Source organism: Rhodanobacter sp. FW101-FHT13A11, from assembly GCF_058790335.1.
In genome coordinates, this window is the sequence record NZ_JBYTCN010000016.1 from 1 (window position 1) to 56,272 (window position 56,272).

Sequence of the window (56,272 nt, forward strand, 5' to 3'; positions counted from 1 at the left end):
GTGCGCGACGGCTCTTCGTTACGTGATGGAGAGCCGTCGCGCACAGGGTGCGCTCCTACACGTCGGGACTCAATGCCGGAAGTGGCGCATCCCGGTGAACACCATCGCCATGTCGTGCTCGTCGGCGGCGGCGATCACCTCGGCGTCGCGCATCGAGCCGCCAGGCTGGATCACCGCGCTGATGCCCGCGGCGGCGGCGGCGTCGATGCCGTCGCGGAACGGGAAGAACGCATCGCTTGCCATCACCGAGCCGCGCACCTCGAGTTTCTCGTCGGCCGCCTTGATGCCGGCGATCTTCGCGCTGTAGACGCGGCTCATCTGGCCGGCGCCGATGCCGATGGTCTGGCGGTCGCGGGCGTAGACGATGGCGTTGGACTTGACGAACTTGGCTACCTTCCAGGCGAAGATCAGGTCGTGGATCTGCGCCTCGGTGGGCGCGCGGCGGGTGACCACCTTGAGGTCGGCGGCCGTGATCATGCCGGTGTCGGCGCTCTGGATCAGCAGGCCGGAACCGACGCGCTTGGAACTGTTGCCGGGGTGGGCGCCGAGCAGGTTGCCGTCGGCCGGCAGCGGGATCGCCAGCACGCGCACGTTGCCCTTCTTCGCGAACGCCTTCAGTGCGTCGTCCGCGTAGCCCGGCGCCAGCACCACCTCGACGAACTGGCGCTCGACGATGGCGCGCGCGGTGGCGCCGTCGACCTCGCGGTTGAACGCGATGATGCCGCCGAACGCCGAGGTGGGGTCGGTCTGGAAGGCGAGGTCATACGCCTTGCCGATGCCGTCCAGGCTCACTGCCACGCCGCAGGGGTTGGCGTGCTTGACGATCACGCAGGCCGGCTTCTTGAAGCTGCGCACGCACTCCCACGCCGCGTCGGCGTCGGCGATGTTGTTGAACGACAGTTCCTTGCCCTGCAGCTGGCGGAAGGTGGCCAGCGTGCCCGGCGCCGGATACAGGTCGCGGTAGAACGCCGCCTGCTGGTGCGGGTTCTCGCCGTAGCGCAGGTCCATCAGTTTCACGAAGCGGCCGTTGATCTGGCCGGGGAAGGCGGCATGGCCGGCGATCGCGTCCTGCGTGTCGTTGAGTTCCAGCCCGGACAGGTAGTCGCTGATGGCGCCGTCGTAGCTGGACACGTTGTTGAACGCGGCGACCGCGAGCTTGAAGCGCGTCGCACGGCCGAGGCCGCCGTGCTGCTCGATCTCGGCCAGGGCATCGGTGTATTGCTCCGGCGAAGTCAGCACGCCCACGTCGTTCCAGTTCTTCGCCGCCGAACGCAGCATCGCCGGGCCGCCGATGTCGATGTTCTCGATCGCTTGGCTTAGCGTGCAGCCGGGTTTCGCCACGGTGGCTTCGAACGGGTACAGGTTCAGCACCAGCAGGTCGATCGGCGCGATGCCCAGCTCGGCCATCACCTGGTCGTCGGTGCCGCGGCGGCCGAGCAGGCCGCCGTGCACCTTCGGATGCAGCGTCTTCACGCGGCCGTCCATGATCTCGGGGAAGCCGGTGAGGCCGCTGACCTCGGTGACCGCGATGCCGGCCTCGCGCAGCGCCTTCGCGCTGCCGCCGGTGGAGAGCAGCTCGATGCCTTTCGCGGCGAGGCGCCGGCCCAGATCGATCAGGCCGGTCTTGTCGGAGACACTGAGCAGGGCGCGACGGACCGGGACGAGCTGGGGGGCGGACATGGGCGGGGTTCCTTGGCGGGAAAGCCGCTCATTATAGCCACCCCGTGCAGGGGCGGCCGGGTCGAGGGATTACAGCAGGCCGTGCGCGGCCAGCTTCTTGCGCAGGGTGGCGCGGTTGATGCCCAGCGCCGTGGCGGCGCGGCTCTGGTTGCCGTCGTGGAAGGCCAGCACCTCGCGCAGCAGCGGCAGTTCGACCTCGCGCAGGACCAGCGCGTGCAGGCCCTCGGCGCATTCGGTGTCGCCGATGTCGGCGAGGTAGCGGCGTACCGTGCGGGTGACGCATTCGCCCAATGCGCTCTGGCCCTGCGAGCTGACGCCTGGCGAACCTGCGTTCTGCGACGAGGTCTGTTTTGCGGCCTCGACAGCAGGCAGTCTTACGGCATTCACGGACATCTTCCCTCACGTGCGAGGCGGCGGCTGCATGGGCCGCTGCGTTATGGTCATGGCTGTCGCGGCAGATCGCGGGGCGTGTCGGGTACCGGCTTGGCGATCTGCGCAGAGGGTCGAGTCTACCCGCGCGTGCCGATAATTTTAAGTGCTATTCGAAACCGAGTTCGAACCCCACCGCCTTGTCGCCGGGGTCCTCCACTTCCAGCAGCAGCACTGCGCTGGCGCCCGGCGCCAGGCCGCGCTGCAGGGTCGCCTCGTCGTCGAGGTACTCGTGCGGCTGCAGCCGGCGCATCGCGATGCGCTGGCCCTGCGCGTCGGACAGGGTGATCGTCAGCACCGGATACGGCTGGGTGAACGCGGCGTCGTTGCGCACGCTGGCGCTGATCATCAGCGCGCCGGCAACGCTGGGGTGGGCCTGCACGTTGCTGGCCAGCAGGCGCAGCTGCGGCGGCGCGGCGACCAGCGGCAGGCGGCAGCCGAGCAGGGCGCAGCTGCCGCGCAACCAGTTGCCGGTGAGCGGGTTGCGGATCAGCTCGCCGCGCTTGGCCCAGGCCAGCTGGGCGCCGAGCAGCAGCGCCAGCATCAGGCATGCCAGCACCCACGGCCAGCGCCGTTCGGCGGACGCCGCCCCGTGCCGCCGCCGCTCGCGCCGGCCCGGGTGCCCGGACTGGCGGGCCTGCGGTTCGCGCGCAAAGCGGGGGGCGAACACCAACTGCGAAAAATCCTCGATCGCCGCCGCGCCCGCCGCTACCGCATTGTCGCCAGCCACCACCACCACGGGCGGCTCCGAGCGTGGCCGGTAGACCACCAGGTCGAGGCACGGCGGCTCGAACGCGGACTCGTTGACCGGCAACTCGACGAACGGCTCCGGCGGCAACTGCCCGGTCAGCGTGGCGAGGCTGTCGAAGCTGGCGTGGCAGTGTCCGCACACGGCGTGGCCGTGCGCCTTCGCGAGTGTCTGCGCATCCAGCGAAAACACGGACAGGCATTCGGGACATTGGGTGTACATGCGAGCCGCTTCGATCAAACCGCGGCAAGCTTAGCAGGGAGCCGCCGGCAGCCGTTGCCCACTCAGCGGCGGCGGCCGCTGATGCGCACCCAGTCCTCGCGGGTATCCACGCGCAGTTCGTCGAACCATTCGGCATAGCGCTGCAGCAGCTCGTCCTGCTGGCCGGCGAGGATGCCGGAGATCGCGAACGGCGCGCCGGGCTTTGCCGCCGCGGCGAAGGTGGGCGCCAGTTCGCCGAGCGGTCCGGCGAGGATGTTGGCGATGAATACGTCAGTGGCCTCCGCCTCGACGTCCTCCGGGAGAAACAGCGCGAGCCGGTCGGCCACGCCGTTGCGTTCGGCGTTGTCGCGCGAGGCGGTGAGCGCCTGCGGATCGTTGTCGACGCCGACCGCGCCGGCCGCGCCGAGCTTCAGCGCGGCGATCGCCAGGATGCCGGAACCGCAGCCGTAGTCGGTAACCGTCTTGCCGGCGAGGTCGAGGCCGTCCAGCCATTCCAGGCACAACGCGGTGGTGGGATGGGTGCCGCTGCCGAAGGCGAGGCCGGGATCGAGGCGCACCACGACGAGATCGTCATCGACGGGCGGCTCGATGTTCCACGGGTAGATCCACAGCCGCCGGCCGAACGGCATCGGCTTGAACTGGTCCATCCATGCGCGCTCCCACTCCTGGTCGGCGACCTCGGCGAAGGCGAGCTGGTCGGGTTCCAGCCATGGCAGCAGTTCGCCCAGCGCGGCGGCGAGGCCGCGCCGGTCGGCGTCTTCGTGGAACAGCGCGTTGAGGGTGATCGTGGGCCACAGTGGCAGCTCGCCCACGCCCGGCTCGAAGATCGCCTGCTCGTCCGGCGTCTCCGCGTCGGCGTCCCGCAGCGTGATCGACAGTGCGCCGAGGTCGTCCAGCGCTTCCTCCGCGCGGGGCTGCTGCTCGATGCGGACGACCAGGGAGAGTTCGAGGAAAGGCATGGACGTATTCGATGGCGGTAGGAGCGCACCCTGTGCGCGAATGCTCTTGGCTCGTGTCGACATCAGAGCATTCGCGCACAGGGTGCGCTCCTGCAGGTGGTCAGGTGCCGGCGGCGGCTTTCTCTTTCTGCTCGGCCATCCGCTTCTCGAGGTAGTGGATGTTCTGGCCGCCGTGCTGGAAACCGGCGTCGGCCATGATCCGCTGCTGCAGCGGGATATTGCACTTGACGCCCTCGATCACCGTCTCGGCCAGCGCCAGGCGCATGCGCGCGATCGCGGTCTCGCGGTCGGGGCCGTACACGATCAGCTTGCCGATCATCGAGTCGTAGTTCGGCGGGATGCGGTAGCCGTCGTACAGGTGGGTGTCCACGCGCACGCCGGGGCCGCCGGGCGCCTCGAAGCGCTTCACCGTGCCGGGGCTGGGCATGAACGTGTCCGGGTCCTCGGCGTTGATGCGGCACTCGATCGCATGGCCGTGGATCACCACGTCTTCCTGCCGGATCGTGAGCTTCTCGCCACCGGCGATCAGCAACTGCTCGCGCACCAGGTCGATGCCGGTGATCCACTCGGTCACCGGGTGCTCGACCTGGATGCGGGTGTTCATCTCGATGAAGTAGAAGCGGCCGTTCTCGTACAGGAACTCGAACGTGCCGGCGCCGCGGTAGCCGATGCGCAGGCAGGCATCGACGCAGACCTTGCCGATCGCCGCGCGCTGCTCGGGCGTGATGCCCGGCGCCGGCGCCTCCTCCACCACCTTCTGGTGGCGGCGCTGCATCGAGCAGTCGCGCTCGCCCAGGTGGATCGCGTTGCCCTGGCCGTCGGCGAGCACCTGGACCTCCACGTGACGCGGGTTCTCCAGGAACTTCTCCATGTAGACCTGATCGTTGCCGAAGGCCGCCTTGGCTTCCTGCTTGGTCATGGTGATGGCGTTGCCCAGGTGCGCCTCGGTGCGCACCACGCGCATGCCGCGGCCGCCGCCGCCGCCGGCGGCCTTGATGATCACCGGGTAACCGATCTCGCGGGCGATCTTGATGTTGGTGTCCACGTCCTCGCCGAGCGGGCCGCCGGAGCCGGGCACGCACGGCACGCCGGCCGCCTTCATCGCGCGGATCGCCTCGACCTTGTCGCCCATCAGGCGGATCACCTCGGCGGTCGGCCCGATGAAGACGAAGCCGGACTGCTCCACCTGCTCGGCAAAGTCGGCGCGCTCGGACAGGAAGCCGTAGCCGGGGTGGATCGCCTGGGCGTCGGTGATCTCCGCCGCCGCGATGATCCGCGGGATGTTGAGGTAGCTGTCGACCGACGGCCCGGGACCGATGCAGATCGACTCGTCGGCGAGGCCGACATGCTTCAGGTTGCGGTCCACGGTGGAGTGCACCGCCACGGTCTTGATGCCCAGACTGTGGCAGGCGCGCAACACGCGCAGCGCGATTTCGCCGCGGTTGGCGATGACGACCTTCTCGAGCATCCGGGCGGCCTCAGGCAATCACGAACATGGGTTCGTCGAATTCCACCGGCTGGCCGTTCTCGACCAGGATCGCCTGCACGGTGCCGGCCACGTCGGCCTCGATCTGGTTGAACATCTTCATCGCCTCGATGATGCCCAGCGTCTCGCCGGCCTTGACCTGCTGGCCGACCTTGACGAAGGCCGGCGTGCCCGGGCTGGCCGAGGCGTAGAAGGTGCCGACCATCGGCGCCTTCACCACGTGGCCGGCGGGCAGCGCGTTCGCGGCCGGAGCCTCGGCGGCCGCCGCTGCCGAGGTCGCGGCGGCCGGGGCGGGCGCGGCGGCCACCATCACCGGCGCGGCGGCCGGCGCGGCAGCCGGGGCGGGCGCAGCGTTCTTCGGCACGCGCGACAGGCGGACGACCTCCTCGCCCTCCTTGATTTCCAGCTCGGCGAGGTTGGATTCCTCGAGCAGGTCGATCAGTTTCTTTATTTTGCGCAAATCCATCGGATCAGCCTTTGGTCAGTCATGCCGCCCGGGGCGGCTGGATGGTGGATGAGGGGCGCGCGGACGGCGCCGGTCAATTCGCGGCGGACGTCTGCAGGCGCTGCAGCGCCGCGTCCAGCGCCAGCCGGTAGCTGTCGGCGCCGAAACCGCAGATCACGCCGAGCGCGAGGTCGGACAGGTACGAGTGGTGGCGGAACGGTTCGCGGGCGAACACGTTCGACAAGTGCACCTCGATGAACGGGATCGCCACCGCGGCGAACGCGTCGCGCAGGGCGATGCTGGTATGGGTGAGTGCGCCGGCGTTGCACAGGATCATCGCGGTGCGGTCGTCGCGGCCCTGGTGGATGCGGCCGATCAGCTCGTGCTCGGCGTTCGACTGGAACCAGACCAGCTCGTGCCCGGCCGCATGCGCGCGCTCGGCCAGCCGCTGGTTGATGTCAGCCAGCGTGTCATGGCCGTAGACTTGCGGCTCGCGTACGCCCAGCAGATTGAGATTGGGTCCGTGCAGGACCAGGATTTTCGCCACGAAACCGTCCAGCCAGCATCGGAAACCGGCGCAGTGTGCGCGTAGTCCGGGATATTGTCCAGTTCGCTGCAGATCGACGATGTTTGACGGAGAAGTCCCGGGTTTCCGTGCGTAGGCGTATGTCAGTGCCGATCTTTCGCCGGTGCCAGCCACTGTGCCAGCTGCGTGGCGGATAGCGGGCCCGCTTGTGTAGCCAACAGGCGCCCATCGGCGTCGATCAGCACGCTATAGGGGAGGACCTGGCGCGTATTGCCCAGCAGCAGCGAGGTACTCGGTGGACCCATCCGGCCGATCAAGATCGGGTAATTCACCGGATGTGCGGCCAAAAACGCCCGGATGCGAGCAGGCTCGTCCATCGCAATTCCGACCACGATCGGCGCTTTTTCGCCGAACTTGGCCTGTGCCTCGGCCAGCGCCGGCATCTCCCGCAGGCACGGCGCGCACCAGCTGGCCCAGAAGTTCAGCAGCACGCGACGCCCGCGGTAGCTGTCCAGCCGGTGCGATGCGCCGTCAAGGTCGGGCAGGCTGAGCGGCGGCAGCGGCTGGCCGAGCAGCGTCGGCGGCGCGTCGGCGGTGGACGCCGGCGGCCGGCTGCGGTGCTGCGCGTAGCCGCCCAGCGCGGCGGCCAGCACCGCCAGGCCGAGGATCAGCCAGTTGCCGCGGCTGAGCATCAGCGTGCGGCTTCCGTCAGCGCCTGTTCGACCAGCGCGGCAGTCAGCACGGTGGACAGCTTCCGGCCCGGGCCGCCGTGCTTCGGGAACACCACGTACAGCGGCACGCCCGGCGAGTGGTAGGCCTGCAGGAACTCACTGATGGTCGGGTTGACGTCGGTCCAGTCGCCCTTCATGTAGACCGCGCCGGTGCGCTGCAGCAGGTCGCGGAAGGCCTGCGTGCCCAGCACGGCGTGTTCGTTCGCCTTGCAGGTGACGCACCAGTCGGCGGTCATGTCGACGAACACCGGCGTGCCGGCCGCGCGCAGCTCGGCGAGTTTCTGCGGGCTGTAGGCGACCACGCCTTCCTCGGCCACGGCCGTGTTCGACGGTGGCGGCACGTGAGCGAGCAGGTACATCGGCACCAGGGTGGCGAGCGCCAGCACCGCCACCATCAACTTGCTGGGCGCCCCGCGCGAGCGGCTGCGCTCGAACCACCACAGCGTCATCGCCAGCAGCACCATCGCCACCAGCACCAGGCCGACCGCGTCGGCGCCGCGCTGGTTCGCCAGCACCCACACCAGCCAGGCGGCGGTGAGGTACATTGGGAAGGCCAGCACCTGCTTCAGCGTTTCCATCCAGCGGCCGGGCTTCGGCAGCAGGCGCGCCAGCGCGGGCACGAAGCCGACCGCCAGGAACGGCAGCGCCAGCCCGACGCCCAGCATCAGGAACACCAGCAGCGCGGACAGCATCGGTGCGGCGAACGCATACGCCAGTGCGCCACCCATGAACGGCGCGGTGCACGGGCTGGCCACCACCACCGCCAGCACGCCGGTGAAGAAGTCGCCGGCCGGGCCGGAGCGCGCGGCGAGGCCGGCGCCGGTATTGCCCAGCGACGCGCCGAACTGCACCACGCCGGACATCGACAGGCCCACCGCCAGCATCACGCAGGCCAGCGCGCCGACCAGCAGCGGCTGCTGCAGCTGCGAGCCCCAGCCGAGCGCGTGGCCGGCCGCGCGCAGCGCGAGGATGCCCAGCCCCAGCGCGGCAAAGCTGCACAGCACGCCGGCGGTGTAGAACAGCGCGTGGCGGCGGGCGGTGGCGCGGTTCTCGCCGCTTTCCAGCACGCTGACCGCCTTGATCGACAGCACCGGCAGCACGCATGGCATCAGGTTCAGCACCAGGCCGCCGCCCAGCGCCAGCAGCAGCGCGGCGACCAGGCTGACCTGCAGCGGACCGCCGGCAAGATCGGCGGGCGGCATTTCCGGTGCCACGGCACCGGATGCCACGGCGCCGCTGCCGAGGTCGATGTCCACCGCGCGGGTCATCAGCGGATAACACAGGCCGCCGTCCTGGCAGCCCTGGAAACTCGCCTGCAGCGCGAGCTGCCTGCGGCCGGCCAGGTCGCCTTCCACCGTCACCGGCAGCTCGACCTGGTCGAAATACACGGTGACCTCGCCGTAGTGTTCGTCGCGGTGCGCGGTGCCGGCCGGCCATGCGGGCTTCAGCGTGAGGCCGGCGGCGTCGCCGAGCTTCAGCGTGGTCTGGTTGCGGTACAGGTAGTAGCCCTTCGGCATCGTCCAGCGCAGCAGCAACTGCTGCGGACCCTGCGCCAGCGCCTCGAAGCGGAACGCCTGCTCGGCCGGCAGCGGTGCGCCGGCCGCCGCCGTGCCCGTGCGGCTGCCGAGCTGGCTCAGCGCCGCGCCCAGGGCGTTGCCCGTCGCCGGGGTTGCCGCGACGCCGGCGCTGGCCGGCAGCGGCAGGTCCAGCTTCTCGGTATGCGGCGGGTAGCAGATCTTCGGATCGACCTCGTGGCAGCCCTGGTACTGCACGCTCAGTTGCAGCCGCGTGGTCCCGGCGGCGACGCTGTACGGGATGCTGGCGTCGACGCCGTGGTGGTAGGTCTCCACGTCGCCGAGGTATTCGTCGTGGTGCTTCTCGCCGTCGGGCAGCTGCGCCTCGCCCAGGGTGACGCCGTCGCCGCCCTTGAACTTCATGCGGCCGCGGTAGAGGTAGTAGTCCGGCGCGATGGTCCAGTGCAGCTTCAGCATGCCGGGCGTGGCGGTGTCGGCGCTCAGCTTGTACGCCTCGGTCACCGGCAGCAGGTTGTCCGTGTCCTGCGCCGGCGCGGGCGCGGCGCACAGCAGGCCGAGCAGCAGGAAGGCCAGTGCGGGCAGGCGGGCGGCCAGACGGCCGGTGATCAGACGCATCGCGATTCCAGAGGCGCAGCAGCGAGAAGGCCATTATGGACCATGCCGGCCGCGCCTCCGCTCGTTGCGGCCTTATGTCTTCTCGGCGGCCAGTGCCGGCGCCGTACGGCGCGTGCGCACCAGCCCGGTGGTGAGTGCCGTGCCCAGCAGGATCACCGCGCAGCCGCCGAGCATGCGGGCGCTCACCGGCTCGTGGAGCAGCAGGGCGCCCCACAGCACGCCGAACGCCGGGATCAGGTAGGGGATCACCATGATCCGCGTTGCGCCGACCCGCGCCAGCACCCAGAAGAACAGCACATAGGCCAGCGCGGTGCACAGCACGGCCAGCCCCGCGGCCGCCAGCCACGCCTGCAGCGGCGGCGTCCGCGCCGGCCACGCCAGCAGCGTCGTCGGCAGCAGCAGGAGCGCGGCGACCATGTGGCTGCCGACCGTCACCACCAGCGGCGTCACGCCGGCCAGGCGCAGGTGGGTGTAGTGCACCGCGTAGCCGTACAGCACGGTGGCGGCGACGCAGGCGAGCAGCGCCATGCCCGCACCCGGCCCCAGCGCGAGGCTGCCCTCGGCCAGCCAGACCACGCCGGCGAAGCCGATCGCCAGTCCGGCACCGCGCCAGGCGTCCAGTCGCTGGCCCAGCCAGAGCCAGCCGATCAGCGCGGCGAACATCGGCGTCATGCCGTCGATGATCGAGGCCAGCCCCGCCGGCAGGCTGCGCGTGGCGAAGGTGAACAGCACGAACGGCAGCGCCGAGTTGGTCAGTCCGACCACGGCGATGGGTTTCCAGTGCGCGCGCCATTCGGCGAGCCGCGCGCGCGAGGCCAGCAGCGGCAGGAAGCACAACGCCGCGCCGATCGCGCGCAAGCCGGCCAGCGGCAGGGCACCGAAGGCGCCGGCGCCCATCCGCATGAACAGGAACGAGCCGCCCCACAGGGCGCCCAGCGACAGCAGCACGGCATGGTCGATCTTCTTCATCTCGGGGGAGCGGCAGGGGCGGGGATGTCCAGTGTGCCCAAGTGCCACTGCCAAGGGCTGTCAGCAGTCTTGCGGCGCCTCGCCGGTCGCGACGCGCACCCAGTCCAGGTAGGCCGCGTGGCCGCGCTCCACCGGCACCGCGACCAGCTCGGGCAGCGCGTAGGGGTGCAGTTCCAGCAGGCGCGCCTTCAGCGCGTCGAAGCGCGTGGCGGTGGTCTTGATCAACAGCAGGTCCTCGCCCTCGGTGGTCACGCGGCCCTGCCACCGGTAGGTCGAGGCGACCCCGGGCAGGCGATTCACGCAGGCGGCCAGCCGTTCGTCCACCAGTGCCCCGGCGATCATCTGCGCGCTGGCCGCGTCGGGGCAGGCGCAATAGCAGAGCAGGACGGTGGCGGGCGCGATGGGCGAGGTCATCGGCCAAGCCTACCCCGGCCGCGGGTCGATTTCGCCGGCGACTCTTGAAAGTCGCGCCCGTTCGCCCAATTAGCTTGCTCATCCCGGGGCACACAGTTCTTGCAGCGGCGTCGCAGACCCGTAGAATTGGCACTCATTCACCATGAGTGCTAACAAGATCGCCGGCCCGGGTCTTGAAAGCCTTGCCCATCAACAACCTAGTCAGCTGGAGTCATCCATGAGCACACTGCGTCCGTTGCACGACCGCGTCATCGTCAAGCGCCTCGAAGAGGAGCGCGTCTCCGCCGGCGGCATCGTCATCCCCGACAGCGCCACCGAGAAGCCGACCCGCGGCAAGGTCGTCGCCGCCGGCACCGGCCTGATCCTGAGCGACGGCAAGGTGCGCCCGATGTCGCTGAAGGCCGGCGACGTGGTGCTGTTCGGCAAGTACGCCGGCCAGGAAATCAAGATCGACGGCGAAGAGCTGGTCTTCCTGAAGGAAGACGACGTCGTGGCGGTGATCGAGGGCTGATCGGCTGCTGATTGGCTGAGCGCGAAAAAGCGCGCACACCAGTCGCCTTCGGCTCCTTCCTGCACCACTTTCGCAAGATTGCCCGTACCTATTTCAAATTTTTCAAGGAAAAATTTATGGCCGCTAAAGAAGTCCGTTTCGGCGAAGACGCCCGCGCACGCATCCTCAAGGGCGTGAACACGCTCGCCAATGCCGTCAAGGTCACCCTCGGCCCGAAGGGCCGCAACGTCGTGCTCCAGAAGAGCTTCGGCGCCCCCACGATCACCAAGGACGGCGTATCCGTGGCGAAGGAGATCGAGCTGGCCGACCCCTACGAGAACATGGGCGCGCAGATCGTCAAGGAAGCCGCTTCCAAGACCTCCGACAACGCCGGTGACGGCACCACCACCGCCACCGTGCTGGCGCAGGCGTTCATCCGCGAGGGCCTCAAGGCCGTCGCCGCGGGCATCAACCCGATGGACCTGAAGCGCGGCATCGACAAGGCCGTGGTCGCCGCCGTCGGCGAGCTGAAGAACCTCAGCAAGCCCACCGCCGACGACAAGGCGATCGCCCAGGTCGGCACCATCTCCGCCAACTCCGACGTCGCCATCGGCGACATCATCGCCACCGCGATGAAGAAGGTCGGCAAGGAAGGCGTGATCACCGTCGAGGAAGGCTCGGGCCTGGACAACGAGCTGGACGTGGTCGAGGGCATGCAGTTCGACCGCGGCTACCTGTCGCCGTACTTCATCAACAACCAGCAGAGCCAGCAGGTCGAGCTGGACGACCCGTACATCCTGATCCACGACAAGAAGGTTTCCAACGTGCGCGAGCTGCTGCCCGTGCTGGAAGCCGTGGCCAAGGCGGGCAAGCCGCTGCTGATCGTCGCCGAGGAAGTCGAGGGCGAGGCGCTGGCCACGCTGGTGGTCAACACCATCCGCGGCATCGTCAAGGTCGCCGCCGTGAAGGCCCCGGGCTTCGGCGACCGCCGCAAGGCGATCCTCGAGGACATCGCGATCCTCACCAACGGCCAGGTCGTGTCCGAGGAAGTCGGCCTGTCGCTGGAGAAGACCACCATCGCCGATCTGGGCCGCGCCAAGCGCGTGGTGATCACCAAGGAAAACACCACCATCATCGACGGCGCCGGCGACGCGGAGAAGATCCAGTCGCGCATCAAGCAGGTCAAGGCGCAGATCGAGGAGACCTCCTCCGACTACGACCGCGAGAAGCTGCAGGAGCGCGTGGCCAAGCTGGCCGGCGGCGTGGCCGTGATCAAGGTCGGCGCGGCGACGGAAGTCGAGATGAAGGAAAAGAAGGCCCGCGTCGAAGACGCCCTGCACGCCACCCGTGCGGCGGTCGAGGAAGGCGTGGTACCGGGCGGCGGCGTGGCGCTGATCCGCGCGCTGAAGGCGGTCGAGAACCTCAAGGGCGACAACGAGGACCAGAACCTCGGCATCGCGATCACCCGCCGCGCGCTGGAAGCGCCGCTGCGCGAGATCGTGTTCAACGCCGGCGCCGAGCCGTCCGTCATCGTCAACCAGGTGAAGGAAGGCAAGGGCAACTTCGGCTACAACGCCGCCACCGGCGAGTTCGGCGACATGGTCGCGATGGGCATCCTGGACCCGACCAAGGTCACCCGTTCGGCGCTGCAGTACGCCGCGTCGGTCGCCGGCCTGGCGATCACCACCGAAGCGATGGTGGCCGAGCTGCCGAAGAAGGACGAAGGCCACAGCCACGGCGGCGGCATGGGCGGCGGCATGGGCGGTATGGGCGGCATGGATTTCTAAGCCAGCGTCTACACTACGACCAAAGAAAACCCCGCCTCGGCGGGGTTTTCTTTTTTGCCCTGCCGACCCGGGCGGCATGCCGGGCCGGTGGTGGGGCGGGCTCAGTGCCCGTGGGCGTTGGCGTTCGCATTCCCGCTGGCATTGCCGCTGGCACCGGCGTTGCCGCTGGCGTTGAGGCCCTTCACCGCATCGCCGACCGAGCCGGCGGCACGGTCGGTGGACTGGATCGCCGAGTGGGCGGCGTCGCGCACGTCGCCGCCCACGCCCCGGCCCATATCGCCTGCCTTGCCGGCGGTGGTGGCGGTATCGATCCCTTCGCCGGCATCGACATTGGCGTTGGCGCTGGCGTGCGAGTCGCCGGCACCCGCCTCGATCGCGCCGTTGGCATTCGCGTTGGCGTTCGTGTCGGTGTTGTCATTGGCGGTCGACGCGGTCTTGTCGGCGACCTTGTGGGCCTTGTGCTTCACGTGGGAACCGGCGCGGTGCAGGGTCTGCTCGGTCTGGGCGGTGGTCTGGCCGGCCGCGTGCATGGCGTCCGGTATGGCCGCGCCCGCGTGGACGCCGGCGCCGACCTGGGCGGCGCCGCCCAGGTTGGCCTGGGCGAAGGCGGAGGCGGTGAGAACGCTGGCGCCGAGGACGAGGGCGGAAAGCATGGTCTTGCGCATGGGGGTGACCTCCAGTGGGGGGATGCCGCGAGGCGAGGCGTGCCACGCCTGCTGCGGACGTCACCAACCTAGGTGCTGCTCCCGGACTCCCGTCTGAACGGCCGCCGCGGCCTTCAGTCGGCGGACAGCTCGCTGAACGGCGGCCGAGAGCCGTGTCCACCCGCCGCATCGAGCAGCATCACGCCTGCGGGCAACGGAGCTGCCGGTTCACCGCGGTGGGCGACGCTGGCCGGAGATGGTTCGGGTGGTTGCGGCAGCAGGTGGTCCAGCTTGCCGCGCATGCGCAACTGGCCGATGCTGGCCATCGCCTGGTCGAGCCGGTGCTGGTCGTTGCCTTCGGGCAGCGGCGGGGCACCGGGAGCCTCGGTGAGCGCGGCCAGTTGGGGACCGACCAGTTCGGTCAGCGCGAAATAGGCATCGTCGTGGATGCCGATGTGCGCCAGCAGCTTGCCGGGCAGCAGCCATGAGGCGGTTTCCACCTGCGCGGGCTGGCCCGGCTGCTTCGGGTCGACCAGCAGCCACACGCCGGCCTGGCTCAGCATGTCGCCGCCGTCGACGAAGCCGGTGGTGTGGTAGCTGTTGCTGAGCGCGGGCAGGTGGTCGCCGTAGAACAGCACCACGCTGGGCCGCCGGCGCTGGGCCAGCAGCTTCACCAGCCGGCCAAGTTCGGCGTCGGCGTGCTTCAGGTGATAGAGATAGGTTTGCAGTTCCCGCTTGTCGCGGCCTTCGATGCCCTCCGGCACCGGGATCGCGTCGCGTTCGGCGACGTGGGCAGGCTCGACGTCGTACGGGCCGTGCGCCTCGATGCTGATGGCGAAGATGAACTGCGGCGGGCCGTCGTCCTTCAGCTGCGTCATGATCTCGTCGGTCATCGCACTGTCGGCCATGTACTTGCCGTCGTCGGGCGCGTCGTGCGGGAACGACGACTGCGACACGAAGCGGTCGAAGCCGATCGCCTTGAACGCGGCGGTGCGGTTCCAGAACGCCGGGTCGTTGCCGTGCAGCGCCAGCGTCGAGTAGCCATGGCGGCTGAGCGTGCGCACCAGCCCCGGCAGCGGCTTGCGGCCCATCTGCAGGTAGGGGAACTGCAGGTTGTCGAAATAGCGCAGCGACAGCCCGGTGAGCACCTCGAACTCGGTGCGGATGGTGCCGCCGCCGAAGGTGGGCACGTGCAGCATGCCGCTGGTGCCGCCGGCGGCGAGCCGGCGCAGGTTCGACGTGAGGTCGCTGTGCTCGTAGCCGCGCATGATGGCGGGGTCGAAGAACGATTCGCTCTGCACCACCACGATGTCGGGCAGTTCGCCGCCCGCTGCCGGCGCCCGCATGGACTGCAGCAGGGCCGGCGTGGACTGTTCGATCAGTTGCGTGGCCGCGGTGCGGTCCGGCTTGCGCTCGCCCTTGTTGTATTCCAGGTGGAACAGCATCAGCGAGCTGACCAGGCCGGAATGGGTGGCGGTGGAAATCGCCGACCACGGTTCCAGCCACAGCGTATTCGCGTTGTAAACCCGGCTCCACACCGGCCGTCCGGCCAGCATGCTGGCCAGCGCCAGCGCCAGCATGCCGCCGCCGAGCAGGCGCAGGCCGCGCGTGCGCCGCGGGAACAGGGGCGGCTCCAGCCGCCATGCCGCGACGATCAGCGCCACCGCGGCGAGTGCGCCGAGATAGGGCCACGGGCCGTGCGGCAGGTAGCCGGACAGGATGTGCAGGCCGCCCTTGCGCAACTGGCCGACGATGCGGAAATCGTCCGGCAGCAGCGGCGTGCCGAGATTCGCTTTCTTCAGCACATTGGCCGCGTACAGCAGCCCCTGCAGCAGGAACGCCAGGGCGAACGACAGCACCGCGCGTCGGCTGATCGCCAGCAGCACCAAGGCCAGCAGCAGGCCCGGCCAGGCATTGGCCAGGGGATAGCGGGCCTGGTCGAACATGCGCGGCGGACTCACCCCGATGCCGCCGTCCAGCAGGCCGGTCAGCAGCACGAAGGCCAGCGCCAGCAACAGCAGCAGCACGACGCGCGGAATGGCGGCGCGCCAGCGTGCAGGCTGGTTGGCGGGGGTCAGGGGCATGGCAGTCCTGCGCTTGCTGTCATGTTGCGGACACTCGAATGTAATCTGGAACAGATGAACCGCGGATGGGCGGGAAAACCCGGGGCCGGCGCAGGTTGATCCAACGCTCCAGCGCGGCATTGGTGCACTGGCCCGCGGGGCGGCGCCGGTTGCCGCACTGCGGCACAATGTGCGGATGGCCATCCCTGAGTCCCCCGCGCTGCGCGCGCTGATCGACGACCGCTACGCCGACCTGGCCGCCCATTGCCGCGCCGCCGGCGTGCCGCTGCACGACGACGCCGGGGTGGCCGAGCGGATCCGCCGCACCCTGATGGCCAGCGACTTCGCCTTCGACGTGTGGTGCCGCCAGCCGCAGCTGCTGGCGCCGGCCGGGCTGGAACGGCTGCGCTCGGGCAGCGACGCCGGCGCGCGCATCGACGCGCTGAAGCTGCCCGACGACGAGGCCGCCTGCATGGCGGCGTTGCGCCGCTTCCGCCATGCCGAGGCGCTGCGGCTGGTGTTCCGCGACGTCAACGGGCTGGACGAGCTGCCGGAGACCCTGTCCGCCACCAGCGTGCTGTACGAGGCCTTGCTGGAGGCCGCGCTGGGCTGGTCCGAGCGCGCGCTGGCGGCGCGCTACGGCCACGCGCACGGCCCCGACGGCGCGCTGCAGCGGCTGCTGGTGCTCGGCTTCGGCAAGCTCGGCGGGGCCGAGCTGAACTTCTCCTCCGACATCGACCTGGTGTTGGCCTACCCGCACGGCGGGCAGACCGACGGCGCGCGCCCGCTCGACCACAGCGAGTATTTCGTGCGGCTGGGCCGCCAGCTGGTGCGCCTGCTCAACGAGACCACGGTGGACGGCATCTGCGCCCGCGTCGACCTGCGCCTGCGCCCGTTCGGCAACGCCGGGCGGCTGGCGCTGTCGTTCGCGGCGATGGAGCAGTACTACCAGAGCGAGGGCCGCGACTGGGAGCGCTACGCCTGGATCAAGGCGCGCCCGGTGGCCGGCGACCGCGCCGCCGGCAAGCAGCTGCAGGAACTGCTGCGGCCGTTCGTCTACCGCAAATACCTCGACTACACCGCGTTCGCCGGGCTGCGCGAGATGAAGGCGCTGATCGATGCGGAAGTGGCGCGCAAGGACCTCGCCGACAACCTCAAGCTCGGCCCCGGCGGCATCCGCGAGATCGAGTTCATCGTGCAACTGACCCAGCTGATCCGCGGCGGCCGCGAGCCGTCGCTGCGCGTGCGCGGCCTGCTGCCGGCGCTCACCGCGTGCGAGGCGCGCGGGCACATCGGCGCGGCACGGGCGAAGGCGCTGCGCGAGGCCTACGTGCTGCTGCGCCGGGTCGAGAACCGCGTGCAGATGCTGCGCGATGCCCAGGCCCACGACATCCCCGCCGACGCGCTGAGCCGTGAGCGTATCGCGCGCGGCCTCGACTATCCCGACTGGGACAGTCTGCACGCGGCGCTGGCGGCCCGGCGTGCGGTGGTCGGCGAGGAGTTCGCCGCGGTGCTGATGCCGCAGGGCGGCCGTGCCGCCCGCGTGCCGGCCGCCGACAAGCTGCTGTGGCAGCATGCCTGCGACGAATCGCTGGATGCCGCCATGCTGGAGGCCTCCGGTTTCGCGCCCGGCGCCGAGCTGGCGGACGCCTTGCTGAAATTGCCGCAGGCCGCGGCGGTGCGCGCGATGTCGGCGCGCTCGCGCGAGCGGCTCGACCATCTGATGCCGCAGCTGTTCGACGCCGCCCGCGCCACCGTGGCGCCGGTGGCCAGCCTGCTGCGATTGTGCCGGCTGATGCAGGCGGTGGCGCGGCGCTCGTCCTATCTCGCCCTGTTGGAAGAACAGCCGGCGGCGCGGCGGCGGCTGGTGCGGTTGTTCGCCGACAGCGCGTTCCTGGCCGAGCGCGTGATCGCGCAGCCGCTGCTGCTGGACGACGTGCTCGACCCGCGCATCGACCAATTGCCGCTCAAGCGCGCCGACATCACCGCCGAGATCGCCCGCGTGCTGGGCACGCTGGAGGAACGCGAAGCCGAGGCGGAGCTCGAGCGGATCAACGAGTTCAAGGCCTCCACCGCGTTCCGCCTCGGCCTGGCGTTCAACGACGGCCGCGCCGACGCGGTAGCCACCGCGCGCCGGCTGGCGGCGCTGGCCGAGTCGGTGGTCGGTGCGGTGCTGGCGCTGGCCGAGCGCGAGCTGGTCGCCCAGCACGGCCGCCTGCCGGGAACCGGCATGCAGCCGGGCTCCGGATTTTCCGTGCTGGGCTACGGCAGCCTCGGCGGCGAGGAGCTCGGTTTCGCCTCGGACCTCGACCTCGTGTTTGTCTACGACGGCCGGCGCGCGCAGGCCCTGAGCGACGGCGCAAGGCCGATCGAGGGTTCGCGCTGGTACCAGCGGCTGGCCCAGCGGGTGATGAACTGGCTTACCGTGCTGACCCGCGGCGGGCGCCTGTACGAAGTCGACACGCGCCTGCGCCCGGACGGCTCCAAGGGCCTGCTGGTCGGCAGCCTGGACGCCTTCGTGGCCTACCAGCAGAGCCGCGCGTGGACGTGGGAACACCAGGCGCTGCTGCGCGCGCGGCCGGTGGCCGGCGACGCGGCGCTCAACGCCGAGCTGGCGGGAGTGCGCCGCGCGATCCTGATGGTGCCGCGCGAGCGCGCCACGGTGCTGGCCGAGGTCGGCAGCATGCGGGCGCGCTGGCGCGCCGAGCGCGACCGCTCCGACCAGCGCCGGTTCGACCTGAAGCAGGGCCACGGCGGCCTGCTCGACATCGAGTTCGCGCTGCAGGGGCTGGTGCTGGCGCACGCGGCCGGGCAGCCGGCCCTGCTTGGCGTCACCGCGAATGCCGGGCTGATCGAGGCGTGCCGCGTCGCCGGCCTGCTCGACGGCAACCAGGCGGCGATCCTCGCCGTGGCCCATGCCGACCTGCTGCAACGCGCGCTGGCCTGCACGCTCGACCTGCGCCCGCGCATCGCACCGCGCGACGCGCAACTGGAGCAGCTGTGCGCCAGCGTGCGCGAGGTCACCGCCGCGCTCGGTTTCGCCTTCGACGGACCCGACAACCTGCCGTAGCTCCGCGGGCTCGAACATGGCCCGGCGGCCGGGCTTGTCGGGCACCTTGCCGACAGGGCAAGATCGGGCCAGCAGAGCGGGCGTCATCGAGGGAGTGTCGACGCCGCTGCAGGGGGATCATGGCAAGGGTGTCGTACACCATCCTGTTCACGGCAGCGATCTGCATATTCGGTATGCGGGCGGCCCTGGGCATGGATCCGCAGGTTCCGTTCCATGCCTTTGTGCTTGACCACTGGGGCGTCGAGCAGGGTTTGCCGCAGATCACCGTGCTGGACATCACGGAGGACCGCGCGGGCTTCCTGTGGGTCAACACGCAGGCCGCGGTGGCGCGTTTCGACGGCACGCGTTTCGTCACCTTCGACCGTACCAGTGCCGGCGTCGACACCAGCATGCTGGCGGCGGCATGGGCCGATCCGCAGGGGCAGGTCTGGTTCGGCGGGGCGCATGGGCTGCTGCGCGAACGCGATGGCCACTTCGTCGCGCTGGGCGGCGATGCGGTCAATGCGATCATCGATGCGGGCGACGGCACCCCGCTGCTGGCCACCGCGAAGGGCCTGGCGCGCGTGCGCAACGACCGGATCGAGGCGGTGCCCGGCTACAGCGGCGCCGTGTTCAGCGTGTTGCGTGACGGCAGCACCTTGTGGATCGGCGGCCTCGGGCGCGTGTGCCGGCTTGATCCCACGACCGGCCCGCCCGCCGCGGCCTGCGTGGAGCAGGCTGCGGGCTCCCAGCGCGTGGCGATCAGCCGCATGGCGGGTACGCGCGGGAGCCTGTGGCTGGGCACCCGCCTGGGCCTGATGCGGCTGGACGGCGATCGCATCGTTCCGTCCGGGTTGGACGCGGGGCTCGATGCCACCGAGATCGAGAGCCTGCTGATCGACCGCGGCGGCACGCTGTGGATCGGCACCGTGCCGGCACTGTACCGGCGCCTGCCGAGCGGCAGCCTGGAGCAGGTCGGCGACGGCGATCTCGTTCGCCATCCATGGGTGCGTGCGCTGTACGAGGATCACGCCGGCAACCTGTGGCTGGGCACCCACATCGAAGGCCTGTACCGGGTGTGGAACGGCTGGACGCGCCGCGTGTCGGGCCGCGACGGGGTGGACGACACGCTGGTCTGGAGCATCGTACGTGCGCCGCAGGGCGGCATCGTGCTCGGCACCAATTCCGGCGTGCAGGTCTTCGACGGCAAGCGCGTGCATCCGCTGATCCCGGGCAGCGCCCTGCCGAATCCGTCGGCGTACGAGTTGTTCCACGATCATCGGGGCCGGCTGTGGGTCGGTACCCGCGCGGGCATCGCGGTGTTCGAGCATGGCCGCAAGGTCACTCCGCCGGCACTGGCGGCGCTGGACAATTTGCGGATCGACGATATCCGCGAAGTCGCCGACGACGACTTCTGGATCGGCACCTCCGAAGGCCTGTACCGCTGGCGCCAGGGCGGCCTCGTGCGCGCCGATCCGGGTGCGTCGTCGGCCGCGGCGATCATCCGCTCGATCCTGCCGCTGGCGCCCGATCATCTGTATCTCGGCACCGAGGACGGCGTGCGCGAGTGGCATGGCGGCAAGCTGGCGGAACCGGCCTGGGCCCGGCCGCTGCGCGGCCATTTCGTCACCCGTCTGGCCATGCTCGGGCCCGGCCTGCTCGGCGTCGCGACCAGCGATGCCGGCGTCGGAGCGATGGTCGACGGGCAACTGCGCATGACCAGCCAGAAGGACGGCCTGCCCAGCGACAATGCCTGGACCCTGGACGTGATCGGCAGCGATCTCTACGTCGGCTCGATTGCCGGCGCCTGGCGGCTGCCGCTGGCGCAGCTGCCCCGGCCCGGTTCGCCGGCACGCCGGGTCGCGCCGCAGCGGATCGCCGGGGAAGAGCGCAGCAGCCGCGTGAACAGCGGGCGTTGCTGCAATGGTGGCGCCGGCGCGCGCAGCCTGATCGACGGCGACATCATCTGGTACAGCACCACCGATGGCGCGCTCGGTGTGGACACGCGCGCGCTGGGCACGCCGCCGAAGCCGCCGCCGGCGATGATCGAATCGGTCGAGCGTGCCGGCCGGCAGTTCCTGGGCGACGCTTTCGAACTGCACGAGGGCGCACGCGACCTGGCCATCCACTACACCGCGCCCTACCTGCGTCCGGGGGCGTTGCGTTTCCGCTATCGGCTGGAAGGCTACGACGCCACCTGGCAGGATGCCGGCGAACGGCGCATCGCGTTCTACACGCACCTGCCGCCGGGCAGCTACCGTTTCCGCGTCGCCGCCACGGTATCTGGCGCACCCGGCTACGGTGACGAGGCGAACCTGCCGGTCAGGGTCACGCCGTTCTGGTATGAACGCACTTGGGTACGTTTGGCGGCGGCCCTGCTGCTGTGTCTCGTCGTGGCCCTGCTGCTCCGTTGGAGCATGCGTTCGCAACGCCGCCGCAACGCGTGGCTGGAGGCACAGGTCGCGCAGCGCACCGAACAGCTGACGCGCGCCGTCGAACGCCTGCGCGTGACCAACCTGGCGCTGGCCGAGGAAAGCCATACCGACGCGCTGACCTCGCTGCACAATCGCCGCTACCTGCTGAAGCGCCTGCCCGGCGTGCTTGATGGCGACGCCTGCATTGGAGTGCTGCAGATCGACATCGATTATTTCAAGGAGGTCAACGACCGCTACGGCCATGCGGTCGGCGATGCGGTCCTGCGCGAACTGGGCCGCATGCTGACCGCGGCGCGGCGCGACAGCGACATCACCGTGCGCTGGGGCGGCGAGGAGTTCCTGCTGCTGCTGGCGGACGTCGATGCCGCCGGTGCGCTGGGCATTGCCGAACGCCTGCGCCGGGAGATCACCGCGCAGGAATTCCCCGATGGCCGCGGCGGCAGCCTCCGGTTGACCTGCTCGATCGGCTTCAGCATGCACCCGCTGGCCGCACATGCCGACGCCCGCACGTTCGAGGCTGCACTCGAACTGGCCGACCTTGCGCTGTACCGCGCCAAGCAGGACGGCCGCAACGTCAGTGTCGGCCTGGTCGCCAGCGCACCGCTGCCGGCGGACGTCCTGTGTACTCCGTTCGGGCCGCAACTCGACACGCTGCTCGTCTCGGGCTGCCTGCGTTGGGTGCGCGAGATGTCATGAATCGTGCGGACGGGCGAGGATGCGCTCGCGCAAGGTCGCCGCGATCGCCGCGGTCTCGCGCAACGGCGCGGCAGGCGCCATGCCGGCGTCGGCATCCATGTCGTGCAGCAGGCCGGCCGTGCGCAGGGCCCGATGGAAGCGTTCGAGCCTGGCCGGGAGCGGCCTGGTGACGAGGGTCGACACCGGGCAGCCGACCGCGCAGGCTTCCGAGAGCATGTTCACCGAATCGGGCGTGACCACCAGCCGGTCGGCCCAGCCGAGTACGCCGGGGTAGGGGTTGCGGCCGTCGTCGGGGCCGGCCCAGACCAGGCCGGGGACGTCGCGCAGGGCGGCGCGGAAAACGTCCACCAGCGCTAGCGGGGTGCGGCGCGAACCCAGCACCAGCAGGCTGCCGCCTTCCCGGCGTCGGCGTTCGAGCAGGCGGGCGGCCAGCCGCCGCGCGTAGTCCGCGTCCAGCGCGATGCCCCGCCGCGGGCCACCGAGCAGCACGCCCACGCGCGGCTGCGGCAGCTCGGCGAAACTGGGGCAGGCTTCGCGGCCGTCGGCCAGCCACGCGTCGTCCACCGTGTTCAGCGAACCGAGCGGGCGCAGTACGTTGGGGCCGTCGAGCTGGTCGTGCCGGGGCGCGATCACGGTGTCCCAGTGCGCGGGGTCGAGGCGCGGGTTCAGGATCTGCACGGTGTAGCAGTGGCCGTCCGAGAGCCGGCGCAGCAGGCGGGTGAACAGGGCGGCGGCGCGGCCGCAGCCGATCGCCACGGTCGGCCACGGCGGCGCGAACAGGCGGCGCTGGCGCGCGGGCAGGGCGAGCCGGCCGCCCAGCGTCAGCCGCGGCGCCAGCCACGACCACGGCGCGCGCGGCTGCAGCACCAGGTGGCGTAGCGGCAACTGCAGCTGTTCGGCCAGCGCCAGCGCCTGGCGCTGGTTGCCGGCGGCGCTGTCGGTGATCACCCAGCATTCGCCGTGCAGCCTCGACATGGGCATCGCGTCACTGTTTCCCAAATGAGCACTCTATGTTCTGTTGGCGGCTGGACCGTTCGTTGGCTACCACTTATACACTGGCAGAACGGCGTCATCGCAGACGCGCCTTTCCACAGAGGATACCGATGAGCGAGTTGCTTTCCGAGGCCGGTCTGGACCAGTTGTTCCGCAGCGCCCGCACGTTCAACGCGTGGCTGCCGAAAGAGGTGAGCGACGAGCAGCTGCACCAGCTCTATGACCTGGCCAAGTTCGGCCCGACCAGCGCGAACTCCTCGCCGATGCGGGTGGTGTTCGTGAAGTCGCAGGCGGCGAAGGCGAAGCTGGAGCCGTTCCTGTCCGAGGGCAACCGCGCCAAGACCATGGAGGCGCCGGTGACCGCGATCGTCGCCACCGACCACGCGTTCTACGAGCAGTTGCCGAGGCTGTTCCCGCATGCCGACGCGAAGAGCTGGTTCGTCGGCAACCAGCCGCTGATCGATACCACCGCGTTCCGCAACGCCACCCTGCAGGGTGCCTACCTGCTGCTGGCGGCGCGCGCGGTCGGGCTGGACTGCGGCCCGATGTCCGGCTTCGACAACGCCGGCGTGGATGCGGCGTTCTTCGCCGGCACCGCGGTCAGGTCGAACTTCCTGATCAGCATCGGCTACGGCGACGCCAGCCGCAACCTGTTCCCGCGCAGCCCCCGCCTCGCGTTCGGCGAAGCCTGCACGATCGCCTGAAGTCCACATCCCGTCCCCACTTTTCCCCTATTTTCCAAGGAGCCTTTTCATGCGTGCATTGAAGTATCTCGCTCTCGCCGGCCTGCTCGGCGCCGCCGTATCGGCCCAGGCCGCCCCGGTCACCTACAAGCTCGACCCGGGCCACACGATGGTGCTGTTCAGCTGGAACCATTTCGGCTATTCCAACCCCACCGCCAATTTCGGCCTGGGCGAAGGCACCCTGGTGTTCGACGAGCAGCATCCGGCCAAGTCCAGCGTGGAAGTGACCCTGCCGCTGGCCGATCTCGACACCCACGTGCCGGCGCTGGACGAGCACTTGAAGAAGCCGGATTTCCTCGATGCCGGCCAGTATCCGGTGGTGACCTTCAAGAGCACCGAGGTGCAGCCGCTGGGCGGCGACAAGTTCAAGGTCACCGGCAACCTCACCGTGCACGGCGTGACCCGGCCGGTGGTGTTGGACGCGACGCTGAACAAGGTCGGTCCGCATCCGATGACCAAGGCGCCGTCGATCGGTTTCGATGCCACCGCCAGCATCAAGCGCTCGGATTTCGGCGTCGGCGCCTATGTGCCGAACGTCAGCGACGAGATCGCTATCCGCATCACCACCGAAGCCTCGGTGCCGAAGAAAGCCGCAGCCAAGTAAGGCTTCGTGGCACGAAAAAACCGCGCCGGTGACGGCGCGGTTTTTTTGTGCGCGAACGAATCCGGCTCAGTTCGATTTCACGCCGGCGTCCTTCAGCGATTCGAGCTTGGCCAGGTCGATGCTGGCCACCGCCTGTTTCAGCTGGTCGATGCCGTCGACGTTGCCGTTCGCCTTCACTGCGAAGCGTTTGCCGACCACCATGCTGTACTCGCCGTACTTCGATTGCGTGTCCCACGCCTCGTGGATCAGGTTGCCGTCGGCGCTGTAGGTCTTCTCATAGCCGTGCTCGGTCTGCTTCTCCTCCTCCGGCGCCATGGCGCTGGCCAGCGACATGAGGCCCTTGGCGCCGCCGGTGTCGGAGACCTCCAGCGTGATGTGCTGGCCGTTGCCGGCCGCGTAGTCGGCGCTGGCCTGGGAGATCTGCATGCCCATCGCGGTATTGCGCTGGGCGGACAGGCCGGTGCGCTTGAAGCTGCCCAGGCCGTCGGGCAGGAAGGCCTTGATCTGCTCGGGCGCCAGCGCCTCGACGCTGCCGCCGCCGGATTTCTGCGCTGCTTCCGTCTCCTTGCCGGCCTGCTCGGCGCGCTGGCCCATCGCGGCGAGCTTGCCCAGTGCGCTGTTGCCGTCGATGGTGACGCTGTCGCCGTTGCTGCCGGTGACGTGCATGCCGCCCATCGTGGCGCCGGTCATCGCGGCGGTGCCGATCACGCCGACGACGATGGCGCCGACGATCCAGCTCAGCACGATGGCGATGATCACGCTGACCGCGGTGTAGCCGCCGGCCTTGTCCGGCGGGCACTTCATGGTGTGCGGCAGGCCCAGGTACAGCAGGTAGATGGCGTAGACCGCGCCGGCGATCGCGATCAGCCAGCCCAGCCACGGCACGATCACCGCGATGCCGGCGACCCAGCTGGCGGTCCACGAGTAGGCCACGGTCTTCAGCGCCTGGGTCATGTCCTTCTGGCCGCCGAAGGTAGGCGCCAGCGCGTTGATGATCAGCGCCACCACGTAGACGATCACCAGTGCCAGCACGTAGTGCAGCACCATGCCCACGATGCCCATGCCGATCGGCGTGCGCACGGTGATGCCGAACACACCGGCGCCGATCAGGCTGCCCTTGATGAAGTGGGCGATGATCGGCAGGGCGGCGACGATCGCGATGTAGCCGGTGTAGAGGCCGTTCACCGAGGTCGCCTCGGCGGCGACCACGGGCCACTCCGTCTTCGGCGTGGTCAGGATGGCCTTGATTCGCTCGATGATCTTTCCGAAATCCATGGTCAGCTCCCTAAGCTCGTGTCGGTGGGCCCGGCGCAGCGCGGCGGACCGAGGCTGCTGTGCTCGCTTCGTGACGATCGTTGCGGCAGCCGGCGATGGTTTTCCGCCACGGCTGCATCCCCGCTTTCCCCATTCTGTCCCCCGACAGAAGGCCGCAGCCTGCTACCATTCGCGGCCTGCTGTCCAGTCCGGAGCCCTCCGATGTTATCCCCGCATTCCCCGACGGCGCCGCTGGTGCCGGCAAATGCCGAAAATCGTTACGAAGTGACGCGCGCGGACCTGCCGCTGTCCTGTCCGATGCCCGGCATGGCGCTGTGGAATTCGCACCCGAAGGTATACTTGCCGATCGTCGATGACGGTGGCGAGTCAGTCTGCGCTTACTGCGGCGCGCGCTACGTGCTGCGCGACTGATCCATCGGCCCGACTCCAGACTGCTGGCGGCACTATTTTTGCATGTCTCCAGGGAATGAAGGCATCCAGCCCCGAACTCATGTCCAGCATCGCCGTGCCTGCCAAGCTGCTGACGGTGGTCCAACTGATCCCTGCGCTGGATTCCGGCGGCGCGGAGCGCTCGGCGCTGGAGATCGCGCGGGCGCTGGTGCAGGCCGGCCACCGTTCGGTGGTGATCTCCGCCGGAGGGCGCTTGGTCGAGCAGTTGCAGGCCGAGGGTAGCGAACATGTCACGCTGGATCTGGGCCGCAAGTCACTGTTCACGCTGGCGCGGTTCGGCGCGCTGCGGCGGGTACTGCGCGCGCTGAAGCCGGACATCGTGCATGCCCGTTCGCGGCTGCCGGCCTGGATGGGCTGGTGGGCGCTGAAGGGTATGACGCCACGGCCGCATTTCGTCACCACCGTGCACGGGCTCAATTCGCCGGGCCGCTACAGCGCGATCCTGCTGCGCGGCGAGCGCGTGGTGGCGGTCTCGCAGACCCTGCGCGACTACGTGCTGAGCCATTACCGCTGGCTGGAGCCGGGGCGGGTGCGGGTGATCCCGCGCGGCATCGACCCGCAGGCGTTTCCCTACGGCCATCGGCCGGATGAGGCCTGGCGCAAGGCGTTTTTCGCCGAGTTTCCCGTGCTCGCCGAAGCGCCGCTGCTGACCCTGCCGGGGCGCGGCACGCGGCTGAAGGGCCATCACGATGCGATCGAGCTGCTGGTCGACCTCAAGCGCCGCGGCATCGAGGCGCGGTTGCTGCTGCTGGGCGTGATCGAGCCCGGGCGCGAGGCCTATGTGGCCGAGCTGAGGGAGCTGATCCAGCTGCGCGGAATGGCCGCGCAAGTGGTGATGACGCCGCCGCGTCGCGACGTGCGCGACATCTACGCGGTCTCGGCGCTGGTGCTGCAGCTGTCGAACCGGCCCGAGTCGTTCGGGCGCACGGTGATCGAGGCGTTGTCGCTGTGCCGTCCGGTGCTCGGCTACGCGCACGGCGGCGTCGGCGAGTTGCTGGCCGAACTGTACCCGGCCGGCCGGGTGCCGCCGGGCGACCGCGAGCGGCTGGTGGAGCGGGCTGCCGAACTGCTGCGGGTAGCGCCGCCGATCTCGCCGCTGCAGAGCTATCGCCTGAGCGACATGCAGCAGGCCACGCTAGCGCTGTACGACGAGGTGGCCGCCGGCTGAGGCGGCAGCGGGCGCGTCCGCTCGCCTACAATGCGTGATCGTCTCCGTTCCGGTCCGCCCGCGCATGAATGCCTTCGCCACCTCGCTCAAGGACGCGCTGCGTTCCCCGTTGCTGCCGTTCTGGCTGGTGATCGCGCTGCTGCCGTTCGGGCGCAGCTCCGAACTGGGCACGGTGCTGTGCCTGCTCGGCATGATCATGCTGTTCGTGCGCGATCCGCAGGCGTTGCACGGGCATCCGGGGGCGCGCCTGCTGCTGTGGCTGCTGGCCGCCTACGTGGGCGCGGCGCTGTTTTCCGCCGTCGACGCGATCCGGCCGGGCAAGAGCTGGGGCACGGTGGCCGCGCTGCTGCGCTACGTGCCGCTGGGGCTGTACGCCTGCTTCGCGATCCGGCGCGAACAGAAGCTGCGGGCGCTGTACGTGGCGGTGGCGTGGGTGCTGGCGCTGTGGTGCGCCGATGCGTGGCTGCAGGCGCTGACCGGCTGGAGCCTGGGCGGGCACGCCGAGGCCGAGCGCGTTTCCGGCATCTTCGGCGCGGACAACCTCAAGCTTGGCCCGAGCCTGGCCGTGCTGTCGTCGTTCGCGCTGTGGGCGGCACGGCAGCGCTGGGGGTTGCCGGGCCTGCTGTTCGCCTTCGCGCTGGTGCTCGGGCCGGTGCTGCTGGCCGGCTCGCGCGCAGCCTGGCTGTGCTACGCGCTGGTGGCGCTGGGGTTTGCCTGGCGCGAGGCGAGGTCGCCGCTGCGCTTCGCCGGGTTCTGCGCGGTCGCGGCGGTGTTGCTGGCGCTGGCCGGCGGCGTTGCCTGGAAGGCTTCCGCGCGCTTCCATGACCGCATGGAGCGCACGCTGCTGGTGCTGCATGGCACCGACCAGTCGCTCGACACCGCGCTGAGCGGTCGGCTCGACATCTGGCACGCGAGCCTCGGCATGTTCATGGCGCACCCGGTCAACGGCGTCGGTGTGCGCGGTTTCCGCTACGCCTACCCGCAGTACGCGCCGGCGAACGATCATTTCGTGGTCACCGGCGAAGCCTGCGGCGTGGGCGAAGGCGCCTGCCATGCGCACCAGCTGGTGCTAGAGATCCTCACCGAGACCGGCGCGCTGGGCCTGCTGCTGTGGCTTGCCGCCGTGGTGCTGGCGCTGCGCGCATGGCGCCGGGTCGGCGCGGCGGCGCGGGCACGGGCATTCCCGGCCACGCTGGCGCTGGGCGTGATGCTGTTCCCGCTGAACACCCACCTGGCGTTCTATTCGGCGTGGTGGGGGCTGCTGTTCGCCTGGTTGCTCGGGCTCTGGTGCGCCAGTCTATTTGTAGCCGGCATCCCTGCCGGCGGAGCAAAGCCCGGCATCCCTGCCGGACTCTTCGAAGAAGCGCATCCTCGGGGGAGTCACGATGGGGCGTGAGTTGCTGTCGGTGGTGGTGACCACGTTCAACAGTGCCGGCACGCTCGACGCCTGCCTGCGCAGCGTGGCCTGGGCCGACGAGATCGTGGTGCTGGATTCGGGCTCGACCGACGCCACCGCGGCGATCGCCGCGCACCACGGCGCGCGCGTCCACGCCCAGCCGTTCGCCGGCTACAGCGCGCAGAAGCAGGCGGCGATCGACCTGGCCAGCCATCGCTGGGTGCTGCTGCTGGATTCCGACGAGTCGCTGGAGGCGGACGCCGCCGCGCCGCTGCAGCAGGTGCTGCGGGCGCCGGCGCAGGCGGGCTACCAGCTGTGGCGGCGCGAGTGGCAGTTCTGGCGCTGGCAGTCGCGGCGCGGCCGGCTCAACCACTACGTGCGCCTGTTCGACCGACAGCGCGCGCGGATGAGCGGCCACGAGGTGCACGAGTCGGTGCTGGTGGATGGCCCGGTGGGCGTGCTCGACGTGGTCATCGACCACTACGGCGAGCCCGACATCGCCGGCCGCGTGGCCAAGGCGAACCGCTACTCCAGCCTGCAACTGGCCGACCTGGCGCCGCGCCGGACGAGCTGGCTGCGGCTGCGCATGGTGGCGTATCCGACCGTGGCGTTCCTGCGCTACTACGTACTGCGCGGGCACTGGCGCTCCGGCTGGGCCGGTTTCATCGCGGCGCGCATCCATGCGTTCTACGCGTTCCTGAAGTACGCGAAGCTGTACGAGCAGCGGCGCAGGCAGCAGGGCTGAGCCGGCGCGCGGATCAGCGGTCGGTGGTCAGGATCCGCACGAACTCGTCGGCGATCACGCCGGTGCTGAAATGGGCCTGCACGAAGGCGTGCGCGGCCACGCCCATCGGCAGGCGCACGGACGGGTCGCACAGGGCGAGGATGGCATCCCGCCATGCGGCCACGTCGCCCGGCGGCAGCAGCAGGCCGCTCACGCCCGCGTCCAGCGTCTCCGGAATCCCGCCGATGTCGCTGCCCAGCACCGGCACGCCGGCGGCCTGCGCCTCGATCGAGACGCGGCCGAAGGTTTCCGTCGCGATCGACGGGAAGGCCAGCATGGACATCACGCTGTAATAGGGATGGACGTCGGGGAGCCAGCCCAGGAAGTGGTGCCGCGCCGCCAGCGGATGGGCGGCGGCGCGTTCGCGCAGCGCCTGCGCATCCGGGCCGTCGCCCAGCCACAGGCAATGCAGCCGCGGCTGTTCCGCCATGGCCGCGCTGGCGGCCTCGAACAGCGGGAAGATGCCCTTGCCGTTGTGCATGCGGCCGCTGTAGCCGAGCACGATCGCCTCGTCATCCAGGCCGAGCGAACGCAGGATCTCGCCGCGCCGCTGCGGATCGGGCCGGCACAGTTCCATGTTCACCGGGTTGTACAGCACCTGCACCAGCCGGCCCGGGATGCCGCGGTCGAGATAGGCCTGGCGGGCATGGCGGGAGACGGCCAGGAAGCGTTGCGCGAGGCGCGGGACCAGCCAGGCCGACAGGCGCTTCATCGGCGGCGTGCGGTGCCGGAACAGTGCGACCGGCACGCGCAGCAGCCGCCCGGCCAGGATCAGCGGCCAGTACTCCTTGCCGAAATTGCCGACCAGCCAGTCGGGGCCGAGCTGCCGCGCCGCCGCGAACACGGCGGCATAGCCGCGCAGGTCGAACACGTTGCGGAACTTCGCCCGGGTCAGGCGGACACGGGAGGTCGACAGTCCCTGCCAGATCAGGCCGTCCGGGTAGGCCACCACGCCGACGTCGTGTCCGGCCTCGGCCATGGCCTGCACCAGCGCGACGAAATGGCTGGCGGCGCCGGTGTTTTCCGGATTGGTGCCGACGAAGAGCAGTTTCACGCGCGCCGATCCTCGTAGCCGGTGAGGGTCCGCATGGCGAACTGCGGTAGCAGGTGGTGGCGCGCGATCTGGATCCGCGGCAGTTGCCACAGGTCCATGCCGGCGCGCGCCCGGCCGCGCCGGGTCGTGGTGGCCGCGGCGTAGCCGGCCTCGCGCGCCACGCCGGCCACGCGGTCGTCGGCGTCGCCGTACGGGTAGCAGAATTGCGTGACGGGTGCGCCGAGGCGGTCTTCCAGCGTTGCCCTGCAGCCGTGGATTTCGTCGTGCAGCTGCGCGTCGCTGCATTGCGTCAGCCGGGGGTGGCTCTGGGTGTGCGCGCCGACCTCCATCCCGCCGCGATGCCACTCGCGCAGCTGCTCCGTCGACATCAACGGCTTGCGCAGGCCCAGCCGCTCGGCGTCCCACTGGTTGTACCGGCCGATGCTGCCGCTGACGACGTAGCAGGTGGCGCTGAAGCCATGACGCTGCAGGATCGGCAGCGCGGCGTCCAGGTTGTCCGCGTAGCCGTCGTCGAGAGTGATGACGACGATGCGGCCGGTACGCTCGCCACGCAGGTAGGGCATCGCGGCGGACATCGACAGGCCGGTATAGCCGAGCCGGCGCAGCAACCACATCTGCCGCGCGAACGCGGCCGGGCCCACGAACAGGCTGCGGTACACCTGCAGGTCGCGCGGCGCCTGCGCGATGTTGTGATACATGAGGATCGGCAGGGCATGCGTTCCCTGCGACCTGACCTGGCCCATGCCGACTCCTCCGCCGACGGTGTGATGAAGAGACGGCCATGATACGCAACGCCACGCCACGCCGCCCGCGCGGCTTGCCGGGCGGGCGGCGTGAGTTTCCTGCACGAAGCCGGCACCCGGCGCGAGGGCGGTTCGACATGGTCGCGCCCGGTCGCGGAAACGGCGCCATTTCAGCCGGCCAGGCTTTCGCCCAGCTGTCGGGCGGAGTCAGTAGACCACGGGTGCGCCGGCGGGCCGGGTCTTGAAGCGCTTGTGCACCCACAGGTACTGCTCGGGCGCCTCGCGCACCATCTGCTCGATGCAGACGTTGATGCGGGCGGTATCGGCCAGCACGTCGGTGCCGGGAAAGCCGTCCAGCGGCGCGCCGAGGCGCAGCGCGTAGCCTTCGCCGCCCGGCAGGCGGCGGTGGAAGAACGGGACCACCAGCGCGCCGGACATCCGCGCCAGGTGGTGGGTGGCGGTGATGGTGGCGGCCGGCACGCCGAAGAACGGCACGAACACGCTGTCCTTGCTGCGCATGTCCTGGTCCGGCGCATACCACAGCGTGCCGCCGCCGCGCAGGTATTTCACGGTGCCGCGGATGTCGTCCTTCTCGAACATCGCGTCGGCGTAGTCCAGCCGCGCGCGCAGCACCGCCCACTCGAACACGGCCGAGTCCATCCGCCGGTACATGCCGGCGATGCGGATGCGCTGCGAAACCAGCCGCGCGCACAGCTCCAGGTGCGAGAAGTGCCCGCCCACCAGCAGCACGCCCTTGCCCTGCGCGCGCGCCGCCTCGAGGTGTTCCAGCCCCTCGATGCGGGTGGGGATGGCGGCCATGCGGCGGTCGCTGCCCATCCAGCCCAGCGCGAACTCCACCAGCATCAGGCCGATGTCGCGCAGGTTCGCCTCGACCAGTGCCGCCTGTGCCGCGTCATCGAGTTCGGGGAAGCACAGCGCGATGTTCGCCGAGGCGATATGCCGTCGTTCGGAAGGGATCCGTGGCACCAGTGTGCCGAGCCGGCGCCCCAGCCACATCAGCGCGCGCTGCGGCAGCCGCGCGATCAGCCAGATCGCGGCCACGCCCAGCCAGGCCGGCCAGTGGCGCGGCGCGAGCAGCGAGCGGGTGAAGGTGGGGCGGGGCATGCCGGGCATCGTGCGCATTGTAGTGGACGCGGGAACCGGCAACGGGCAGCGGGGCGACAGCGTGCCGCAGGCCTCGATCGCGGTTCCCGGTTCCCGGCTCCCCGCTCTCGTATACTGCCGCGCTGGACTGACGGGCCGTGACGTTGCGCTATCTCTACACCCTCGCGATGTTCCTGGTGACGCCGCTGCTGGTGCTGCGGCTGCTGGCGCGCGGGGTGCGTTCGCGGCCCTATCACCGGCGCTGGCCGGAGCGCTTCGGCTTCTTCGACCCGCCCGGCTTCAGCGGCAGCCTGTGGGTGCACGCGGTATCGGTGGGCGAGGTGAATGCGGCCGAGCCGCTGATCAAGGCGCTGCGCCGCGATTACCCGAACGCGCCGCTGGTGGTCACCACGGTCACGCCGACCGGCACCGCACGCGTGCACCAGCTGTTCGGCGACAGCGTGTTCCACGTCTATCTGCCGTACGACCTGCCGTATTCGGTGAGCCGCTTCCTGAAGAAGATCCGGCCGCGGCTGGCGCTGATCGTGGAAACCGAGATCTGGCCGAACCTGTACTTCGCCTGCCGCCGGCGCGGCATCCCGCTGATGATCGTCAATGCGCGGCTGTCCGAACGCTCGCTGCGCGGCTATGCGCCGCTGCGCGGGCTGGCGCGCTCGGCGTTGCGCTGCGTGCGGCTGATCGCGGCGCAGTCGCGCACCGACGCCGCGCGCTACCGGCTGCTCGGCGCCGACCCGGAGCAGGTGCTGGTCACCGGCAACATGAAGTTCGACATGCCGATCCCGGACGGCGCGGTGGCCGTGGGCACGGAGATGCGCGAGCACTGGGGCCGGCGGCGACCGGTATGGATGGCGGCCAGCACGCACGAGGGCGAGGAACTGGCGGCGCTGGAGGCGCACCTGCAGGTGCTGAAGCGGCTGCCGGACGCGCTGCTGTTGCTGGCGCCGCGCCATCCGGAACGCTTCAAGCTGGTCGAGAACACGGTGCGCAGCCTGGGTTTCACGATCGCCACGCGCAGTGGCGAAGGCGTGCCGTCGGTCTCGCACCAGGTGTTCGTGATCGATGCGATGGGACAGCTGATGCCGTTCTTCGCGGCATCCGACGTCGCCTTCGTCGGCGGCAGCCTGGTGCCGATAGGCGGCCACAACGTGCTGGAGCCGGCGGCCCTGTCGGTGCCGGTGCTGGTGGGGCCGCACACGTTCAACTTCGAGGAGATCACCCGCAGCCTGATCGAGCACGGCGGCGCCGAGCGCGTGGCGGATGCCGGGCGGCTGGGGTCCAGCGTGCTGACGTTGTTGCGCGACACCGCCAGGCGCGAGCGGATGGGGCAGGCGGCGCAGCAGGTGTTCCAGCGCGAGCGCGGCGCGGTGCAGCGGGTGATGCGGCTGATCGACGCGCTGCTGCAGGAATGATCACGCGCCAGACGGCAAAACGGCCGGGGCGAGCCCGGCCGTCCGGCGCGTGCGCGGCGCGGCGGCTTACTGCAGCAGCGTGTTGATGGCCTCGATGTCCTTCAGGTCGGCGGTGCCGGCGGTCTGCTTCAGCAGCAGCTTGTTCAGGATGAACCGGTGGCGGGCCTGCGAGTAGTTGCTCTCCGAGGAGGTCAGGGTCTGGATCGCCAGCAGCACGTTGGTCATGGTCTGGGTGCCCACCTCGAAGCCCGCGCGGGTCGCCTCGAGCGCCTTGCGGCCGGATTCCACCGAGGCCTTCGCCGATTCCACCTGGGCGATGCCGGCGATCACCGAGCGGTAATAGTTGAGCGTGTCGCGCACGATCTGGCGGCGCTGCGCCTCCATCGCGTCGGTGGCCGCATCGCGCTGGTAGATCGACTGGCGCACGCGCGACTGGGTCGCGCCGCCGGAGAAGATCGGCACGTTCAGGGTCAGCCCGATCGTGGTCGAGGACGGATCGTGGTAGCGCGCCGAGGCATTGGTGTCGGACCAGCCGGCATCCTTGCCGTAGGTGACGCCGGCGGTGATCGTGGGCAGGTGGCCGGCGCGCGCGGCGCTGATGTTGTGTTCGGCCGTCTGCACGTTGTTCTTCTGTGCGAGCAGGTTCGGGTTGGTCTGCAGCGCCTGCTTCACCCAGCTGTCCTGGTCGGCCGGCGCCGGCGGCTGCATCGGCAGGTCGTCGCGCAGTTTCTTCAGGTCGCCGGTGGGCTTGCCGGTGATCTGGGCAAGCGCCTCGCGAGCGTCGTTCAACGCGTTCTGCGCGACGATGGTCTGCGACTTGGCCGCCTCGTAGTAGGCCTTGGCCTGGTAGACGTCGGTGACCGCCGAGAGGCCGACCTTGAAGCGCTGGTCGGACTGTTCATACTGCTGCCGGAACGCATCCTCGTTGGCCTTGGCGTAGGTCAGTTCGTCCTCGCTGGTCAGCACGCCGAAGTAGGCGGAGGCGACGCGCACGTACAACTCCTGCGCCGCGGCCTGGTACAGCTCGTCCTGCGCGTCCGACGCCGAGTGCGCGGCCTTGAGGTTGGCGTACTTGCTGAAGTCGAGCACGGTCTGGCTGAGCGTGCCCTTGAGCGAGCGCGAGCGGGCATGGCCGATCAGGTTGCCGCCGTCGGTCTGGTTCAGGCTCAGGCTGGCGTTGACCTGCGGCAGCAGCAGCGCGCGCGCCTGGTCCACCCCTTCGCCGGTAGCCAGCCGGGAGGCATCGGCCTGCGACAGCACCGGGTCGCTGGCGCGCGCCTCGCGGTAGGCATCGAGCAGATCCTCGCCGTGGCTGGGCAGCGAGATGGCGGCCAGGGCCAGTGCAAGGGTAAGCAGCTTCAAGCGCATGGAATGCCTCGTGGGGATGGTTCGGGAGGAGTCAGAACACGAACCGTCGCGGCGGCTCGGCGTGGGTCAGGTAGGGGAGGTCGGTTTCGAACAGGGTTTCTTCGCGGCAGCGGCCGGCGCCCTCGTGGGTCAGCAAGGTGGCCTGCTGCGCCGGCGACTCGCCGCGGATGACCAGCGCGCGGGCACCGGGCTTGAGCCAGGCCAGCCAGCGTGGCGGAATCGCGTATACCGCACCGGTCACCACCAGCGCGTCGAACAGGCCGTCGGGTTGCCATTCGTTGACCGCCTCGCCGGTGGCCAGGCTGGCGTTGGCGATGCCGGCATCCTGCAGGCGCCGGGCGGCGGCAGCGGTGAAATCGGCATGGATGTCGACGCTGCTCACCCGGGCCGACAGGCTGGCCAGGCAGGCGGTGAGGAAGCCCGAGCCGGTGCCGATTTCCAGCACGCTGTCGGTGGGCAGCAATTCCAGCGCCTGCAGCACGCGGCCCTCCACCACCGGCTTCATCATCACCTCGCCGTGGCCCAGCGGCAGGCACAGGTCGGCGAAGGCAAGCTGGCGGTGCTCGGCAGCGACGAAATTTTCGCGGCGCACGCGGCCGAGCACGTCCAGCACGCGGCCGTCCAGTACTTCCCACGGGCGCACCTGGTTTTCCACCATGTTCAGCCGCGCCTGCTCGATATTCATCGCCATCTGCTCGTGTCCCGTACGGATCGAAAAAGGTCAAAAAGGATAAGCGCTGGCGCCCGGCCCTACAATGACACCTTCGACGCGGCAAGCCTGCCGGTTGCCGGCGGGCCTACGAAGTGCCGGAAGTCATCGCGATGGGCCGATGCCGTCACCCGGTGCGGGCACGGGCGCGACAGGCATCGGGCCATGGGATGGCGCTCTTCTGGAAAATAATTGAACCGATGCGTATAATAAAGCTTGGACATCCGTTTGTGAAGGTGGAGGCATGAGCAGCAGCACGCAAATCAAATCCCAGGGGCCCGGTCGCCCCAAGGACATGGAGAAGCGTGCGGCGATCCTGGCGGCGGCCAAGGCGCTGTTCATCCGCAACGCCTTTGCCGGCACCAGCATGGATGCGATCGCCGCCGATGCAGGCGTGTCCAAGCTCACCGTGTACAGCCACTTCGGCGACAAGGACAACCTGTTCCGCGAAGTGATCCGTTCGCGCATCCAGGACCTGCTGCCGGAGGAGACCTACTCCTTCGATCCGAAGACCGACATCCGTGAAGTGCTGATGCGGGTGGCGCTGACCCATGCCCACCTGGACTGCAACGCCGAGACCGTGGGCACGTTCCGCGCCATCCTCAGCGATTGCCGGCAGGGCAACCCTCGCTACGGCAAGCTGATGTGGGAGGAAGGCGCGACGCGGACGCATGGCCTGATGGAACGCCTGCTGCAGCAGGCGGTTGACGCCGGCCGGCTGGACATCGACGACGTGCCGCGCGCCAGCGTGCAGTTCCTCACCCTGATCAAGGGCAACCTGATGATGCGCCAGATGTTCGGTTGCACCGGCTGCACCGACAACTACGTCGAGGAAATCGAGGCGACGGCACGCGCCGGCGTCGAGACGTTCCTGCGCGCCTACCTGCCGCGTTGAGCGGCGCTCGCCTGCAACCCCCGCTTCGTGCTTGAATGGTGCCGTTCTGAAGCGGGGGTGCCGACCACGGTCGGCTGAGAGAGTCCCTTCGAACCTGATCCGGCTAGTACCGGTGTAGGGAGCTTCGTCGCACGACATCCGCCCTCGTGCGTCCGGCACCGCCGCTTTGTTGCTGCATGCGAATTCCTCGCAAGGACCTGCACGTCCTTGCGCGGACCCTCAACAAAGCGCGTCCCCGCAGGGGACGCAGGTGAATGCCGGAGCCATGCCGATGAATGCCCAGCCCTTCGACCTTGCGCGCGCCGCGCAGGAACTTTCCGAGTCCGTCGTGCGGCCGATCCCCGGTTCGCGCAAGATCCACGTGCCGGGCAGCCGGCCCGACCTGCGCGTGCCGCTGCGCGAAATCGGCCAGGCCGACACGCCGGCGATGTTCGGCGTGGAGAAGAATCCGCCGATCACCCTCTACGACACGTCCGGCCCGTATACCGACCCCAACCATCGTGTCGACCTGGTCGCCGGCCTGCCGCCGCTGCGCGCCGCGTGGATCGCCGAACGCGGCGACAGCGAAGTGCTGGGTGGCCGCAGTTCCGAATTCGGCCGCCGCCACGCCGCCGCGCCGGAACTGGCGGCGATCCGCTTTCCGCGGCTGCCCGTGCCGCGCCGCGCCAAGGCCGGCGCCAACGTCACCCAGATGCACTATGCGCGCCGCGGCATCGTGACGCCGGAGATGGAATACATCGCGATCCGCGAGAACCAGCGTGTCGAGGCGCTGGGCGACAGCGCGCTGCGCATGCAGCATCCCGGGCAGTCCTTCGGCGCCTCGCTGCCGAGGCTGATCACGCCGGAGTTCGTGCGCGACGAGGTGGCGCGCGGCCGCGCCATCATCCCGGCCAACATCAACCACCCGGAAAGCGAGCCGATGATCATCGGCCGCAACTTCCTCACCAAGATCAACGCGAACATCGGCAATAGCGCGGTGACTTCCTCGATCGCCGAGGAGGTCGAGAAGATGGTGTGGTCGATCCGCTGGGGCGGCGACACGGTGATGGATCTCTCCACCGGCAAGCACATCCACGAGACGCGCGAATGGATCCTGCGCAACGCGCCGGTGCCGATCGGCACGGTGCCGATCTACCAGGCGCTGGAGAAGGTCGGCGGCGTGGCCGAGGAACTCAGCTGGGAGCTGTTCCGCGACACGCTGGTCGAGCAGGCCGAGCAAGGAGTCGACTACTTCACCATCCACGCCGGCGTCTTGCTGCGCTTCGTGCCGCTCACCGCCAAGCGCGTCACCGGCATCGTCTCGCGCGGCGGCTCGATCATGGCCAAGTGGTGCCTGGCGCACCACAAGGAGAATTTCCTCTACACGCACTTCGAGGACATCTGCGAGATCATGAAGGCGTACGACGTGTCCTTCAGCCTCGGCGACGGCCTGCGCCCGGGTTGCATCGCGGATGCCAACGACGCCGCGCAGTTCGGCGAGCTGGACACGCTGGGCGAGCTGACGCAACTCGCGTGGAAGCACGACGTGCAGACCATGATCGAAGGCCCCGGCCACGTGCCGATGCAGCTGATCAAGGAGAACATGGACCGCCAGTTGGAGAAGTGCGGCGAGGCGCCGTTCTACACGCTGGGCCCGCTCACCACCGACATCGCGCCGGGCTACGACCACATCACCAGCGCGATCGGCGCGGCGATGATCGGCTGGTTCGGCACCGCGATGCTCTGCTACGTGACGCCGAAGGAACATCTCGGCCTGCCGAACAAGCAGGACGTGCGCGACGGCATCATCGCCTACAAGATCGCCGCGCACGCGGCGGACCTGGCCAAGGGCCATCCCGGCGCGCAGGTGCGCGACAACGCGCTCAGCAAGGCGCGCTTCGAGTTCCGCTGGGACGATCAGTTTAACCTCGGCCTCGATCCGGAGAAGGCGCAGGAGTTCCACGACGAGACGCTGCCGAAGGACGCGCACAAGAGCGCGCACTTCTGCTCGATGTGCGGCCCCAAGTTCTGCTCGATGAAGATCACCCAGGACGTGCGCGACTACGCCGCCGAACATGGCGTGGAGGCGTTCGCAGCGATCGACGAGGGCATGGCGGAGAAGGCGGCCGAGTTCCGCGCGCAGGGCGCCGAGGTCTATCGCCGCACCTGAGCGGGCGCGTGAAGCGGCGTTGCCGGCGAAGCCGGGTGAAGCCTTCTTCACCTGGCTTTTTCGCGTGCCTGCCTAGGCTGGAAAGCCATGCCGTCCAGAGGAGCCAGCCATGGCCAAGAGCAAGCCGTTCGTCAGCGACATCGAGAACATCCGCAAACGCGCGCGCAAGGACATCGACAAGGGCGCGATGACGGCGGGCTACAGCGCCGACCGCGCCACCGTGGTCAAGCTGCTCAACCATGCATTGGCGACCGAGATCGTCTGCGTGCTGCGCTACAAGTACCACTACTACATGGCGTCGGGCATCAACTCGCAGGCGATCAAGGGCGAGTTCCTGCAGCATGCGAACGAGGAGCAGGGCCACGCCGATCTGATCGCCGAGCGGATCACCCAGCTCGACGGCAAGCCGAACCTGTCGCCGGAAGGCCTGCTCAGCCGCAGCCATGCCGACTATGCGGAAGGCGACGACCTGGTCGACATGATCAAGGAGGATCTGGTGGCCGAACGCATCGCGATCGACAGCTACCGCGAGATGATCGACTACATCGGCAGCGACGATCCCACCACCCGCCGCATGCTGGAAGGCATCTTGGCGATGGAGGAAGAGCACGCCGAGGACATGAACACGCTGCTGGAGCAGCTCGGCAAGAAGGGCGAGCCGGCCAAGCCGTCGCCCGCCAGGAAAGCCGTGGGCAAGCGCGGCTGATCGTGCGGCGGCGCCTCACCAGCCGGCCAGCACCAGCTTGCCGATCGTGCGGCCCGATTCCAGCCGGTGGTGCGCCTCGCGCAGGTTCGCCGCGTTGATCGGCGCCAGCGTTTCGGTGCGCGTGCCGCGCAGCTCGCCGGCGTCGATCAGGCCGGCGACCCGTTCGAGGATGCGGCCCTGCTCGGCCATGTCGGCGGTGCGGAAGCGCGGCCGCGCGAACATGAACTCCCAGTGGATGCCGATGCACTTGGCCTTGTACGGGTCGCCGATCTTCAGCGCGCCGGCGGGCTCCACGATCAGGCCGACGTGGCCCTGCGGCGCCAGCAGCCGGCCGATCGCCTCCCAGTAGTGGTCGGTGTCGGCGAGGTTGAGCACCGCGTCGACCTGGCCGAAACCCAGCGCCTCCAGCTGCGGCGCCAGCGCGTGGCGATGGTCGACCACGTGGTGCGCGCCCATCGCGCGGCACCAGTCGATGGTCTCGACGCGCGAGGCGGTGGCGATCACCGTGAAGCCCGCGCGCCGCGCCAGCTGGATCGCGATGGAGCCCACCCCGCCGGCGCCGCCGATCACCAGCAGCGACCTGCCTTCGCCGCCGTGTTCGCTGTCGAACGGCATGCGCTGGAACAGCAGCTCCCACGCGGTCACCGCGGTCAGCGGCAACGCCGCCGCTTCGGCCAGGTCCAGCGACCGCGGCGCATGGCCAGCCAGGCGTGCGTCGACCAGCTGGAACTGCGCGTTGCTGCCGGGGCGGGTGACGTCGCCGGCGTAGTACACGCGATCGCCGGGCCGGAAACCGCCGGCCGAGTCGCCGACCGCCTCGACCACGCCGGCGGCATCGTAGCCGAGCACCTTCGGCTGCGCCTCGACCTGCGGCTTGGGCGAGCGGACCTTGGTGTCGACCGGATTCACCGACACCGCCTCCACGCGCACCAGCAGGTCGTGTGCGCCGGGCACCGGCTGCGGCAGTTCGACGTCGAGCAGCGACTGCGGGTCGTCGATCGGCAGGTAGCGGGTGAGGGCGACGGCTTTCATGGGGCATCTCCGGCAGCAGGCTGGGAAGGCTTGCGCCGGCAGCGGAGTGCGCCCGGCGAATGGCCCGTTCCCATGGAACAACAAGGATACGGCGGCGACCCGCCCGCCGCCGAGATCCGGCCCGCGGCACCTAGGGATGCTCTGCTTTATTCCCCGTCTGCGGCATCATAGCCAGCAGTCCCCAGGAAGCCCATCGCCGATGAAGCAGCGTTCCTTTGCCTCGCTGAGTTTCGATGCCAAGAAGAAGCCGACACGGCGTGAACGTTTCTTGGGGGAGATGGACAAAGTGGTGCCGTGGGCGTCGCTGCTGGCGCTGATCGAGCCGAGCTATCCCGCTTCCGGTCGCCGTGGCCGCCCACCGATGCCCGCCGCGACCATGCTGCGCATTCATTTCATGCAGCAGTGGTACGCGCTGAGCGATCCGGCGATGGAAGACGCGCTGTACGAGATCGAGTCGATGCGTCGCTTCGCCGGGCTGGAGTTGAACGAGGACGCGATCCCGGACGAGACGACGATTCTGAAGTTCCGGCGCTTCCTGGAGCAGCATGGCCTGGCGGCAAAGATCCTCGAAACGGTCAATGCTCACCTGAGCGAGAAGAGGCTTCTCCTGCGCCAAGGCACCATCGTGGATGCCACGATCATCCAAGCCCCATCGTCGACCAAGAACCGTGACAAGCAGCGCGATCCGGAAATGCATCAGACGAAGAAGGGCCAGCAGTGGTACTTCGGCATGAAGGCGCACATCGGCGTGGATGTGGAATCGGGGCTGGTGCACGCGGTGACGACGACACCGGCAAACGTGGGCGACGTGACCGAAGTGGACAAGCTGCTGCACGGCCAGGAAAAGACGGTATACGCCGATGCGGGCTACCAGGGCGCCGAGAAGCGCGCCCCCAAGCGCGGCCGCAGGTGGTACATCGCGGCCAAGCGCGGCAGCGTCAAGGCGATGCCCGAGGGCGCGTTGAAAGACGCGGTCAAGCACACCGAACACATGAAGGCCGCGGTTCGATCCAAAGTGGAACATCCATTCCGGGTGGTGAAGCGGCAGTTCGGCTACCAGAAGGTGCGCTTCAAGGGGCTGCTCAAGAACACCGCTCAGATACTCACGCTGTTCGCGCTATCGAATCTGTGGATGGCGCGACGAACGTTGCTTGCCTCTGCAGGGGAGGTGCGCCTGTGAGGCGGAAAATCGAGGTGATTTGAGGTAAATCGGCACTGCGAAGGCGATGGGCCACCCCAAAAAACACCCTTTCATCGTAGCAAGTCCAGCATTTTTGCATGGCCGTCTGGATGGCCGTTTCGAACTTAATAGATCAGAGCATCCCTAGGTGCCGCGGGCCCGGCACACGCAGCGGGTGGAGGGCGCGGGCATAGTCTGGACATGTCCGACGCCCCGCGTCTGGCCCGGGCGCGGTTGTCCGAAACGGACAAACCCCGCCGAAGCGGGGTTGGTGCGGTGCTGCAACCAGGTGCCGCGCGCGGCGCCCGCGCCGCGGCGGGCTCAGCCGCTGATGGCGTCCTGGTAGCGCTGGAAGCCGGCCAGGATCTCGGCCTTCGCCTCCTCGGCGCCGACCCAGCCCTCCACCTTCACCCACTTGCCCTTCTCCAGGTCCTTGTAGTGCTCGAAGAAGTGGCCGATGCGCTCCAGCCAGTGCGGCGAGACGCCCTTCATGTCGTTGATGTGCGCGTAGCCGGGGAACACCTTGGGTGAGGGGATCACCACCAGCTTCTCGTCGCTGCCGGCCTCGTCGGTCATCTTCAGCATGCCAACCGGATGGCAGCGGATCACCGAGCCGACGGCCAGCGGCAGCGGCAGGATCACCACCGCGTCCAGCGGGTCGCCGTCGCCGCCCAGCGTGCGCGGCACGTAGCCGTAGTTGCACGGATAGCGCATCGGGGTGGACAGGATGCGGTCCACGAAGATCGCGCCGCTTTCCTTCTCCACCTCGTACTTGACCGGCTCGGCGTCCTTGGGGATTTCGATGATGACGTTGATTTCTTCCGGCACGTTGCGGCCGGCGGAGACGAGGTGCAGACCCATGGACTGTCCTTGGCGATGAAGGGGGAAAAGAAGGCTGGCAAGGATACGCCAAACGCTGCTGCGATGCAGCAGCGAGGGGATTCGCGGCGCCGGCGGTCAGGCTTTCCCGGGCTTCTTGTACGGCCGCTCGCGCAGCCATTTGGTGGCGACCCACTTCTCGCCTTGAAGCACCGGCAGGCCGGCGTGCAGCGAGCTGCGGTCGCCGCCTTCATAGGCGAAATAGACGGCCGTACCACGCCGTGCGGTGACGGTGAGGCCGAGCCCGGGGAACGCCGTGCCGCCGCCCTGCGTGGGCGTGTTCAGGTACATCACCACGCTGGCGCTGCGCTGCCCGCCGACGGCGGTGATCGCCTCGTAGCCGGGCTGTTCCGGGTCGAACCAGTCGAAGTGCGGCTCGTATTCCTGGCCCGGCAGGTAGTGCAGGATCTGCAGCCCTTCGCCGTGGCTCGCCGGCACGCCGAGCAGGGCGGCCAGGCGCTGCTCGATGCGGCCGACCAGCGGCACTTCGTTCGGGGCGAAGAACATGCCCTCGCTGGTGCGCCGCCGGTCCACCTGGTGGCGGCCCTCGCTGTCGACGGTGAGCGCGCGCTGCAGCCGTGGTCGCGCCAGTTCGATCAGTTCGTCGCATTCCTGCCCGCTGAGGAGATTCTCCAGCACCCGCAACGCTGGCGCATCGACGCTGAGCGAGACGCCGACGCTGTGCCCGTCGATGCAGACTTCGGGCGCCTCGGGGTGTTTCGTGCGCAGCCCCTGTGTGGACCCCCTGGTGGCGCTGGCGTGCAGCGCCGCCAGCGGCAGCTTCAGCACCTCGGCGAGGATGCTGCGGCTCTGCCGCGGGTCGTAGCCGTTCTCCCGCATCAGCCGCAGCACGTCCGGCACACCATGCCCGGCTCGGGTCGTGGTGAGGATCCATTCGCGCAGTTCGGGGCTGATCGTGGTGCGTGGGTGCATGGCGATGGAGGAGGGGTGACGGATCATGAAAGCTTACTTTAGAGCCTGTTCAAAGCCCCAGGATGCCCCGCAACCCTTCGGGCTGGGTCTGTTTCCCGCATGCCCGCAAACAGCTCCCTGCGCGGGGTATCCGGGGACTTTGAACAGGCTCTCAGACCACCCATCCATACGACGCGAGCCGGCATGCGCCGGCTCGCGAGTGCCGCGTGGAAGCGATGGATCGTCCTACTTCAACTGGTCCCACAGGAAGTCGTAGGCCATCGCGTGCATGTGGGCAGACTGCTGGTTGTCCGCGCCGGCACCGTGGCCGCCTTCGAGGTTCTCGTAGAACCACACGTTCTCGTGGCCTTGCGCCTGCATCCGCGCGGCCATCTTGCGTGCCTGCACCGGACCGACGCGGTCGTCGCTGGTGGCGGTGTAGAACAGCACCGGTGGGTAGTGCGCGTCCTTCATCACGTTCTGGTACGGCGAGAAGGTCTTGATGAAGTTCCAGTCGGCGCTGTCCGGATTGCCGTATTCGGCCATCCACGAGGCGCCGGCGGACAGGTGGATGTAGCGCTTCATGTCCAGCAGCGGCACTTCGCAGGCGATCGCGCCGAACAGCTGCGGGTACATCGTGAGCATGTTGCCCATCAGCAGGCCGCCGTTGCTGCCGCCCTCGGCGCCGAGGTGCTTCGCCGAGGTGACGCCGCGCCGGACCAGGTCCTCGGCTACCGCGGCGAAGTCCTCGTAGGCACGCGGGCGGTTCGCCTTCAGCGCGGCCTGGTGCCACTGCGGGCCGTACTCGCCGCCGCCGCGGATGTTGGCGATCACGTAGACGCCGCCGCGATCGAGCCAGGCGCGGCCGACGCTGCCGCTGTACTGCGGCGGCAGCGAGACTTCGAAGCCACCGTAGCCGTACAGCAGGGTGCGGTTGGAGCCATCGAGCTTGATGCCCTTCGGGGCGATCTCGAAGTACGGCACGCGGGTGCCGTCCTTCGACTTCACGAAATGCTGGCTGACCGCGAACTTCGCGGCATCGAAGAACGCCGGCGCCTGCTTGACCGTCCCGGCCGCCGCACTGCCCAGCACGCCGCGCTGCAGCGACGAGGGGGCGAGGAAGCCGGTGACGTCGAGCCAGTATTCGTCGCCGTGGTCGGGATCGGTGTCGACCACGCGGATCGTGCTCATCGCCGGCGCGCCCGGCATCGCCTCGCGCTTCCAGCTGCCATCGGGCGTGGCCATCTGCGGCGGGGTCAGCACTTCCAGCCGGCTCTTGACGTCGTCCATCAGGTTGAGGATCAGGTGGCCCTTCGTCCAGGCGTACGAGTCCAGCGAGGTATGCGCGTCGGGTGCGAACAGCACGGCGAACCGGCGCTTGCCGGCCATGAAATCATCGAACTTCGCCGCCAGCAGCGCGCCGGCCGGATAGCGGTCGCCGCCGACCGTCCACGGCGAGCGCGTCTGCACCAGCAGCCATTCGCGATGGGCGTCGGCGTTCGCATCGGTCGGCACCTCGACGCGCCTCAGCTGGTTGCCGATGCGCTGGTACAGCTCGCTGTGGAAGAAGTCCTTGGCGACGGAGACGAAGTCGCGCTCGTAGCCCGGTGTGGGGTCGTGCGACGCGCCGACCGCGAGGTCGGTCGGCTTGCCCTCGTACACGGTGGCCGCCGCTGCCAACGGCGTGCCGCGCTTCCATTCCTTGGCGATGCGCGGGTAGCTCGACTCGGTCATCGAGCCGGGGCCGAAGTCGGTGCCGACATAGATGGCGTTTTCGTCGATCCAGCCCAGCTGGCTCTTCGCCACCGGCAGCTCGAAACCGCCTTTCACGAACGCCTTGTGCGGGATGCTGAACTCGCGCACGGCCACCGCGTCGCCGCCGTCCGGCGACAGCGAGACCAGGCAGCGCTCGAACGCCGGCTTCAGGCACTGCACGCCCTTGAACACCCAGCGCTTGTCCTCGGCCTTGTTCAGCGCGTCGATGTCCAGCAGCAGCTCCCACGCCGGCTCGGCCTTGCGGTACTCGGCCAGCGTGGTGCGCCGCCAGATGCCGCGCGGGTGCGCCTTGTCGCGCCAGAAGTTGTACAGGTGGCCGCCCATGCGGTTGACGTAGGGAATGCGCGCCTCCGAATCGAGCACCTCGAGGATGCCGTCGCGGGTGCGCGCGAACTCGGCGTTGTCGACGAACTGTTTCGCGGTCGCCGCGTTCTGCTGCTTCACCCAGTCCAGCGCGCGCGCGCCGCGGATGTCCTCCAGCCACAGGAACGGGTCGTCGCCGGCCGGCGCGGCCTCGGGCGTGGAACGGGGTGTCGTGTCGCGGGCGTGGGTGTCGTTCATGCCCGCCAGTGTGACGCCGAGTGCCAGCATCAGCCAGACCGATTTCATCGTGTGTTCCCCTGTGCGCGAGTGGACGTGATGGATGGGGCGGGCACGGCCCGCCGTCCGCCGAGCGTAACGCTGCGGGCGCGGGGCCGCCCGTGGCTAAAGTCAGGCGCGCGGGCCGGAAACGAAGATCCCGCCACGCGGGCGGGATCTTCGTGAGCACGGACGCGCGGCTTACAGCAGCGGAACCAGCAGCAGCGCCACGATGTTGATGATCTTGATCAGCGGGTTCACCGCGGGGCCGGCGGTGTCCTTGTACGGGTCGCCCACGGTGTCGCCGGTGACCGCGGCCTTGTGCGCCTCGGAACCCTTGCCGCCGTGGTGGCCGTCCTCGATGTATTTCTTCGCGTTGTCCCAGGCGCCGCCGCCGGTGGTCATCGAGATCGCCACGAACAGGCCGGTGACGATGGTGCCGATCAGCACGCCGCCGAGCGCCTTCGGCCCCAGCAGCAGGCCGACCACGATCGGCACGGCAACCGGCAGCAGCGACGGCGCAATCATCTCGCGGATCGCCGAGCGGGTCAGCATGTCCACCGCGCGCGAATACTCCGGCTTGGCGGTGCCCTGCATGATGCCGGGGATGTCGCGGAACTGCCGGCGCACTTCCTCCACCACCGCGCCGGCGGCGCGGCCCACGGCTTCCATCGCCATCGCGCCGAACAGGTAGGGGACCAGGCCGCCGATCAGCAGGCCGATGATCACCATGTGGTCGGATAGGTCGAAGGTGAACACGTCGCCCGGGTGCGCGGCCTGCAGGTTGTGCGTGTAGTCGGCGAACAGCACCAGCGCGGCCAGTGCGGCCGAGCCGATCGCATAGCCCTTGGTCACCGCCTTGGTGGTGTTGCCCACCGCGTCGAGCGGGTCGGTGACGCCGCGCACTTCCGGCGGCAGGTCGGCCATCTCGGCGATGCCGCCGGCGTTGTCGGTGATCGGGCCATAGGCGTCCAGCGCCACGATCATGCCGGCCATCGACAGCATCGCGGTGGCGGCGATCGCGATGCCGTACAGGCCACCGAGACCATAGGCGCCCCAGATCGCCGCGCAGATCACCACCACCGGCATCGCGGTGGATTTCATCGACACGCCCAGGCCGGCGATGATGTTGGTGCCGTGGCCGGTGGTGGACGCCGCGGCGATGTGCTGCACCGGGCTGTACTGCGTGCCGGTGTAGAACTCGGTGATCCACACGATCGCGCCGGTCAGCGCCAGGCCGATCAGCGAGCACACCCACAGGTTCATCGCGCCGTGGCCGAAGCCGGGCATCAGCTGCATGGTGATCGGAAGGAACGCGGCGCCGGCGAGCACCGCCGAGACGAACACGCCCTTGTACAGCGCGCCCATGATCGAGCCGTCTTCCTTCACCTTGACGAACAGCGTGCCGACGATCGAGGCGATGATCGACACGCCGCCCAGCAGCAGCGGGTACAGCACCGCGTTGGGGCCCACCTCGCCGACCATCAGCCCGCCCAGCAGCATGGTGGCGATCACCGTCACCGCGTAGGTCTCGAACAGGTCGGCCGCCATGCCGGCGCAGTCGCCCACGTTGTCGCCCACGTTGTCGGCGATCACCGCCGGGTTGCGCGGGTCGTCCTCGGGGATGCCGGCCTCGACCTTGCCGACCAGGTCGGCGCCGACGTCGGCGCCCTTGGTGAAGATGCCGCCGCCCAGGCGCGCGAAGATCGAGATCAGCGAGCTGCCGAACGCCAGGCCGACCAGCGCGTGCAGCGCCGTCTCGCCGCCGATGCCGGTGCGCTCGAGTATCAGCCAGTAGCCGGCCACACCGAGCAGGGCCAGCCCCACCACCAGCATGCCGGTGATCGCGCCGCCGCGGAACGCCACGTCCATCGCCGCGCGCAGGCCGCGCCGTGCCGCCTCCGCGGTACGCACGTTGGCGCGCACCGATACGTTCATGCCGATGTAGCCGGCCGCGCCGGACAGGACCGCGCCGATCAGGAAGCCGACCGCGGTCGCCCAGGTGAGGAAGAAGCCGATCAGCAGCAACAGCACCACGCCGACCAGGCCGATGGTGGTGTATTGGCGATTGAGGTAGGCGCGTGCGCCTTCCTGGATGGCCGCGGCAATTTCCTGCATCCGCTCGTTGCCCGGCGACTGCGCCAGAATCCAGCGCGCGGAGAACGCGCCATACAGAATCGCCACCACCGCACATGCAACGACGATCCACCAGCCATACTGCTGCAGCATCGGAGCCTCCCCATGGGTTGTATGTGGCCGTCCGGAACGGGCGGTCCCCTCCCCGGGAGTATAGGCAGACGTGGCGGCGCAAGCCGTTGTGCGGCGCAGCGCCGCGGCCCGCAACGAAAAAAGGGCCATGCACGCATGCATGGCCCCGGCCGGTTCATGCCGCGGCGGACTCAGCGCAGCGCGACGTCCAGGATGATGCCGGTGGCGATCGCGACCAGCAGGTAGTCGTTGTTGGCGCGCACCCAGTGGTAGCCGCGCGGCGGCGGGCGCAGGCGGTAATGGCCGTAGTCGCGCACCACGTAGGTCGGGCCGTAGTAGTGATGGCCACGTTGCCAGCGAGGATGGTGGCCAAGGCGCGGATACCCGTTGCCATGGCCGTAACGGCGGTCGTCGTAGCGACGGTAGTCGTAGCGGCGATCGTATCGGCGGTGGTCGCCGTGGCGGCCGTCATGACGATGGTCGGCGTAGCCATGGCCCTGGCCGCGGCGGCCGCGATCGTGATCGCCCTGGTCGGCCAGCGCGAGGCTGCCGGTGGCGAGCAGGGCAAGTGCAATGAGCAGGCGGCTGAAGAGTTTCATCTCAGGGCTCCTCCGTGGGTGTCGTGGCCGCAACGGCGCGGCGATCGACCCGGGCAGGAGGAATCGTAAGAACCTGCGGCTGAACGCAGGCCGATGCGGCCACCCCGGTTTTCAGGCGGCGCTCAGCACGGTGAAACGCGTCACGCCATCGCTGCGGTTCAGCGCCGGAATGGGGCCAGACACTTCGCCACGGCCGCGTTTTTCAGCCGCACGTAGCGCGGCAGGCCGTCCTTGCCGTAGGGCAGCGGCGCCTCGCCGTGGATCAGCGGCGCCAGGTAGCGGCGTGCCGCCGCGGTGATGCCGAAGCCGTCGCGGCTGATGAAGCCCTTCGGCATCTTCTTCTCGCGGTTGGCGATCTTCGCCAGCGGGGCCGGTTCGATCTTCCAGCGGTACGGCGCATCGGCGGTGCGCACGATCACCGGCATCACGGCGTTCATCCCGGCCAGCGCGTAGTCGACTGCGGCGCGGCCCACCGCCCAGGCCTGCTCGGCATCGACCTGCGAGGCGGCATGCCGCGCCGAGCGCTGCAGGTAGTCGGGCAGCGCCCAGTGGTACTTGTAGCCGAGCTTTTCCTTCACCAGCGCCGCCAGCACCGGCGCCACGCCGCCGAGTTGGGCGTGCCCGAACGCATCGCGTGTGCCGGCTTCGGCGAGGAACTGGCCGGCCGCATTGCGCACGCCTTCGGAGGCGACCACGGTGCACCAGCCCACGCGCTCGACGGTGGCTTTCACTTTCGCCAGGAACGCCGCCTCGTCGAACGCGTTCTCGGGGAACAGGATGATGTGCGGCGGCGCGTCCGCGCCTTCACCGGCCAGGCCGGCGGCCGCGGCGATCCAGCCGGCGTGGCGGCCCATCACCTCGAGGATGAACACCTTGGTCGAGGTTTCGGCCATCGAGGCCACGTCGAGACTGGCCTCCAGGGTGGAGATCGCGGTGTATTTCGCCACCGAGCCGAAGCCGGGGCAGCAGTCGGTGACGGCGAGGTCGTTGTCCACCGTCTTCGGCACGCCGATGCAGCGGATGTCGTAGCCAAGCGCCTTGCCCAGCTGCGAGATCTTCAGCGCGGTGTCGGCCGAGTCGTTGCCGCCGTTGTAGAGGAACCAGCGGATGTCGTGGGCGCGGAACACCTCGATCAGCCGCTCGTACTCGGCGCGGTTCTCCTCCAGCGACTTCAGCTTGTAGCGGCACGAGCCGAACGCGCCGCCGGGGGTGTGGCGAAGCGCGGCAATCGCGGCGGCCGGTTCCTTCGAGGTGTCGATCAGCTCCTCGCGCAGCGCGCCGAGGATGCCGTTGCGCGCGGCGTACACCTTCACGCCCTTGCCGCGGGCGGCCTCGATCACGCCGGCGGCGGTGGCGTTGATCACCGCGGTGACGCCGCCGGACTGGGCGTACAGCAGGTTGCCGGTGAGGGCAGGCGAACGGCGGCTCGGGCTCATGGGATCCTCCATCGGGCAGGGGAAGCGTGGCGGCGATGTCGACAAATCTTTTCTGCAACAAGCACTTGGTCGGGTGCGACGAAGGTCTCTGTTTGACGACATCCGGTGCAGCGGCTAATTTGACGTACAACTCTGTGCATCGGGCGGGTTGCTGCAGCGTGCGGCGGCCCGTCGAACTTGTGGAGCATTATGCGACTCGTCCTACTTGGTGCGCCCGGCTCGGGCAAAGGTACGCAGGCGACCCGGCTGAAGACGGCGCTGGGTGTTCCACACATCTCGACCGGCGACATGCTGCGCGCCGCGGTGGCCGCCGGCACCGCGATGGGGCTCAAGGCCAAGGCGGTGATGGACGCCGGCCAGCTGGTTTCCGACGACATCCTGCTCGGCATGCTGGAAGAGCGCCTCGCCCAGGCCGACGCGAAGGCCGGCTTCATCCTCGACGGCTACCCGCGCAACCTGGCCCAGGCCGACGCGCTCGACCACCTGCTGGCCAGGCTCGGCCAACCGCTGGATGCGGTGGTGAAGCTGGAGGTGCCGAACGAGGTGATCATCGGCCGCTGCGAGATCCGCTACGCCGCCGAGCACCGCAAGGACGACGACCCGGCCGTGGTGCGCGACCGCCTCAAGGTTTATGCCGAACAGACCGCACCCGTGGCGGATTTCTACGCCAGGCGCGGCAAGCTGCAGGTGGTGGACGGCGTGGGCGAGCTGGACGAGGTCACCGCGCGGGTGAAGCGCGCGCTCAAGGCCGAGTCGGCCGCCGCGAACGGCTGAGCCCCCGGTCTTGCCCGCCAGCGCGTCGGCTTACCGGGAGCGGCGGAGGGCTGCGGTCGCGGCGGTTCATCCGCAGTCGAGCATCGGATCAGCGACGGCGCCTGCCGCCACGGCGAGTATCAGGGCGCCCAGGCCAAGCAGAATCAGCAGGCCCAGCCAGAACGAGAACGGCTGCTCCGAACGATCGACCAGCTTTCCGCGTACCGTGTATTGGCCATGGCGCACGGCGAACGCGACGTACAGGATCAGCGCGGCGCCGATGGCGCCGAGCAGCATGCGCACGCCGTGCATGCGCGAGACGCAGTCGTCCATGGTCAAGGTTGTTCCCCCGGGCTGCATGCCGACGTGGATGCGCCGATGATCGCCATGCTACAGGCGACATGCGCACGACGCCCCGTGACCCATTCCCCATCGCGACGGAACCCATCCACGTGAAGCTCCACATCCTCGGCATCTGCGGCACCTTCATGGGCGGCGTGGCCGCGCTGGCGCGCGAGCTGGGGCTGGCGGTGGAGGGTTCCGACGCCAACGTCTATCCGCCGATGAGCACCCAGCTCGAGGCGCTCGGCATCGCCCTGATGAGCGGCTACACCGCCGGGCACCTGCAACCGGCGCCCGACCTGGTGGTGGTGGGCAACGCGATGACGCGCGGCAATCCGGCCGTCGAGTACATGCTCGATGCGCGCCTGCGCTACACCTCCGGCCCGCAGTGGCTGGGCGAGGCGGTGCTGGCCGGGCGCGACGTGCTGGCGGTGGCCGGTACCCACGGCAAGACCACCACCACCAGCCTGCTGGCGCACCTGCTGGAAAGCGCCGGCATGGCACCCGGCTTCCTGATCGGCGGCGTGCCGGGAAATTTCGGCGTCTCCGCCAGGTTGGGGGGGAAGAAACGGGGTCAGAGTCAGTTTTCCGTACGGCGCGGTGAAAACCAGGCAGCGCAGAAAACCGACTCTGACCCCGTTTCTGCGCCATTCGTTATTGAAGCGGACGAGTACGACACCGCGTTCTTCGACAAGCGCTCGAAGTTCGTGCACTACCGTCCGCGCATCGCGATCCTCAACAATCTCGAATACGACCACGCGGACATCTTTCCCGACGTGGCCGCGATCCAGCGCCAGTTCCACCACTTGGTGCGCACCGTGCCGGGCAACGGCCGGCTGATCGTCAACGCGCACGACCAGCGGCTCGCCGAGGTGCTGGCGATGGGCTGTTGGACGCCGGTGGAAACCTTCGGCATCGGCCGCGGCGACTGGCAGGCCACGCTGCTCGAGGCGGACGGCTCGGCGTTCACCGTGCACCGCGCCGGCGAGCGAATCGGCGAAGTGCGCTGGTCGCTGCTCGGCCACCACAGCGTGATGAACGCGCTGGCTGCGCTCGCCGCGGCGGCGGCGGCCGGCGCCGATCCGCAAGCATTGCTGCCCGCGTTCGCCACGTTCGAAAGCGTGAAGCGGCGGATGGAACTGGTCGGCGAGGTGAACGGCGTGCGCGTGTACGACGACTTCGCCCATCACCCCACCGCGATCGCCACCACCCTGGCCGGTCTCCGCGCGAAGGTCGGTGCGGCGCGCATCCTGGTGGCACTGGAGCCGCGCTCCAACTCGATGCGCCAGGGCGCGCACGCCGAGGCGCTGGCGCCCTCGCTGGCCGACGCCGATGCGGTGGTGTTCCTGCATCGGGCGGAACTGCCGTGGGATGCTCATCGGGTCACCGATGCCCTGGGTGGTCGCGGGAGCACGGCACCCACGGTCGATGCGCTGATCGCCGCCCTGCGTGCGCAGGCACGAGCGGGCGACCAGGTGATCTTCATGTCCAACGGCGGTTTCGAGGCGGCGCCGCGCCGTTTCGTGGAGAGCCTGCGGCAGGCCTGAGCCGGCCGCGGCAGACCGGGACACCGGCTCTGGGTACACTCGTCGCATGGTTGCCTTGTCCCAGTCGCCGCTCGTCGAGATGCCGCTGTTTCCGCTGGCCTCCGTGCTGTTTCCCGGCGGCCGGCTGCAGCTGCGCATCTTCGAGCCGCGCTATCTCGACCTGGTGCGCGAATGCACGCGCCACGGCACCGGCTTCGGTGTGTGCCTGATCCTGCAGGGCCAGGAAGTGGGCGGCCCGGCCGTGCCGGCGGCGATCGGCACGATCGCGCGGATCAGCGATTTCCATCGCGATGACGACGGCCTGCTCGGCATCGTCGCCGAAGGCGGTTCGCGTTTTCGCGTGGCGCGCAGCCGGGCGCGTTCCGACGGCCTGCTGCGCGGCGACGTGGAGATCTGGCCGGACGAGCCGGAGCAGCCGGTGCCGGTGGAGTTCGCCTTGCTGCAGACCATCCTGGAGCGGCTGATCGAGACGATGGCGCCGCAATGGCGCGATGCGCCGCGCAGCGCCTACGACGATGCCAGCTGGCTGGGTTTCCGGCTGGCCGAGCTGCTGCCGCTGGATCCCGGCGAACAGCAGCGCATGCTCGAACTGGATGATCCGGTGCAGCGGCTGGCCGAGTTGCGCGACATCCTGCCGCGTTTCCAGAAGCCGTGAACCGGCGGCGGGTTCTACACTAGATCGCATTTCCGATGGAGCGACGCGCATGGCCGACCTTGCCGGCAAGACCTTGTTCATCAGCGGTGCCTCGCGCGGCATCGGCCTGGCGATCGCGCTGCGTGCCGCGCGCGACGGCGCCAACATCGTGATCGCGGCCAAGAGCGGCGTGCCGAACCCGAAGCTGCCCGGCACCATCCACACCGCGGCGGCGGCGGTCGAGGCGGCCGGCGGCAAGGCGCTGGCACTGCAGGTGGACATCCGCGAGGAGGCCCAGGTGGCGGCCGCCGCGGCGCAGGCGGCCGACTGTTTCGGCGGCATCGACATCGTCGTCAACAACGCCAGCGCGATCTGGCTGGCCGGCACCGAAGGCACGCCGATGAAGCGCTTCGACCTGATGCAGCAGGTCAACACCCGTGGCACCTTCCTGGTCACCCAGGCCTGCCTGCCGTACCTGAAAAAGGCAGCCAATCCGCACGTGCTGATGCTGTCGCCGCCGCCCAGCCTCGATCCGAAATGGTTCGCGCCGCATACCGCCTACACCATCGCCAAGATGGGTATGAGCCTGTGCGTGCTGGGCATGAGCCCGGAGTTCGCGCCGCTGGGCATCGCGGTGAACGCGCTGTGGCCGCGCACGGTGATCGCCACCGCGGCGATCGGCATGATCGATGGCGTGAAGGCCGAGCACTGCCGCAAGCCGGAGATCGTGGGCGATGCCGCCCACGCCATCCTGACCCGCCCGGCGCGCGGCTACACCGGCCATTTCGCCATCGACGAGGAGATCCTGCGCGAGGCCGGCGTAGACGATTTCGAGCGCTATGCCGTGCAGCCGGGCGCGCCGCTGCTGCCGGACCTGTTTCTGGGTTGAACGGCGACGGCGCAAATCCCTGCGATCGCACCGACCGCTCGCTGCACGCCGTGAGGCACGCCCGATGCACGGACGAGCAGCGGCGACCATCGTCCGCCTCTTCACATATCCGTGTTGTGTTACGCGTATATTCCGTGGCCTCCATCACACTTTTGCAGTGTTTGGAGCGCAGGATGCGGCGACCGTAGTCGCGGGACCGGCCAAACGCCCAAGTGCGCCGCCTCCCCGACTTGCATCGGCTTGGGGCAGGGGGCCAGCGCGATGATCAGCAGACAGATGCCCAGACGTTGCGTGGTCTGGTTCGGCAACCCGGCCGATGACGAGTGCGCGGCGCTGATCGAGGCTGGGTGGCTGGTCCGGGTCGGCGATGCGCAGCTACATGGCGGCGTCGGCATGCGCCGCGACGACATCGTGGTGGCGCTGGCGGACCTGCGCCACAGCGACGCGGAAAGGGTGCAGGCGATGGATCGGCTGATGGCCGACTATCCGTGGCTGCCTTGGCTTGCCCTGGTTTCCCGGCACACCGCGGCGGACACGCCCGAGACGGAGCGCATCCTGCGGGCCAGCACGGCCTTCCTCACCGTGCCGTTCGAGTGCAAGTGCCTGCTCGGCGTGCTGGCGAAGATCGCCGATGGCGGGGTGCAGCCGGTGGACGGTACCGACGCCACGGGCATTCCGGGGGCATACAGCGCGGCGATGCGCGTCATGGTGGCCAGCCTGCGAAAGTACGCGCCGGTCGAGCTGCCGGTGCTGATCACCGGCGAAACCGGCAGCGGCAAGGAGGTGGCGGCCCGTGCGCTGCACAGCCTGTCCGCGCGCCGCGAGCGGCCGTTCGCGGCCATCAACTGCGGCGCGCTGCCGCCGAACCTGGTGCAGTCCGAGCTGTTCGGCCACGAACGCGGAGCCTTCACCGGGGCGAACGCGCGGCGCATCGGACACTTCGAGGCCGCCGCCGGCGGCATCGTGTTCCTGGACGAGGTGGGCGACCTGCCGCCGGACGCCCAGACCAGCCTGCTGCGGCTGCTGCAGGAGGACACGCTGGTGCGCGTGGGCTCGACCCAGCTGGTGCGGCTGGACGTGCGCGTGTTGGCCGCCACCCATGTTGACCTGGAGGCCGCTGTCGCGCAGGGGCGTTTCCGCGAGGATTTGTACTACCGGCTCAACGTGCTGCGCCTACACATGCCGGCGTTGCGCGAGCGCGAGGGCGACGTCGAGTGGCTCGCGCAGCATTTCCTCGATGCGTTCCGCGCGCGGCATCCCTGCCGCGCCCGCGAGTTCGACAGCGATGCGCGGCGGGTGATGCGCACGTTCGCCTGGCCCGGCAACGTGCGCGAGTTGCTCAACCGGGTGCAGCGCGCCGCGGTGATGGCCGAGGGCAACCTGATCGGCGCCGCCGACCTGGATCTGGAAACGGCGCCGACGGCATCCGGCGCCCGCGACAGCCTCGATCTGACCCGCGTGTCGGCCGAGCGCGAGGCGGTGCTGAACTGCCTGCGCCAGAGTCGCTACAACATCAGCGAATGCGCGCGCCGGCTCGATGTGTCGCGCGTCACCGTGTACCGCCTGTGCCGGAAGCTCGGGTTGGAACTGGAGCATCTGCGCGACCATGCGTCACCACAGCAATGAACGACCGGCGGCGGACGCGACACGGCGCGGCCGGTCGGCGACTCAGAACATGTAGGGCACCTTGAAGGTGATGCTGTAGTCGGGCGCATCCGGCGTCAGCCCGGCACCCAGCATCGCCACGAGCGTGGTGTGCTCGCTCAGCGCGTAGGTCACGCCCATGTTGAAGGTGGCGGCGTTGGCGTCGCTGCCGATGATCTTGGCCCACGGCGCACCGTGGTACTTCAGCGAGGCCCGGCCGTTGATCTTGTCGCTGAACGACAGGCTGAGGCTGGTGCGTTCGTTGAACGCGAAGGCCACGCCGGCGCCGAAGTAATAGGCATCGCCCAGCTTCACGGTGCCCGGGGTGCGCGTCTGCGGATCGGTATCGACGTCGCCGAAGTGGCGAG

Annotated in this window: 49 protein-coding genes and 1 riboswitch (1 of these 50 cut by a window edge); of the genes, 20 read left to right on the top strand and 29 right to left on the bottom strand. The window is 69.4% G+C overall.

What is annotated here, in order from left to right:
• Positions 1–69: 69 nt before the first annotated feature.
• From purH to cutA, 11 genes are all read right to left on the bottom strand, one after another.
• Positions 70–1,680, bottom strand: a complete 1,611-nt coding sequence (gene purH, locus AC3WRN_RS15060) for a bifunctional phosphoribosylaminoimidazolecarboxamide formyltransferase/IMP cyclohydrolase (RefSeq protein ID WP_492623569.1) — start codon at positions 1,678–1,680, stop codon at positions 70–72.
• A gap of 69 nt (positions 1,681–1,749) precedes the next feature.
• Positions 1,750–2,073 (bottom strand): helix-turn-helix domain-containing protein, encoded by a 324-nt coding sequence (locus AC3WRN_RS15065; protein WP_153021670.1) that lies wholly within the window; start codon positions 2,071–2,073, stop codon positions 1,750–1,752.
• Positions 2,074–2,218: 145 nt separating this feature from the next.
• On the bottom strand, positions 2,219–3,079 hold the full coding sequence (locus AC3WRN_RS15070; RefSeq protein WP_492623570.1) for a zinc-ribbon and DUF3426 domain-containing protein: 861 nt from the start codon (positions 3,077–3,079) through the stop codon (positions 2,219–2,221).
• Positions 3,080–3,141: 62 nt separating this feature from the next.
• Positions 3,142–4,038 carry a 50S ribosomal protein L11 methyltransferase gene (gene prmA / locus AC3WRN_RS15075; RefSeq protein WP_492623571.1) on the bottom strand — a complete coding sequence of 299 codons (897 nt, stop codon included), beginning with the start codon at positions 4,036–4,038 and terminating at the stop codon, positions 3,142–3,144.
• Between the two features lie 100 nt (positions 4,039–4,138).
• The gene (gene accC / locus AC3WRN_RS15080) at positions 4,139–5,506 is read right to left on the bottom strand and encodes an acetyl-CoA carboxylase biotin carboxylase subunit (protein WP_492623572.1); all 1,368 of its coding nucleotides are present in this window, start codon (positions 5,504–5,506) and stop codon (positions 4,139–4,141) included.
• 10 nt (positions 5,507–5,516) lie between these two features.
• On the bottom strand, positions 5,517–5,990 hold the full coding sequence (accB, locus tag AC3WRN_RS15085) for an acetyl-CoA carboxylase biotin carboxyl carrier protein (protein WP_492623573.1): 474 nt from the start codon (positions 5,988–5,990) through the stop codon (positions 5,517–5,519).
• 73 nt (positions 5,991–6,063) lie between these two features.
• On the bottom strand, positions 6,064–6,516 hold the full coding sequence (gene aroQ / locus AC3WRN_RS15090) for a type II 3-dehydroquinate dehydratase (RefSeq protein ID WP_068092124.1): 453 nt from the start codon (positions 6,514–6,516) through the stop codon (positions 6,064–6,066).
• A 122-nt stretch (positions 6,517–6,638) separates the two neighbouring features.
• The gene (locus tag AC3WRN_RS15095; protein ID WP_068092123.1) at positions 6,639–7,187 is read right to left on the bottom strand and encodes a TlpA family protein disulfide reductase; all 549 of its coding nucleotides are present in this window, start codon (positions 7,185–7,187) and stop codon (positions 6,639–6,641) included.
• Positions 7,187–9,376, bottom strand: a complete 2,190-nt coding sequence (locus AC3WRN_RS15100) for a protein-disulfide reductase DsbD family protein (RefSeq protein ID WP_492623574.1) — start codon at positions 9,374–9,376, stop codon at positions 7,187–7,189. The genes AC3WRN_RS15095 and AC3WRN_RS15100 overlap by 1 nt, the downstream gene beginning before the upstream one ends.
• Before the next feature lie 72 nt (positions 9,377–9,448).
• Positions 9,449–10,345: a DMT family transporter gene (locus tag AC3WRN_RS15105; protein WP_492623575.1), complete on the bottom strand. Its 897-nt coding sequence runs from the start codon at positions 10,343–10,345 to the stop codon at positions 9,449–9,451.
• Between the two features lie 60 nt (positions 10,346–10,405).
• Positions 10,406–10,759, bottom strand: a complete 354-nt coding sequence (gene cutA, locus AC3WRN_RS15110) for a divalent-cation tolerance protein CutA (RefSeq protein WP_492623576.1) — start codon at positions 10,757–10,759, stop codon at positions 10,406–10,408.
• A 217-nt stretch (positions 10,760–10,976) separates the two neighbouring features.
• Between cutA and AC3WRN_RS15115 the strand changes: the two genes are divergently transcribed.
• On the top strand, positions 10,977–11,270 hold the full coding sequence (locus AC3WRN_RS15115; protein ID WP_492623577.1) for a co-chaperone GroES: 294 nt from the start codon (positions 10,977–10,979) through the stop codon (positions 11,268–11,270).
• A 116-nt stretch (positions 11,271–11,386) separates the two neighbouring features.
• Positions 11,387–13,036, top strand: a complete 1,650-nt coding sequence (gene groL, locus AC3WRN_RS15120) for a chaperonin GroEL (protein ID WP_068092113.1) — start codon at positions 11,387–11,389, stop codon at positions 13,034–13,036.
• Positions 13,037–13,137: 101 nt separating this feature from the next.
• Here groL and AC3WRN_RS15125 read toward each other — a convergent pair whose 3' ends face one another.
• Positions 13,138–13,701: a hypothetical protein gene (locus AC3WRN_RS15125; RefSeq protein ID WP_492623578.1), complete on the bottom strand. Its 564-nt coding sequence runs from the start codon at positions 13,699–13,701 to the stop codon at positions 13,138–13,140.
• A gap of 113 nt (positions 13,702–13,814) precedes the next feature.
• Complete coding sequence (locus tag AC3WRN_RS15130; RefSeq protein WP_492623579.1) at positions 13,815–15,764, bottom strand: LTA synthase family protein; 1,950 nt, start codon at positions 15,762–15,764, stop codon at positions 13,815–13,817.
• A 175-nt stretch (positions 15,765–15,939) separates the two neighbouring features.
• Here AC3WRN_RS15130 and glnE point away from each other — a divergent pair, with 175 nt between their 5' ends.
• On the top strand, positions 15,940–18,813 hold the full coding sequence (glnE, locus tag AC3WRN_RS15135) for a bifunctional [glutamate--ammonia ligase]-adenylyl-L-tyrosine phosphorylase/[glutamate--ammonia-ligase] adenylyltransferase (RefSeq protein ID WP_492623580.1): 2,874 nt from the start codon (positions 15,940–15,942) through the stop codon (positions 18,811–18,813).
• 191 nt (positions 18,814–19,004) lie between these two features.
• Positions 19,005–21,923: a diguanylate cyclase gene (locus AC3WRN_RS15140; RefSeq protein WP_492623581.1), complete on the top strand. Its 2,919-nt coding sequence runs from the start codon at positions 19,005–19,007 to the stop codon at positions 21,921–21,923.
• Here AC3WRN_RS15140 and AC3WRN_RS15145 read toward each other — a convergent pair.
• The gene (locus AC3WRN_RS15145; protein ID WP_492623582.1) at positions 21,918–22,898 is read right to left on the bottom strand and encodes a mitochondrial fission ELM1 family protein; all 981 of its coding nucleotides are present in this window, start codon (positions 22,896–22,898) and stop codon (positions 21,918–21,920) included. The two genes, AC3WRN_RS15140 and AC3WRN_RS15145, sit on opposite strands and share 6 nt — an antisense overlap.
• A gap of 128 nt (positions 22,899–23,026) precedes the next feature.
• On the opposite strand from AC3WRN_RS15145, the gene AC3WRN_RS15150 reads away from it, so the two are divergent.
• Complete coding sequence (locus AC3WRN_RS15150) at positions 23,027–23,620, top strand: malonic semialdehyde reductase (RefSeq protein WP_492623583.1); 594 nt, start codon at positions 23,027–23,029, stop codon at positions 23,618–23,620.
• Between the two features lie 49 nt (positions 23,621–23,669).
• The gene (locus AC3WRN_RS15155; protein WP_068092100.1) at positions 23,670–24,263 is read left to right on the top strand and encodes a YceI family protein; all 594 of its coding nucleotides are present in this window, start codon (positions 23,670–23,672) and stop codon (positions 24,261–24,263) included.
• A 66-nt stretch (positions 24,264–24,329) separates the two neighbouring features.
• On the opposite strand, the gene AC3WRN_RS15160 is transcribed toward AC3WRN_RS15155, so the two are convergent.
• Positions 24,330–25,538, bottom strand: a complete 1,209-nt coding sequence (locus AC3WRN_RS15160) for a Yip1 family protein (protein ID WP_492623584.1) — start codon at positions 25,536–25,538, stop codon at positions 24,330–24,332.
• A 201-nt stretch (positions 25,539–25,739) separates the two neighbouring features.
• On the opposite strand from AC3WRN_RS15160, the gene AC3WRN_RS15165 reads away from it, so the two are divergent.
• From AC3WRN_RS15165 to AC3WRN_RS15180, 4 genes are all read left to right on the top strand, one after another.
• Positions 25,740–25,949 (top strand): zinc-finger domain-containing protein, encoded by a 210-nt coding sequence (locus AC3WRN_RS15165; RefSeq protein WP_068092092.1) that lies wholly within the window; start codon positions 25,740–25,742, stop codon positions 25,947–25,949.
• A 79-nt stretch (positions 25,950–26,028) separates the two neighbouring features.
• The gene (locus AC3WRN_RS15170) at positions 26,029–27,156 is read left to right on the top strand and encodes a glycosyltransferase (RefSeq protein WP_492623585.1); all 1,128 of its coding nucleotides are present in this window, start codon (positions 26,029–26,031) and stop codon (positions 27,154–27,156) included.
• 64 nt (positions 27,157–27,220) lie between these two features.
• Positions 27,221–28,552 (top strand): O-antigen ligase family protein, encoded by a 1,332-nt coding sequence (locus tag AC3WRN_RS15175; RefSeq protein WP_492623586.1) that lies wholly within the window; start codon positions 27,221–27,223, stop codon positions 28,550–28,552.
• Positions 28,542–29,297: a glycosyltransferase family 2 protein gene (locus AC3WRN_RS15180; RefSeq protein ID WP_492623587.1), complete on the top strand. Its 756-nt coding sequence runs from the start codon at positions 28,542–28,544 to the stop codon at positions 29,295–29,297. The genes AC3WRN_RS15175 and AC3WRN_RS15180 overlap by 11 nt, the downstream gene beginning before the upstream one ends.
• A gap of 13 nt (positions 29,298–29,310) precedes the next feature.
• On the opposite strand, the gene AC3WRN_RS15185 is transcribed toward AC3WRN_RS15180, so the two are convergent.
• The 3 genes from AC3WRN_RS15185 to lpxL form a co-directional block, all read right to left on the bottom strand.
• Entirely contained in the window at positions 29,311–30,390 is a 1,080-nt protein-coding gene (locus AC3WRN_RS15185; RefSeq protein WP_492623588.1) for a glycosyltransferase family 4 protein, read from the bottom strand.
• Entirely contained in the window at positions 30,387–31,133 is a 747-nt protein-coding gene (locus AC3WRN_RS15190; protein WP_492623589.1) for a polysaccharide deacetylase family protein, read from the bottom strand. The genes AC3WRN_RS15185 and AC3WRN_RS15190 overlap by 4 nt, the downstream gene beginning before the upstream one ends.
• A gap of 207 nt (positions 31,134–31,340) precedes the next feature.
• Positions 31,341–32,258, bottom strand: coding sequence for an LpxL/LpxP family Kdo(2)-lipid IV(A) lauroyl/palmitoleoyl acyltransferase (gene lpxL, locus AC3WRN_RS15195; RefSeq protein ID WP_492623590.1), 918 nt, complete (start codon positions 32,256–32,258; stop codon positions 31,341–31,343).
• A 143-nt stretch (positions 32,259–32,401) separates the two neighbouring features.
• On the opposite strand from lpxL, the gene waaA reads away from it, so the two are divergent.
• The gene (waaA, locus tag AC3WRN_RS15200) at positions 32,402–33,667 is read left to right on the top strand and encodes a lipid IV(A) 3-deoxy-D-manno-octulosonic acid transferase (RefSeq protein ID WP_492623615.1); all 1,266 of its coding nucleotides are present in this window, start codon (positions 32,402–32,404) and stop codon (positions 33,665–33,667) included.
• A 66-nt stretch (positions 33,668–33,733) separates the two neighbouring features.
• On the opposite strand, the gene AC3WRN_RS15205 is transcribed toward waaA, so the two are convergent.
• Positions 33,734–35,035 (bottom strand): TolC family outer membrane protein, encoded by a 1,302-nt coding sequence (locus tag AC3WRN_RS15205; RefSeq protein WP_492623591.1) that lies wholly within the window; start codon positions 35,033–35,035, stop codon positions 33,734–33,736.
• A gap of 31 nt (positions 35,036–35,066) precedes the next feature.
• Positions 35,067–35,726 carry a protein-L-isoaspartate O-methyltransferase family protein gene (locus AC3WRN_RS15210; protein WP_492623592.1) on the bottom strand — a complete coding sequence of 220 codons (660 nt, stop codon included), beginning with the start codon at positions 35,724–35,726 and terminating at the stop codon, positions 35,067–35,069.
• Between the two features lie 262 nt (positions 35,727–35,988).
• Between AC3WRN_RS15210 and AC3WRN_RS15215 the strand changes: the two genes are divergently transcribed.
• From AC3WRN_RS15215 to AC3WRN_RS15225, 3 genes are all read left to right on the top strand, one after another.
• A complete protein-coding gene (locus tag AC3WRN_RS15215) occupies positions 35,989–36,639 on the top strand; it encodes a TetR/AcrR family transcriptional regulator (protein WP_068092062.1) in 651 nt (216 codons plus the stop codon).
• A 43-nt stretch (positions 36,640–36,682) separates the two neighbouring features.
• A riboswitch (TPP riboswitch) is annotated at positions 36,683–36,777 on the top strand.
• Between the two features lie 133 nt (positions 36,778–36,910).
• Complete coding sequence (thiC, locus tag AC3WRN_RS15220; RefSeq protein WP_492623593.1) at positions 36,911–38,788, top strand: phosphomethylpyrimidine synthase ThiC; 1,878 nt, start codon at positions 36,911–36,913, stop codon at positions 38,786–38,788.
• Between the two features lie 109 nt (positions 38,789–38,897).
• Positions 38,898–39,494 carry a ferritin-like domain-containing protein gene (locus AC3WRN_RS15225; protein ID WP_068092056.1) on the top strand — a complete coding sequence of 199 codons (597 nt, stop codon included), beginning with the start codon at positions 38,898–38,900 and terminating at the stop codon, positions 39,492–39,494.
• Positions 39,495–39,509: 15 nt separating this feature from the next.
• Here the strand turns inward: AC3WRN_RS15225 and AC3WRN_RS15230 are convergent, their stop codons facing one another.
• Positions 39,510–40,526 (bottom strand): zinc-binding alcohol dehydrogenase family protein, encoded by a 1,017-nt coding sequence (locus tag AC3WRN_RS15230; protein WP_492623594.1) that lies wholly within the window; start codon positions 40,524–40,526, stop codon positions 39,510–39,512.
• 199 nt (positions 40,527–40,725) lie between these two features.
• Between AC3WRN_RS15230 and AC3WRN_RS15235 the strand changes: the two genes are divergently transcribed.
• Positions 40,726–41,706, top strand: coding sequence for an IS5 family transposase (locus tag AC3WRN_RS15235; protein WP_492623595.1), 981 nt, complete (start codon positions 40,726–40,728; stop codon positions 41,704–41,706).
• A gap of 321 nt (positions 41,707–42,027) precedes the next feature.
• On the opposite strand, the gene ppa is transcribed toward AC3WRN_RS15235, so the two are convergent.
• The 6 genes from ppa to AC3WRN_RS15265 all read right to left on the bottom strand — a co-directional run bounded on the left by ppa (position 42,028) and on the right by AC3WRN_RS15265 (position 50,095).
• Positions 42,028–42,567: an inorganic diphosphatase gene (ppa, locus tag AC3WRN_RS15240; protein WP_068092049.1), complete on the bottom strand. Its 540-nt coding sequence runs from the start codon at positions 42,565–42,567 to the stop codon at positions 42,028–42,030.
• Positions 42,568–42,663: 96 nt separating this feature from the next.
• Positions 42,664–43,518 (bottom strand): 2OG-Fe(II) oxygenase, encoded by an 855-nt coding sequence (locus tag AC3WRN_RS15245; RefSeq protein WP_492623616.1) that lies wholly within the window; start codon positions 43,516–43,518, stop codon positions 42,664–42,666.
• A gap of 225 nt (positions 43,519–43,743) precedes the next feature.
• The gene (locus AC3WRN_RS15250; protein ID WP_492623596.1) at positions 43,744–45,882 is read right to left on the bottom strand and encodes a prolyl oligopeptidase family serine peptidase; all 2,139 of its coding nucleotides are present in this window, start codon (positions 45,880–45,882) and stop codon (positions 43,744–43,746) included.
• Positions 45,883–46,053: 171 nt separating this feature from the next.
• Entirely contained in the window at positions 46,054–48,081 is a 2,028-nt protein-coding gene (locus AC3WRN_RS15255; protein WP_492623597.1) for a sodium-translocating pyrophosphatase, read from the bottom strand.
• Between the two features lie 170 nt (positions 48,082–48,251).
• The gene (locus tag AC3WRN_RS15260; protein WP_492623598.1) at positions 48,252–48,659 is read right to left on the bottom strand and encodes an RcnB family protein; all 408 of its coding nucleotides are present in this window, start codon (positions 48,657–48,659) and stop codon (positions 48,252–48,254) included.
• 158 nt (positions 48,660–48,817) lie between these two features.
• Entirely contained in the window at positions 48,818–50,095 is a 1,278-nt protein-coding gene (locus tag AC3WRN_RS15265; RefSeq protein WP_492623599.1) for a 6-phosphofructokinase, read from the bottom strand.
• Between the two features lie 189 nt (positions 50,096–50,284).
• Here AC3WRN_RS15265 and AC3WRN_RS15270 point away from each other — a divergent pair, with 189 nt between their 5' ends.
• Positions 50,285–50,869 carry an adenylate kinase gene (locus tag AC3WRN_RS15270; RefSeq protein WP_492623600.1) on the top strand — a complete coding sequence of 195 codons (585 nt, stop codon included), beginning with the start codon at positions 50,285–50,287 and terminating at the stop codon, positions 50,867–50,869.
• Positions 50,870–50,935: 66 nt separating this feature from the next.
• Here the strand turns inward: AC3WRN_RS15270 and AC3WRN_RS15275 are convergent, their stop codons facing one another.
• Complete coding sequence (locus tag AC3WRN_RS15275; RefSeq protein ID WP_492623601.1) at positions 50,936–51,187, bottom strand: hypothetical protein; 252 nt, start codon at positions 51,185–51,187, stop codon at positions 50,936–50,938.
• 113 nt (positions 51,188–51,300) lie between these two features.
• On the opposite strand from AC3WRN_RS15275, the gene mpl reads away from it, so the two are divergent.
• The 4 genes from mpl to AC3WRN_RS15295 all read left to right on the top strand — a co-directional run bounded on the left by mpl (position 51,301) and on the right by AC3WRN_RS15295 (position 55,886).
• Positions 51,301–52,737 carry a UDP-N-acetylmuramate:L-alanyl-gamma-D-glutamyl-meso-diaminopimelate ligase gene (gene mpl / locus AC3WRN_RS15280; RefSeq protein WP_492623602.1) on the top strand — a complete coding sequence of 479 codons (1,437 nt, stop codon included), beginning with the start codon at positions 51,301–51,303 and terminating at the stop codon, positions 52,735–52,737.
• 46 nt (positions 52,738–52,783) lie between these two features.
• Entirely contained in the window at positions 52,784–53,392 is a 609-nt protein-coding gene (locus AC3WRN_RS15285) for an LON peptidase substrate-binding domain-containing protein (RefSeq protein WP_492623603.1), read from the top strand.
• Between the two features lie 49 nt (positions 53,393–53,441).
• Positions 53,442–54,260: an SDR family oxidoreductase gene (locus AC3WRN_RS15290; RefSeq protein ID WP_068092021.1), complete on the top strand. Its 819-nt coding sequence runs from the start codon at positions 53,442–53,444 to the stop codon at positions 54,258–54,260.
• A gap of 276 nt (positions 54,261–54,536) precedes the next feature.
• Complete coding sequence (locus tag AC3WRN_RS15295) at positions 54,537–55,886, top strand: sigma-54 interaction domain-containing protein (protein WP_492623604.1); 1,350 nt, start codon at positions 54,537–54,539, stop codon at positions 55,884–55,886.
• 42 nt (positions 55,887–55,928) lie between these two features.
• Here AC3WRN_RS15295 and AC3WRN_RS15300 read toward each other — a convergent pair whose 3' ends face one another.
• A protein-coding gene (locus AC3WRN_RS15300; protein WP_492623605.1) for a transporter crosses the window boundary here: on the bottom strand, positions 55,929–56,272 show its end. Its footprint extends 1,000 nt past the window's final position; 344 of the gene's 1,344 nt are visible here — the last part of the coding sequence; its start codon lies off the right edge, out of view; its stop codon occupies positions 55,929–55,931.

Bases quoted from the DNA above. Each gene is read 5' to 3' on its own strand.
- purH (WP_492623569.1), bottom strand. From the start codon at position 1,680: ATGTCCGCCCCCCAGCTCGTCCCGGTCCGTCGCGCCCTGCTCAGTGTC.
- AC3WRN_RS15065 (WP_153021670.1), bottom strand. From the start codon at position 2,073: ATGTCCGTGAATGCCGTAAGACTGCCTGCTGTCGAGGCCGCAAAACAG.
- AC3WRN_RS15070 (WP_492623570.1), bottom strand. From the start codon at position 3,079: ATGTACACCCAATGTCCCGAATGCCTGTCCGTGTTTTCGCTGGATGCG.
- prmA (WP_492623571.1), bottom strand. From the start codon at position 4,038: ATGCCTTTCCTCGAACTCTCCCTGGTCGTCCGCATCGAGCAGCAGCCC.
- accC (WP_492623572.1), bottom strand. From the start codon at position 5,506: ATGCTCGAGAAGGTCGTCATCGCCAACCGCGGCGAAATCGCGCTGCGC.
- accB (WP_492623573.1), bottom strand. From the start codon at position 5,990: ATGGATTTGCGCAAAATAAAGAAACTGATCGACCTGCTCGAGGAATCC.
- AC3WRN_RS15095 (WP_068092123.1), bottom strand. From the start codon at position 7,187: ATGCTCAGCCGCGGCAACTGGCTGATCCTCGGCCTGGCGGTGCTGGCC.
- AC3WRN_RS15100 (WP_492623574.1), bottom strand. From the start codon at position 9,376: ATGCGTCTGATCACCGGCCGTCTGGCCGCCCGCCTGCCCGCACTGGCC.
- AC3WRN_RS15105 (WP_492623575.1), bottom strand. From the start codon at position 10,345: ATGAAGAAGATCGACCATGCCGTGCTGCTGTCGCTGGGCGCCCTGTGG.
- cutA (WP_492623576.1), bottom strand. From the start codon at position 10,759: ATGACCTCGCCCATCGCGCCCGCCACCGTCCTGCTCTGCTATTGCGCC.
- AC3WRN_RS15115 (WP_492623577.1), top strand. From the start codon at position 10,977: ATGAGCACACTGCGTCCGTTGCACGACCGCGTCATCGTCAAGCGCCTC.
- groL (WP_068092113.1), top strand. From the start codon at position 11,387: ATGGCCGCTAAAGAAGTCCGTTTCGGCGAAGACGCCCGCGCACGCATC.
- AC3WRN_RS15125 (WP_492623578.1), bottom strand. From the start codon at position 13,701: ATGCGCAAGACCATGCTTTCCGCCCTCGTCCTCGGCGCCAGCGTTCTC.
- AC3WRN_RS15130 (WP_492623579.1), bottom strand. From the start codon at position 15,764: ATGCCCCTGACCCCCGCCAACCAGCCTGCACGCTGGCGCGCCGCCATT.
- glnE (WP_492623580.1), top strand. From the start codon at position 15,940: ATGGCCATCCCTGAGTCCCCCGCGCTGCGCGCGCTGATCGACGACCGC.
- AC3WRN_RS15140 (WP_492623581.1), top strand. From the start codon at position 19,005: ATGGATCCGCAGGTTCCGTTCCATGCCTTTGTGCTTGACCACTGGGGC.
- AC3WRN_RS15145 (WP_492623582.1), bottom strand. From the start codon at position 22,898: ATGTCGAGGCTGCACGGCGAATGCTGGGTGATCACCGACAGCGCCGCC.
- AC3WRN_RS15150 (WP_492623583.1), top strand. From the start codon at position 23,027: ATGAGCGAGTTGCTTTCCGAGGCCGGTCTGGACCAGTTGTTCCGCAGC.
- AC3WRN_RS15155 (WP_068092100.1), top strand. From the start codon at position 23,670: ATGCGTGCATTGAAGTATCTCGCTCTCGCCGGCCTGCTCGGCGCCGCC.
- AC3WRN_RS15160 (WP_492623584.1), bottom strand. From the start codon at position 25,538: ATGGATTTCGGAAAGATCATCGAGCGAATCAAGGCCATCCTGACCACG.
- AC3WRN_RS15165 (WP_068092092.1), top strand. From the start codon at position 25,740: ATGTTATCCCCGCATTCCCCGACGGCGCCGCTGGTGCCGGCAAATGCC.
- AC3WRN_RS15170 (WP_492623585.1), top strand. From the start codon at position 26,029: ATGTCCAGCATCGCCGTGCCTGCCAAGCTGCTGACGGTGGTCCAACTG.
- AC3WRN_RS15175 (WP_492623586.1), top strand. From the start codon at position 27,221: ATGAATGCCTTCGCCACCTCGCTCAAGGACGCGCTGCGTTCCCCGTTG.
- AC3WRN_RS15180 (WP_492623587.1), top strand. From the start codon at position 28,542: ATGGGGCGTGAGTTGCTGTCGGTGGTGGTGACCACGTTCAACAGTGCC.
- AC3WRN_RS15190 (WP_492623589.1), bottom strand. From the start codon at position 31,133: ATGGGCCAGGTCAGGTCGCAGGGAACGCATGCCCTGCCGATCCTCATG.
- lpxL (WP_492623590.1), bottom strand. From the start codon at position 32,258: ATGCCCCGCCCCACCTTCACCCGCTCGCTGCTCGCGCCGCGCCACTGG.
- AC3WRN_RS15205 (WP_492623591.1), bottom strand. From the start codon at position 35,035: ATGCGCTTGAAGCTGCTTACCCTTGCACTGGCCCTGGCCGCCATCTCG.
- AC3WRN_RS15210 (WP_492623592.1), bottom strand. From the start codon at position 35,726: ATGGCGATGAATATCGAGCAGGCGCGGCTGAACATGGTGGAAAACCAG.
- AC3WRN_RS15215 (WP_068092062.1), top strand. From the start codon at position 35,989: ATGAGCAGCAGCACGCAAATCAAATCCCAGGGGCCCGGTCGCCCCAAG.
- thiC (WP_492623593.1), top strand. From the start codon at position 36,911: ATGAATGCCCAGCCCTTCGACCTTGCGCGCGCCGCGCAGGAACTTTCC.
- AC3WRN_RS15225 (WP_068092056.1), top strand. From the start codon at position 38,898: ATGGCCAAGAGCAAGCCGTTCGTCAGCGACATCGAGAACATCCGCAAA.
- AC3WRN_RS15230 (WP_492623594.1), bottom strand. From the start codon at position 40,526: ATGAAAGCCGTCGCCCTCACCCGCTACCTGCCGATCGACGACCCGCAG.
- AC3WRN_RS15235 (WP_492623595.1), top strand. From the start codon at position 40,726: ATGAAGCAGCGTTCCTTTGCCTCGCTGAGTTTCGATGCCAAGAAGAAG.
- ppa (WP_068092049.1), bottom strand. From the start codon at position 42,567: ATGGGTCTGCACCTCGTCTCCGCCGGCCGCAACGTGCCGGAAGAAATC.
- AC3WRN_RS15245 (WP_492623616.1), bottom strand. From the start codon at position 43,518: ATGCACCCACGCACCACGATCAGCCCCGAACTGCGCGAATGGATCCTC.
- AC3WRN_RS15250 (WP_492623596.1), bottom strand. From the start codon at position 45,882: ATGAAATCGGTCTGGCTGATGCTGGCACTCGGCGTCACACTGGCGGGC.
- AC3WRN_RS15255 (WP_492623597.1), bottom strand. From the start codon at position 48,081: ATGCTGCAGCAGTATGGCTGGTGGATCGTCGTTGCATGTGCGGTGGTG.
- AC3WRN_RS15260 (WP_492623598.1), bottom strand. From the start codon at position 48,659: ATGAAACTCTTCAGCCGCCTGCTCATTGCACTTGCCCTGCTCGCCACC.
- AC3WRN_RS15265 (WP_492623599.1), bottom strand. From the start codon at position 50,095: ATGAGCCCGAGCCGCCGTTCGCCTGCCCTCACCGGCAACCTGCTGTAC.
- AC3WRN_RS15270 (WP_492623600.1), top strand. From the start codon at position 50,285: ATGCGACTCGTCCTACTTGGTGCGCCCGGCTCGGGCAAAGGTACGCAG.
- AC3WRN_RS15285 (WP_492623603.1), top strand. From the start codon at position 52,784: ATGGTTGCCTTGTCCCAGTCGCCGCTCGTCGAGATGCCGCTGTTTCCG.
- AC3WRN_RS15290 (WP_068092021.1), top strand. From the start codon at position 53,442: ATGGCCGACCTTGCCGGCAAGACCTTGTTCATCAGCGGTGCCTCGCGC.
- AC3WRN_RS15295 (WP_492623604.1), top strand. From the start codon at position 54,537: ATGCCCAGACGTTGCGTGGTCTGGTTCGGCAACCCGGCCGATGACGAG.